This window comes from Geobacillus sp. FSL W8-0026 (genome assembly GCF_037966255.1).
GTDB classification, from domain to species: Bacteria; Bacillota; Bacilli; order Bacillales; family Anoxybacillaceae; genus Geobacillus; species Geobacillus icigianus.
Window position 1 is genome coordinate 157,501 of sequence record NZ_CP150194.1, and the last position, 57,671, is coordinate 215,171.

Annotated in this window: 42 protein-coding genes, 7 tRNA genes, 1 rRNA gene, 6 pseudogenes and 1 riboswitch (1 of these 57 running past the window's edge); of the genes and pseudogenes, 48 read left to right on the plus strand and 8 right to left on the minus strand. The window is 46.2% G+C overall.

The window, feature by feature from the left end:
• From NST29_RS00865 to NST29_RS00900, 8 genes are all read left to right on the plus strand, one after another.
• Positions 1-1,247 (plus strand): 23S ribosomal RNA (locus tag NST29_RS00865); it begins 1,682 nt to the left of the window's first position.
• A gap of 239 nt (positions 1,248-1,486) precedes the next feature.
• Positions 1,487-1,561 (plus strand) — tRNA-Asn (locus NST29_RS00870).
• A gap of 6 nt (positions 1,562-1,567) precedes the next feature.
• Positions 1,568-1,643 (plus strand) — tRNA-Thr (locus NST29_RS00875).
• Positions 1,644-1,653: 10 nt separating this feature from the next.
• Positions 1,654-1,725 (plus strand) — tRNA-Glu (locus tag NST29_RS00880).
• Positions 1,726-1,833: 108 nt separating this feature from the next.
• A tRNA-Gln gene (locus NST29_RS00885) sits at positions 1,834-1,908 on the plus strand.
• 400 nt (positions 1,909-2,308) lie between these two features.
• Positions 2,309-2,384, plus strand: a tRNA-Lys gene (locus NST29_RS00890).
• A gap of 3 nt (positions 2,385-2,387) precedes the next feature.
• Positions 2,388-2,459: transfer RNA gene (locus tag NST29_RS00895), tRNA-Gly, on the plus strand.
• 5 nt (positions 2,460-2,464) lie between these two features.
• A tRNA-Ala gene (locus NST29_RS00900) sits at positions 2,465-2,537 on the plus strand.
• A gap of 17 nt (positions 2,538-2,554) precedes the next feature.
• Here the strand turns inward: NST29_RS00900 and NST29_RS00905 are convergent.
• Positions 2,555-2,752: a hypothetical protein gene (locus NST29_RS00905; protein ID WP_339232584.1), complete on the minus strand. Its 198-nt coding sequence runs from the start codon at positions 2,750-2,752 to the stop codon at positions 2,555-2,557.
• A 58-nt stretch (positions 2,753-2,810) separates the two neighbouring features.
• On the opposite strand from NST29_RS00905, the gene rocF reads away from it, so the two are divergent.
• From rocF to NST29_RS00945, 8 genes are all read left to right on the plus strand, one after another.
• Positions 2,811-3,710: an arginase gene (gene rocF / locus NST29_RS00910; RefSeq protein ID WP_033023359.1), complete on the plus strand. Its 900-nt coding sequence runs from the start codon at positions 2,811-2,813 to the stop codon at positions 3,708-3,710.
• 275 nt (positions 3,711-3,985) lie between these two features.
• The gene (gene sigW / locus NST29_RS00915) at positions 3,986-4,549 is read left to right on the plus strand and encodes an RNA polymerase sigma factor SigW (protein WP_033023355.1); all 564 of its coding nucleotides are present in this window, start codon (positions 3,986-3,988) and stop codon (positions 4,547-4,549) included.
• Positions 4,550-4,563: 14 nt separating this feature from the next.
• On the plus strand, positions 4,564-5,175 hold the full coding sequence (gene rsiW, locus NST29_RS00920) for an anti-sigma-W factor RsiW (RefSeq protein WP_033023354.1): 612 nt from the start codon (positions 4,564-4,566) through the stop codon (positions 5,173-5,175).
• Positions 5,176-5,247: 72 nt separating this feature from the next.
• On the plus strand, positions 5,248-6,069 hold the full coding sequence (gene cdaA, locus NST29_RS00925; RefSeq protein ID WP_033023352.1) for a diadenylate cyclase CdaA: 822 nt from the start codon (positions 5,248-5,250) through the stop codon (positions 6,067-6,069).
• A complete protein-coding gene (locus tag NST29_RS00930) occupies positions 6,062-7,300 on the plus strand; it encodes a CdaR family protein (protein WP_033023350.1) in 1,239 nt (412 codons plus the stop codon). The genes cdaA and NST29_RS00930 overlap by 8 nt, the downstream gene beginning before the upstream one ends.
• A 27-nt stretch (positions 7,301-7,327) precedes the next feature.
• Positions 7,328-8,677, plus strand: a complete 1,350-nt coding sequence (glmM, locus tag NST29_RS00935) for a phosphoglucosamine mutase (RefSeq protein ID WP_033023348.1) — start codon at positions 7,328-7,330, stop codon at positions 8,675-8,677.
• 743 nt (positions 8,678-9,420) lie between these two features.
• Entirely contained in the window at positions 9,421-11,223 is a 1,803-nt protein-coding gene (gene glmS, locus NST29_RS00940; RefSeq protein ID WP_033023347.1) for a glutamine--fructose-6-phosphate transaminase (isomerizing), read from the plus strand.
• 167 nt (positions 11,224-11,390) lie between these two features.
• Positions 11,391-11,951, plus strand: coding sequence for a hypothetical protein (locus NST29_RS00945; protein ID WP_324699557.1), 561 nt, complete (start codon positions 11,391-11,393; stop codon positions 11,949-11,951).
• Between the two features lie 49 nt (positions 11,952-12,000).
• Here NST29_RS00945 and NST29_RS00950 read toward each other — a convergent pair.
• Positions 12,001-12,753: pseudogene (locus NST29_RS00950) on the minus strand (IS982 family transposase); the annotation flags it as partial.
• Between the two features lie 93 nt (positions 12,754-12,846).
• Here NST29_RS00950 and NST29_RS00955 point away from each other — a divergent pair.
• Positions 12,847-14,304, plus strand: a complete 1,458-nt coding sequence (locus NST29_RS00955; protein WP_033022449.1) for an IS66 family transposase — start codon at positions 12,847-12,849, stop codon at positions 14,302-14,304.
• A gap of 76 nt (positions 14,305-14,380) precedes the next feature.
• On the opposite strand, the pseudogene NST29_RS00960 reads toward NST29_RS00955, so the two are convergent.
• A pseudogene (locus NST29_RS00960) lies at positions 14,381-14,521 on the minus strand (IS982 family transposase); the annotation flags it as partial.
• A 244-nt stretch (positions 14,522-14,765) separates the two neighbouring features.
• Between NST29_RS00960 and NST29_RS00965 the strand changes: the two are divergent.
• The 21 genes and pseudogenes from NST29_RS00965 to NST29_RS01065 all read left to right on the plus strand — a co-directional run bounded on the left by NST29_RS00965 (position 14,766) and on the right by NST29_RS01065 (position 42,458).
• Entirely contained in the window at positions 14,766-15,200 is a 435-nt protein-coding gene (locus NST29_RS00965; protein ID WP_339232586.1) for a hypothetical protein, read from the plus strand.
• Positions 15,201-15,542: 342 nt separating this feature from the next.
• Positions 15,543-16,532, plus strand: coding sequence for a hypothetical protein (locus NST29_RS00970; RefSeq protein ID WP_339232587.1), 990 nt, complete (start codon positions 15,543-15,545; stop codon positions 16,530-16,532).
• A 322-nt stretch (positions 16,533-16,854) separates the two neighbouring features.
• On the plus strand, positions 16,855-17,991 hold the full coding sequence (locus tag NST29_RS00975) for an IS110 family transposase (RefSeq protein ID WP_033842531.1): 1,137 nt from the start codon (positions 16,855-16,857) through the stop codon (positions 17,989-17,991).
• A gap of 419 nt (positions 17,992-18,410) precedes the next feature.
• Positions 18,411-19,547 (plus strand): IS110 family transposase, encoded by a 1,137-nt coding sequence (locus NST29_RS00980; protein WP_033842531.1) that lies wholly within the window; start codon positions 18,411-18,413, stop codon positions 19,545-19,547.
• Positions 19,548-20,112: 565 nt separating this feature from the next.
• Positions 20,113-21,249 (plus strand): IS110 family transposase, encoded by a 1,137-nt coding sequence (locus NST29_RS00985; protein ID WP_033842531.1) that lies wholly within the window; start codon positions 20,113-20,115, stop codon positions 21,247-21,249.
• A 565-nt stretch (positions 21,250-21,814) separates the two neighbouring features.
• Positions 21,815-22,951: an IS110 family transposase gene (locus NST29_RS00990; protein WP_033842531.1), complete on the plus strand. Its 1,137-nt coding sequence runs from the start codon at positions 21,815-21,817 to the stop codon at positions 22,949-22,951.
• 2,627 nt (positions 22,952-25,578) lie between these two features.
• Positions 25,579-26,520 carry a S8 family serine peptidase gene (locus NST29_RS00995; protein ID WP_324699532.1) on the plus strand — a complete coding sequence of 314 codons (942 nt, stop codon included), beginning with the start codon at positions 25,579-25,581 and terminating at the stop codon, positions 26,518-26,520.
• 24 nt (positions 26,521-26,544) lie between these two features.
• A complete protein-coding gene (locus tag NST29_RS01000; RefSeq protein ID WP_324699530.1) occupies positions 26,545-27,225 on the plus strand; it encodes a hypothetical protein in 681 nt (226 codons plus the stop codon).
• An 891-nt stretch (positions 27,226-28,116) separates the two neighbouring features.
• Positions 28,117-28,245, plus strand: a pseudogene (locus NST29_RS01005) (DNA mismatch repair protein MutT); the annotation flags it as partial.
• Positions 28,246-28,613: 368 nt separating this feature from the next.
• Positions 28,614-30,587 carry an AAA family ATPase gene (locus tag NST29_RS01010; RefSeq protein ID WP_033022780.1) on the plus strand — a complete coding sequence of 658 codons (1,974 nt, stop codon included), beginning with the start codon at positions 28,614-28,616 and terminating at the stop codon, positions 30,585-30,587.
• Positions 30,574-32,340, plus strand: coding sequence for an ATP-dependent helicase (locus NST29_RS01015; protein WP_324699528.1), 1,767 nt, complete (start codon positions 30,574-30,576; stop codon positions 32,338-32,340). Before NST29_RS01010 ends, NST29_RS01015 begins: the two co-directional genes overlap by 14 nt.
• 1,182 nt (positions 32,341-33,522) lie before the next feature.
• Positions 33,523-33,716: riboswitch (cobalamin riboswitch) on the plus strand.
• A 129-nt stretch (positions 33,717-33,845) separates the two neighbouring features.
• A complete protein-coding gene (metE, locus tag NST29_RS01020; RefSeq protein WP_033018008.1) occupies positions 33,846-36,152 on the plus strand; it encodes a 5-methyltetrahydropteroyltriglutamate--homocysteine S-methyltransferase in 2,307 nt (768 codons plus the stop codon).
• Entirely contained in the window at positions 36,136-36,573 is a 438-nt protein-coding gene (locus NST29_RS01025; protein ID WP_033018006.1) for an acyl-CoA thioesterase, read from the plus strand. The genes metE and NST29_RS01025 overlap by 17 nt, the downstream gene beginning before the upstream one ends.
• A gap of 195 nt (positions 36,574-36,768) precedes the next feature.
• Positions 36,769-37,098, plus strand: a complete 330-nt coding sequence (locus tag NST29_RS01030; protein ID WP_339232976.1) for a DUF4277 domain-containing protein — start codon at positions 36,769-36,771, stop codon at positions 37,096-37,098.
• A 250-nt stretch (positions 37,099-37,348) separates the two neighbouring features.
• Positions 37,349-39,343: a hypothetical protein gene (locus NST29_RS01035; protein WP_235207573.1), complete on the plus strand. Its 1,995-nt coding sequence runs from the start codon at positions 37,349-37,351 to the stop codon at positions 39,341-39,343.
• Between the two features lie 25 nt (positions 39,344-39,368).
• Positions 39,369-40,037, plus strand: coding sequence for an ATP-binding cassette domain-containing protein (locus NST29_RS01040; RefSeq protein WP_033018003.1), 669 nt, complete (start codon positions 39,369-39,371; stop codon positions 40,035-40,037).
• 2 nt (positions 40,038-40,039) lie between these two features.
• On the plus strand, positions 40,040-40,417 hold the full coding sequence (locus NST29_RS01045; RefSeq protein WP_033018001.1) for a hypothetical protein: 378 nt from the start codon (positions 40,040-40,042) through the stop codon (positions 40,415-40,417).
• Between the two features lie 145 nt (positions 40,418-40,562).
• Positions 40,563-40,709: a hypothetical protein gene (locus NST29_RS01050; protein ID WP_324699526.1), complete on the plus strand. Its 147-nt coding sequence runs from the start codon at positions 40,563-40,565 to the stop codon at positions 40,707-40,709.
• Between the two features lie 601 nt (positions 40,710-41,310).
• Positions 41,311-41,436 (plus strand): hypothetical protein, encoded by a 126-nt coding sequence (locus NST29_RS01055; protein ID WP_255358711.1) that lies wholly within the window; start codon positions 41,311-41,313, stop codon positions 41,434-41,436.
• Positions 41,436-41,849: a type II toxin-antitoxin system death-on-curing family toxin gene (locus tag NST29_RS01060; protein ID WP_051985036.1), complete on the plus strand. Its 414-nt coding sequence runs from the start codon at positions 41,436-41,438 to the stop codon at positions 41,847-41,849. Before NST29_RS01055 ends, NST29_RS01060 begins: the two co-directional genes overlap by 1 nt.
• Before the next feature lie 246 nt (positions 41,850-42,095).
• A complete protein-coding gene (locus NST29_RS01065; RefSeq protein WP_235207575.1) occupies positions 42,096-42,458 on the plus strand; it encodes a DUF4277 domain-containing protein in 363 nt (120 codons plus the stop codon).
• On the opposite strand, the pseudogene NST29_RS01070 reads toward NST29_RS01065, so the two are convergent.
• Both NST29_RS01070 and NST29_RS01075 read right to left on the minus strand, forming a co-directional pair.
• Positions 42,364-42,857 (minus strand): annotated as a pseudogene (locus tag NST29_RS01070) (IS982 family transposase); the annotation flags it as partial. The gene NST29_RS01065 and the pseudogene NST29_RS01070 sit on opposite strands and share 95 nt — an antisense overlap.
• Positions 42,858-43,038: 181 nt before the next feature.
• A pseudogene (locus tag NST29_RS01075) lies at positions 43,039-44,142 on the minus strand (transposase).
• 285 nt (positions 44,143-44,427) lie between these two features.
• Here NST29_RS01075 and NST29_RS01080 point away from each other — a divergent pair.
• From NST29_RS01080 to NST29_RS01125, 10 genes and pseudogenes are all read left to right on the plus strand, one after another.
• Complete coding sequence (locus tag NST29_RS01080; protein WP_033017990.1) at positions 44,428-45,369, plus strand: ABC transporter substrate-binding protein; 942 nt, start codon at positions 44,428-44,430, stop codon at positions 45,367-45,369.
• A 566-nt stretch (positions 45,370-45,935) separates the two neighbouring features.
• A complete protein-coding gene (locus NST29_RS01085) occupies positions 45,936-46,697 on the plus strand; it encodes a 4'-phosphopantetheinyl transferase superfamily protein (RefSeq protein WP_033017989.1) in 762 nt (253 codons plus the stop codon).
• Between the two features lie 704 nt (positions 46,698-47,401).
• A complete protein-coding gene (locus tag NST29_RS01090; RefSeq protein WP_033019981.1) occupies positions 47,402-49,039 on the plus strand; it encodes an AraC family transcriptional regulator in 1,638 nt (545 codons plus the stop codon).
• Between the two features lie 232 nt (positions 49,040-49,271).
• Positions 49,272-49,427, plus strand: a pseudogene (locus NST29_RS01095) (iron-uptake system-binding protein); the annotation flags it as partial.
• A gap of 21 nt (positions 49,428-49,448) precedes the next feature.
• Entirely contained in the window at positions 49,449-50,456 is a 1,008-nt protein-coding gene (locus NST29_RS01100) for an iron ABC transporter permease (protein WP_033842650.1), read from the plus strand.
• The gene (locus NST29_RS01105) at positions 50,449-51,474 is read left to right on the plus strand and encodes an iron ABC transporter permease (protein ID WP_033842649.1); all 1,026 of its coding nucleotides are present in this window, start codon (positions 50,449-50,451) and stop codon (positions 51,472-51,474) included. The genes NST29_RS01100 and NST29_RS01105 overlap by 8 nt, the downstream gene beginning before the upstream one ends.
• 36 nt (positions 51,475-51,510) lie before the next feature.
• The gene (locus NST29_RS01110) at positions 51,511-52,374 is read left to right on the plus strand and encodes an alpha/beta hydrolase (RefSeq protein WP_033842648.1); all 864 of its coding nucleotides are present in this window, start codon (positions 51,511-51,513) and stop codon (positions 52,372-52,374) included.
• A 629-nt stretch (positions 52,375-53,003) separates the two neighbouring features.
• Positions 53,004-53,483, plus strand: a complete 480-nt coding sequence (locus tag NST29_RS01115; protein ID WP_033019996.1) for a DUF2975 domain-containing protein — start codon at positions 53,004-53,006, stop codon at positions 53,481-53,483.
• Positions 53,484-53,493: 10 nt separating this feature from the next.
• Complete coding sequence (locus NST29_RS01120) at positions 53,494-53,718, plus strand: helix-turn-helix transcriptional regulator (RefSeq protein ID WP_031406132.1); 225 nt, start codon at positions 53,494-53,496, stop codon at positions 53,716-53,718.
• A 74-nt stretch (positions 53,719-53,792) separates the two neighbouring features.
• Complete coding sequence (locus NST29_RS01125; RefSeq protein ID WP_051985079.1) at positions 53,793-54,665, plus strand: DUF817 domain-containing protein; 873 nt, start codon at positions 53,793-53,795, stop codon at positions 54,663-54,665.
• 16 nt (positions 54,666-54,681) lie between these two features.
• Here NST29_RS01125 and NST29_RS01130 read toward each other — a convergent pair whose 3' ends face one another.
• The 3 genes from NST29_RS01130 to NST29_RS01140 all read right to left on the minus strand — a co-directional run bounded on the left by NST29_RS01130 (position 54,682) and on the right by NST29_RS01140 (position 57,507).
• Positions 54,682-55,167, minus strand: a complete 486-nt coding sequence (locus tag NST29_RS01130) for a DinB family protein (RefSeq protein WP_339232591.1) — start codon at positions 55,165-55,167, stop codon at positions 54,682-54,684.
• Positions 55,168-55,206: 39 nt separating this feature from the next.
• Entirely contained in the window at positions 55,207-55,971 is a 765-nt protein-coding gene (locus NST29_RS01135; protein ID WP_033019995.1) for a TatD family hydrolase, read from the minus strand.
• 168 nt (positions 55,972-56,139) lie between these two features.
• On the minus strand, positions 56,140-57,507 hold the full coding sequence (locus NST29_RS01140) for a sigma-54-dependent Fis family transcriptional regulator (RefSeq protein ID WP_033020006.1): 1,368 nt from the start codon (positions 57,505-57,507) through the stop codon (positions 56,140-56,142).
• Positions 57,508-57,671: the final 164 nt, after the last annotated feature.

Here is a 57,671-nt window from a genome sequence, read left to right on the forward strand (position 1 = left end):
TAAGGCGCGCGGGAGAACTCTCGTTAAGGAACTCGGCAAAATGACCCCGTAACTTCGGGAGAAGGGGTGCTCTTTCGGGTGAAGAGCTTGGAAGAGCCGCAGTGAAAAGGCCCAAGCGACTGTTTATCAAAAACACAGGTCTCTGCGAAGCCGAAAGGCGACGTATAGGGGCTGACACCTGCCCGGTGCTGGAAGGTTAAGGGGAGCGCTGAGCGGAAGCGAAGGTGCGAACCGAAGCCCCAGTAAACGGCGGCCGTAACTATAACGGTCCTAAGGTAGCGAAATTCCTTGTCGGGTAAGTTCCGACCCGCACGAAAGGTGTAACGACTTGGGCGCTGTCTCAACGAGAGACCCGGTGAAATTATACTACCTGTGAAGATGCAGGTTCCCCGCGACAGGACGGAAAGACCCCGTGGAGCTTTACTGCAGCCTGATATGGAATTTTGGTATCGCTTGTACAGGATAGGTGGGAGCCTAGGAAGCCGGAGCGCCAGCTTCGGTGGAGGCGACGGTGGGATACCACCCTGGCGGTATTGAAATTCTAACCCGCACCCCTTCAGCGGGGTGGGAGACAGTGTCAGGTGGGCAGTTTGACTGGGGCGGTCGCCTCCCAAAAGGTAACGGAGGCGCCCAAAGGTTCCCTCAGAATGGTTGGAAATCATTCGGAGAGTGCAAAGGCACAAGGGAGCTTGACTGCGAGACGGACAGGTCGAGCAGGGACGAAAGTCGGGCTTAGTGATCCGGTGGTTCCGCATGGAAGGGCCATCGCTCAACGGATAAAAGCTACCCCGGGGATAACAGGCTGATCTCCCCCAAGAGTCCACATCGACGGGGAGGTTTGGCACCTCGATGTCGGCTCATCGCATCCTGGGGCTGTAGTCGGTCCCAAGGGTTGGGCTGTTCGCCCATTAAAGCGGTACGCGAGCTGGGTTCAGAACGTCGTGAGACAGTTCGGTCCCTATCCGTCGCGGGCGTAGGAAATTTGCGAGGAGCTGTCCTTAGTACGAGAGGACCGGGATGGACGCACCGCTGGTGTACCAGTTGTCCCGCCAGGGGCACCGCTGGGTAGCTATGTGCGGACGGGATAAGCGCTGAAAGCATCTAAGCGTGAAGCCCCCCTCAAGATGAGATTTCCCATCGCGTTAGGCGAGTAAGATCCCTCGAAGATGACGAGGTCGATAGGTCCGAGGTGGAAGCGTGGCGACACGTGGAGCTGACGGATACTAATCGATCGAGGGCTTAACCTAGAAAAGCGGAGGACGCCCGCTGATCGGCGAAACGCGCTGGAGGGCCTGCGAGGAGGCTATGCCGCCATAGCAGGACCGAAGCGTCGCGAGCCGATGGCGGCCGGAGCTAGACAGTGTGATACGCGGCTTCTTCCGACGGTTATCTAGTTTTGAAGGAATGAACTTCTTGGTTGACAATCAGAACAGGATGGATATAATAATTAGTGTCGAAAACAAATAATAGTCGCATCATTTGTCGTTCCGCAATAGCTCAGCGGTAGAGCAACCGGCTGTTAACCGGTAGGTCGTAGGTTCGAATCCTACTTGCGGAGCCATTTTATGCTTCCATAGCTCAGTAGGTAGAGCACTTCCATGGTAAGGAAGAGGTCACCGGTTCGAGCCCGGTTGGAAGCTCCATTTATTTCTAGGCCCGTTGGTCAAGTGGTTAAGACACCGCCCTTTCACGGCGGTAACACGGGTTCGAATCCCGTACGGGTCACTTTCATTCCTCAATCAACCGTCCCCAAAGACGGTTGATTGAGAAGGTATAATTAGCACGGAACAGGCCATAATAATAAACGGATAAGGCGTTTTCACTTTATAGCGTTGGGCTATAGCCAAGCGGTAAGGCAACGGACTTTGACTCCGTGATGCGCTGGTTCGAATCCAGCTAGCCCAGCCATATTTTTTTGCACATAAAACATGAAACTTACTTCGAGCTGTCCCAATGCACTCAGCATCTTTGAGTCAGCTGGTAGAGGAAGAGGCAGGTAGAGCTCATCAGTACTTAGAGTGTTATGATCACCATGAGCCATTAGCTCAGTAGGTAGAGCAACGAGCGCTACATCTTCGAAATCGCTGCGAGTTGTCCCGACGCACTCGGCATCCTTGGATCAGCTAGCAGAGGAAGGGACATCGTCAAATATTTGAGTGTATCCTAACGATGAGCCATTAGCTCAGTAACGAGCGATGCATCTTCGAGTTGACTGCGAGTTGCCTCGACGCACCAAGCTTCCTTGAAACAGCTCGTAGAGGAAGAGGCAGGTAGAGCTCATCAGTACTTAGAGTGTTATGATCACCATGAGCCATTAGCTCAGTAGGTAGAGCATCTGACTTTTAATCAGAGGGTCGGAGGTTCGAGTCCTCCATGGCTCACCATGTGCGGAAGTAGTTCAGTGGTAGAACACCACCTTGCCAAGGTGGGGGTCGCGGGTTCGAGTCCCGTCTTCCGCTTGGGCGGGGCCTTAGCTCAGCTGGGAGAGCGCCTGCTTTGCACGCAGGAGGTCATCGGTTCGATCCCGATAGGCTCCATCAAAAGCAACCCTTTTTTAGAAAACGGGTTGCTTTTTCTTTGTTTCACTAAAGAGCGAGCCTGGTTTTTTGTCGAAGAAACCATCGATGAACGCGCTGAAAAGGTTCAACAGCATGGAGATGAGGCCGCGCTTTGGGCACGAAAAGATGGCGGGTTTAGGCACGCTAGGTGGCAAATCGGTATAAATATTCGAAAGGTTGTCAAGTTGAGTCATCTCCCTTCTTTCCTCTACAATAAAAGGGCAATGGGAAACGGAAAGGAGAGGAGACAGCATGAAACCAATCTCGATTATCGGTGTTCCGATGGATTTAGGACAAACGCGCCGCGGTGTCGATATGGGACCGAGCGCGATGCGTTATGCTGGTGTCGTCGAGCGTCTTGAACGCCTTCACGATGACATCGAAGATTTAGGAGACATTCCGATTGGAAAAGCGGATCGGATTCATGAACAGGGGCATCCACGCTTGCGCAATTTGAAAGCGGTTGCGGAGGCGAACGAAAAGCTCGCTGCGGCGGTTGATCAAGTGGTTCAACGCGGGCGTTTCCCGTTGGTGCTTGGTGGCGATCACAGCATTGCCATCGGCACGCTGGCCGGGGTGGCGAAACATTATGAACGCCTTGGCGTCATTTGGTATGATGCGCACGGCGACGTCAACACAGAAGAGACATCGCCGTCTGGAAATATTCACGGCATGCCGTTGGCGGCGAGCCTTGGATTTGGGCATCCTTCGTTAACACAAATCGGGGGATATACTCCGAAAGTCAGACCGGAGCATGTTGTGTTGATCGGTGTGCGCTCTCTAGATGAGGGGGAGAAGAAGTTTATTCGGGAGCAAGGAATCAAAATTTATACGATGCATGAAGTTGATCGGCTTGGCATGACAAAGGTGATGGAGGAAACCATCGCCTATTTAAAAGAGCGGACCGATGGGGTTCATTTATCGCTTGACTTAGATGGGCTTGATCCGAGCGACGCACCGGGAGTAGGGACACCGGTCATCGGGGGATTGACGTACCGAGAGAGCCATTTGGCGATGGAGATGTTAGCGGAGGCTCAACTGATTACGTCTGCTGAATTTGTAGAAGTGAACCCGATTTTGGACGAACGGAATAAAACCGCTTCCGTAGCCGTCGCTTTAATGGGTTCGCTGTTTGGGGAAAAGTTGATTTGATTGAGCACCAACGTCAACCGGTTGCCGGAACGCGGATGCCGCCATCTCCTCCCTGCCGATAGCGGATGGTGATGCGGCCGCGGCGCGCAAGTGGGCCGCCATATGGTTGATGCAGTAATGTCCTTTTTCGGTTGGCGTTCGTTGGTTTGAGGGGTGGCTTTGATTTGGCTGCCCCTCTTTTTTCATTCTATGGTACAATAAACGTGTTGCCTGAAACTTTTTGCAGTGGAGCGCCGTAGTATACGGTGAGCTGCGAGGCGGGGGTATTGGATTTTATGGACTTGTTTATTAAAAAAAGGATTAGGGCGGTTCAAAAAGGCGACCAAAATGCCTACGCCGACCTTGTTGATTTGTATAAAGACAAAATTTACCGCCTTTGTTATCGAATGCTTGGCAATCAACACGAGGCGGAGGATGCGGCCCAGGAGGCATTCATTCGCGCCTATGTTCATATTAACACCTATAACCCTGATATGAAATTCTCGACATGGCTGTATCGCATTGCGACCAACTTGACCATTGATCGGCTGCGAAAGCGGAAACCGGATGTTTACTTGGATGAGGAAGTGAATGGAACGGATGGACTGACGATGCAAGCGCAGCTTCCTTCCCGTGAAGCCTCTCCTGAAGAAGCGGTGGAAAGTCTGGAACTGCAAGAAACGGTTCAGCGGGCCATTGAGCGGTTGCCGGAAAAATATCGCAGCGTAATCGTGTTAAAGTATATCGAAGATTTGTCGCTGCAAGAGATCAGCGATATTTTAGGGCTGCCGGTCGGCACGGTGAAAACGCGGCTCCATCGCGGCCGTGAAGCATTGCGCAAACAATTGGGCCATTTATAAGAGGGTGGGAAAGAATGAAATGTCCAAACGAAATGATATCGCTTATGCATCACTATCTAGACGGCGATCTTCGTCCGGAGGAAGAGCAGCGCCTGAAGGAACATCTGCGCTCATGCGCTGCCTGCGCTGCCCATTTTCATGAGTTGAAAAAAACCGTTGCTTTTTTGCAATATGCCGCTCATCTAACAGCGCCCCCGGCTTTTACGACGAAGGTAATGAAAATGATGCCGAAAGAGAAAAAAAGCGCCCGGCTGCGCCGCTGGATGCATGGGCATCCGTTGCTGACCGCCGCTTCGCTGTTTGTGCTGCTTACGGTTGGCAGCTTTGCCTCTTCGTGGGGAGAGAACGGAGCGTTTTCCGTTTCGGCGGATGAACACGTTATCATTCGCGATCATACGGTCATTGTGCCAAAAGGGGAAACGGTGAAAGGGGACATTGTCGTCCGCAACGGTTCAATTCGCATTGAAGGAACGGTTGATGGGAACGTCACCGTGATTCACGGAAAAAAATATATGGCCTCAGCGGGGCAAGTGACCGGGGAAATCGAGGAAATTAATCAAGTGTTTGAATGGATTTGGTATAATATTAAAGAGAAAGTCAATCACGCGCTCCAATCGCTCGAATGATGGCAGCCATCGTCCGATGGCTTTTTCCATGGCCGTGAGCGGAGCGGAATTAGAGATAAAGGAAGTGTGAAGATGTCCTTCCAAGAGCTCCCCATCGTGTCCTATTTGCTGAAAGTGGTCGATATTCTCGTTGTATGGTACGTTATTTACAAACTGCTGATGATGATTCGCGGGACAAAGGCCATTCAGCTGTTAAAAGGCATTTTTTTGATTATTTTGGTTCGCTTTGTGAGCAATTATCTCGGGTTGACCACGCTGCAATGGCTGATGGACCAAGCGATCATTTGGGGGTTCCTTGCCATCATCATCATTTTTCAGCCGGAATTGCGGCGCGCGTTGGAGCAGCTTGGCCGCGGGCGGCTGTTTACGCGCAATACCGTCAATGAGGATGAAGAACGGCTTCGAATGGTGGAAGCCATCGTAAAGGCAACGGAGTATATGGCAAAACGGCGCATTGGCGCGCTCATTTCGATCGAGAGGGAAACCGGAATGAGCGATTATGTGGAAACGGGCATAGCCCTAAACGCGCACGTGTCTTCGGAGCTGCTTATCAATATTTTCATTCCGAACACGCCGCTGCATGACGGGGCGGTGATCATTCAGAAAAACCAGATTGCGGCCGCGGCCTGTTATTTGCCGCTATCGGAAAGCCCGTTTATTTCCAAAGAGCTCGGAACACGCCATCGGGCGGCGCTCGGCATCAGCGAAGTGACGGACAGCGTCACGGTCGTTGTCTCAGAAGAGACGGGGGCGGTATCGTTGACCAAAAACGGCGAACTATATCGCGATTTGACGATGGATGAGTTTCGGGAGCTGCTGACAGGCGAGCTCGTCCCGGTGGCGAAGGCGCCCGCTTCTTCCCGTTGGCAATGGAGGGGAAAGAAACATGGATAACTTAATGGATCATCCGTGGTTTATTCGCCTTGTTTCCTTATTGCTAGCGATCATGTTGTATATGTCGGCCAATGTCGGGGCGAAAACTGGCGAAACACGCAACACGTTTGGGCAAGAAGATACGGAAACGTTGACAGATGTTCCGGTTGTTGCTTACTATGACGAAGAAAACTTGATCGTTTCCGGCGTGCCGAAGTATGTCAATGTCACGCTTCAAGGTCCGGCTAGCATTGTCAAACCGACAGCTCTGCAACGAAATTTCGAAGTGTATGTCGATTTGACGAACTTGCCCTTAGGCACCTACACGGTTCCGATCAAATACAAAGATGTTTCTGAGAAACTGAAGGTGAATATACAACCGGCTTCAGTAAAAGTAACGATTCGCGAAAAAGTGTCCAAACAGTTTTCCATTGGTGTTGAATTTTTTAATCGAAACAAAATGCCGGATGGCTACTCCGTCGGGGAACCGACCGTTGAACCGAACGTGGTGACCATTACCGGGGCGAAAGAGTTGATTGACAGCATCTCGTTTGTGAAAGCCATTGTTGACTTGGAGGGAGCGACGGAAACGGTGACGCGGGAAGCCCGCGTTCGCGTGTACGATCGGAGCGGAAATGAATTGGATCTGGAACCGAAGCCGTCATCTGTTCAAGTCACTGTGCCGGTGGAGAGCCCAAGCAAAGCGGTGCCGGTTGATGTGCAAACGACAGGTGAGCTTCCGGATGGCGTTCATCTCGTCGGCATCACGCCGGAGCCGAACCGAGTGACCGTTTACGGTCCGAAAGACGTGCTAAATCGGATCGATCGGTTGGAAGGATTGACCGTCGATTTGGATGATGTGACAGATGATAAGACAGTGGAAGTGGACGTTCCAGTCCCCGATGGGGTCAAAAGCGTCAAGCCAAACAAAATCAAGGTGCGCATCGACGTAGAGAAAGATGTCACACAAACATGGAAGGACGTCCCCATTGAGGTCGTCGGCTTGCCGGACTCCTATGAAGCGACGTTTGTCCAACCGGTTGGAGGCAAGCTGACCGTGCGGCTGATGGGGCCGCCCGATATCGTCCGAGGGTTGACGAAAGACGATGTCCGACTGTATGTGGATGCCAGTGGGCTCGGCACCGGTCAGCATCAAGTTCCCATTCGCTGGGACAATCCGAAGCAAATCCAATGGCAGCCATCGACGGAAACAGCGATGATCGACATTAGCGAAAAGGCAGCTGTCCAATAAATTGTATAGTAAGGAGAGAGTGAACGAATGGGCAAATATTTTGGCACTGATGGTGTACGTGGAGTCGCAAATCGTGAGTTGACGCCGGAGCTGGCGTTTCGGATTGGCCGTTGCGGCGGATACGTGCTGACGAAAAGTGCAGAGCGTCCGAAAGTGTTGATCGGGCGTGACACGCGCATTTCCGGGCATATGCTGGAAGGCGCGCTCGTCGCCGGGCTGCTCTCGATCGGAGCGGAAGTGATGCGGCTTGGCGTGATCTCTACGCCAGGCGTCGCCTATTTGACGAAAGCGCTCGGCGCGCAAGCCGGCATCATGATTTCTGCTTCCCACAACCCCGTCCAAGACAACGGCATTAAATTTTTCGGGCCGGATGGGTTTAAACTGTCGGACGAGCAGGAGGCGGAGATTGAAGCGCTGATCGACAGCCCCGAAGATATGTTGCCGCGGCCGATTGGCGCGGCGTTAGGCCAAGTGAATGATTACTTTGAAGGCGGGCAAAAATATTTGCAATATCTCAAACAGACGATTGACGAAGAAGACTTTTCCGGGATGAAAATAGCTCTCGACTGCGCGCACGGGGCGACGTCATCGCTGGCCACTTACTTGTTTGCCGATTTGGACGCCGATGTCATCACGATGGGCGCTTCGCCCAACGGCCTCAACATTAACGAAGGAGTCGGTTCCACCCATCCGCAGGCGCTGGCGGCGTTTGTGAAAGAAAAAGGGGCTGATGTCGGCCTTGCGTTTGACGGCGACGGCGACCGCCTGATCGCCGTGGACGAGCATGGCAACATTGTGGATGGCGACCACATCATGTACATTTGCGCCAAATATTTAAAAGAAACCGGTCGTCTCAAGCAACAAACCGTCGTTTCAACGGTCATGAGCAATCTTGGATTTTACAAAGCGCTCGAGGCGCAGGGCATCCAAAGCGTGCAAACGGCGGTCGGCGACCGCTATGTCGTCGAAGCCATGCGCAAAAATGGATATAATCTCGGCGGCGAGCAGTCCGGTCATATCATTTTCCTCGACTACAACACGACGGGAGATGGCATGTTGACGGCGCTCCAGCTTGTCAACATCATGAAAGTCAAAGGCAAGCCGCTTTCTGAATTGGCCGCGGAAATGAAAAAATACCCGCAGCTGCTTGTGAACGTACGGGTAAAGGATAAAGAAAAGGCAATGGAAAACGAACAAGTGCAAAAAGTGATTCAGGAAGTGGAGGCAGAGATGAACGGCAATGGCCGCGTCCTCGTTCGTCCGTCAGGGACGGAACCCCTCGTGCGCATTATGGCTGAGGCTCCAACCGAAGAGGCGTGCCGCGCCTATGTGGAGCGGATCGCCGATGTTGTCCGCCGTGAAATGGGGGCCGAATAACCGATTGTTTGAACCATCCTATGCATAAACGGAACGTTCGCTTTCGTTTATGCATAGGTTATTTTATAGACTTCCATGACGAAACATTTTTGTCACCATCGGAAGGATGAAAATGTCTTTATGTTGTATGCTGGAACTTTACGCATTTTGGAATTCGGGTATTTTCAGAAGGCCGGTGATTTACTCGCGCACCTGCTTCCCAGCATCGTTTTTTAAATAGAAAATAATTTAAAAAGTGTTTACTTTTTCTCCAAACTAAAGAAAACCGATGTTTTTCACCAACCTTTCAGGATAGATACTAGTTGACGCCGCTGGGAATGTGCTGTAATATTAACGTTGTTGCCTTTTACCTGAAAGGAGGCGATAGCGGAGCGGAGATCGTGAAACGACGGCTTGTCGCAGCGGGTTTATAGGACAAAGAAAGCCGCAAATATCGTTGGTTGTTGCTTCGTTTTGACGACGAAACAAGCGCCTGGACTAAGCGCGGGAACGGAAGCGCGTTTAGTTGACGAGGAGGAGGTTTATCGAGGTTTTCGGCGGATGCCTCCCGGCTGGAGCGATGACAGCCGCAAGTCCTCTCTTAAAACAAAGGGGTGACCCTTTGCACAAAGGGGAGGATGTCATCGCGCAACTAGAAAGGGGAGTCTGCCGCAGTGACGGCGAGGCCCCGTTGTTCTTTGACAACTGAACATGGAAGGATCTCGTTAGCGGCAGCCTCCAATGGTAAAGGAGGAAATGTGGCCATGTGCGGCATTGTTGGTTATATCGGTTACCAAGATGTGAAAGAGATTTTGTTGCGCGGATTGGAAAAACTCGAGTACCGCGGCTACGATTCGGCAGGGATCGCCGTATTAAATGAGAACGGGGTTCATGTGTTTAAAGAAAAAGGACGGATCGCCGATTTGCGCCGCATCGTCGACCCGAACGTCAAAGCGACGATCGGCATCGGCCATACCCGTTGGGCGACGCACGGGGCGCCAAGCCGGGTGAACGCCCATCCGCATCAAAGCGCCTCCGGCCGTTTTACGCTCGTGCATAACGGTGTCATCGAAAACTACGAGATGCTGAAGCGCGACTACTTGGCTGATGTCGAGTTCCGCAGCGACACGGATACGGAAGTGATCGTCCAGCTCGTGGAACAATTCGTCCGTGACGGGCTGACAACGGAAGAAGCGTTTCGCCAAACGCTCTCGCTGTTAAAAGGGTCGTACGCCATCGCCATGATTGACGCGGAAAACGAGGAAACGTTGTACGCGGCGAAAAACAAAAGCCCACTTCTTGCCGGTCTCGGTGACGGGTTTAACGTCGTGGCGAGCGATGCGATGGCGATGCTCCAAGTGACGAACCAATTCGTTGAACTGATGGACGGCGAAATGGTGATCGTCACGAGCGAGAACGTCACGATTCAAACGCTAAACGGTGAAACAGTCGAACGGAAGCCGTTTACGGCTGAACTCGATGCGAGCGACATTGAAAAAGGGACGTATCCGCATTACATGCTGAAAGAAATTGATGAGCAGCCGTTTGTCACCCGCCGCATCATTCAAAAATACCAAGACGAACACGGCGGATTGACGATTGACCAAGCGATCATCAACGAAGTGCTGAACGCCGACCGCCTGTACATTGTCGCGTGCGGAACGAGCTACCACGCCGGTCTTGTCGGCAAGCAATTGATCGAGTCGTGGGCGAAAATTCCAGTCGAAGTGCATATTGCCAGCGAATTTTCGTACAACATGCCGCTTCTGTCGGAAAAGCCGCTCTTCCTCTTTATTTCGCAAAGCGGGGAAACGGCCGACAGCCGCGCCGTGCTCGTGCAAACGAACAAACTTGGCCATAAAGCCATTACAATCACCAACGTCCCAGGCTCGACGCTGTCGCGGGAAGCCGACTATACGCTCTTGTTGCACGCTGGCCCGGAAATTGCCGTCGCTTCGACGAAAGCCTACACGGCGCAAATCGCGGTGCTGGCGATTTTAGCGGCGACTGCGGCGAAAGCGAAAGGCCTCGAATTGGATTTTGACCTGACGAAAGAGCTCGCCATCGTCGCCAATGTGATGGAAATGCTGTGCGATGCGAAAGAAGAAATGGAGAACATCGCACGCGACTACTTGACGTTGACGCGCAACTGCTTCTTTATCGGCCGTGCGGTTGACTACTATGTCTGCCTAGAAGGCGCGCTGAAACTGAAGGAGATCTCTTACATCCAAGCGGAAGGGTTCGCCGGCGGCGAGCTGAAACACGGCACGATCGCCTTGATTGAGGACGGTACGCCGGTGATTGCCCTCGCCACCCAAGAGCACGTCAACTTAAGCATTCGCGGCAACGTAAAAGAAGTCGTCGCCCGCGGCGCGAACCCATGCGTCATCTCGATGCGCGGCTTGGAAGGCGACGGCGACCGCTTCGTCATCCCGGCCGTTCATCCGGACCTTACATCGCTTGTTTCGGTCGTGCCGCTGCAGCTGATCGCGTACTATGCCGCCCTGCATCGCGGCTGCGACGTCGACAAACCGCGCAACCTAGCGAAAAGCGTGACGGTGGAGTGAGCGGTTCGTTGGGAAAAGGCTGTTTGTTGAGTTACAAAAAAGTTGTTTAATTTACAAAAAAGTCGTTTAAATTACAAAAAAGTTGTTTAAAAAACACACGGCATCGATTACAATTAATGTAATCGAACGTGTGTTTTTTTAATTTTTTTATCAAAGGGGATTATATTATGGAGTTGAAAATCCAAATGTTAGATTTCTCAAATGTTGATCGTAGAATTGAACATTTAGATAAAGAACAAATAGTTGAGTTGATAAAAAGATACTATGCCGGTGAATCAGTAAACAAATTAAAAGAAGAATATAATGTGAAAATTAATAATTCAAATTTCTATACAATATTCCCCAAAAAAATACTTGAAGAAAATTGTCTATACTGTAATGTTCCCTTTGTGCAAGATTGGGAATCAAAATCAAGCTATTATTTTATGAAAAAATCCCCATATTGCCCTCTTTGTGAACACGAAAATCATGATAAATGTAGGTGTAAAACCTGTAAAAAAATAAGAGAAGAAATGAAGCTTCTTGAAGAAATCAGAAAGAGAGAAGCCATATCTAATACTTATTATGAAGGTAACTATGAAAAGGTTTCCGAGAGCAATTTATCGTTAGAAGATAAATTATATTTATCAGTATTGATACGAGGGGGGTTAGAAGAAGGATTTGACTATATAAAGCCAATGATGAAGATTTTTGTAGAATTGAACAAAATGGTGAACCCTGTTATTTGATTGATTTTAATAGCTTAAGATATCGATAACCCGTGGTGCTAGTTGAGCGCTAGCGCTCAACTAGCCCGAGTGTTACAAGCGAATACACCAACAAGATGCCATCGAGTGCTACTTCAAATCCCGCAATCGAATTCGCACGAATGTCTGTCATACGATATTGGTCAACAAGGACGGAGAATACCGTTTCAATGACTTTCCGTTTTTGTTTGAGCCATGTCTCCCATGACTCAGATGGGCGGTGTTTCTGGTTTTTGCGAGATGGAGTCCAAAAAGCGATTTGGTACGCCTCATACAACTTTTTTTGCAATTCACTACTGATGAATCCTTTGTCACCCAAGTTATAGGGGTGAGGAATTTGAGTCATGACGGTTTCAGCTGCAGTTCGATCGTGACAGGACGCCTCGGTTACCACGTATCCCATAGGTAGCCCTTGATCTGTCACTTGAAGATGAAACGTAAACCCATCGTACCACTGCTTTTTCGATGCACAAAATCCAATGTCAGCGATGCCTTGAAATCGTTTGACACGGTACATTCTTGCGGCATGGCACAACTCGATTGGCATGCTATCTACGACCGCATAGGCATGGTGTTGCCCACGTTTCGCCAGTTCATGACGAATCCATTTGATCGCAAAGCGCAGCGATCGGCAACGGCGATGGTATCGAGAACGTTCGAGAAAACGTCCATCCGTGAACAAGTTCCCAGTAACAAAGCGATGCCATGCACGTTCGGAAGAGAAGCCAAGCAACTTTCCTAACAGATGAATGGCAATGATCACTGCGTCTTCTTGTGTAACTATTCAGCCGTTACATAGAAAAAGTTTACGAACTCTGGTTGATTCTCGCTCCCCTTGTCTATACTAGTACCATCCAAGACAAGGGAGGTGAACATGATGGCAAACGTTGTTTTTGATTTCCAACAAGCGGTCTTTACACTCGAAAGCATGGTCGCAAAAATCGAGTATCAAGCACAAATGATGAAAAAACTCATTCGAGAAAACGAGCAACTACGTCAAGAAAACCAACAATTGAAAGCACGTATCGCAGAGTTAGAAGCCCGTACAAAAAAAAACAGTACCAACAGCCATTTACCGCCGTCCTCTGACCGGTTTGTGGCGAAATCTCCTTCTCGCCAAACGTCGGGGAAACAGCCGGGCGGGCAGCCGGGACACCAAGGAACGACGCTCCGCCAAGTACCGAATCCTGACCATCGAGTCATTCACCGCGTGACCCAATGCGAAGGATGTGGTCACTCTTTAGAACATGTCGCTCCGCTTCAAGTAGACATTCGCCAAGTGTTCGACCTCCCAATGGTTCGAATGGAAGTGACTCAACACGAACGGGAAGTAAAGGGTTGTCCGGAATGTCATCTTGTCCAGCAGGCAGAGTTTCCTTTTTATGTCACGAATCATGTCCAGTACGGGCCCGTCCTCACTTCCCTTGTTTTATACTGGAACCATGCACAGTTGATCCCGTGCGAGCGTGTCACCGAGATGGTCAAAGCGTTAGTGAACCATTCGATGAGTGCAGGCACGGTCGTGAACATGACGAGACGATGGCTCCCTGTGTTAGAAGCAGTGACCGAAGAGATCGAAACGGCGTTGCTCGCGTCCAAGACGTTACACGTCGATGAAACAAGTCTGCGTGTGAACGGGAAGAACCAATGGGTGCACGTGGCTTCCACTGCCAAGGCCACCCGATACGGACTGCATCGTTCTCGTGGCAAGCAAGCGACGGACGACATCGGGATCTTGCCGAGGTACAAAGGAACGATGGTGCATGATGCGTATTCGGTGTACCCGATGTACAGAGAGGCGAGCCATGCGCTTTGCCATGCCCATCATCTCCGGGAGCTTCGGGCATATACCGAACTGTACGGCCATTCATGGTCGAAAGAGATGGCCGAAGCGTTGTTGGAGATGAAACAGGCGGTGGAGAACGCGGGCGGGGCTCTACCGGAAGAGGAAGTCCGGTATTGGGAAGCCGTGTACGACGAGCGTCTAGCGAATGGTCGCCGAGAACTCGATGAACGTTGCCAACAAGGCAAGCATGACGGCGTCCGCAACGCGCAACATTTCATCCAGCGCCTAGAAAAGCGCAAACAAGAAGCGCTTCTCTTCCTGCGAAAGAAAGAAGTGCCGTTTGACAACAACCAAGCTGAGCGCGATTTGCGGATGGTGAAAGTCAAACAAAAAATTTCCGGAACGTTTCGTCAGGAAGACGATGCCAAGGCTTTCTGTATCATTCGTAGCGTCATTTCTACCCTGCAAAAACACGGAAAGCCGGTGTGGGAATCGTTGCAAAAACTTCTAAGTGGGGAGTCTCTTCAAACGCTTCTCCATTCCTCCTAGGGCGTTTTCGATACCGGAAATGCCCTATTGGTGCTGGATTCTGAAAATCTCGCTAGTATTGGGCTGAATGGATACCTTCTTGTTTCGCCAAATGACGATTGCGGCGTTGAAGATAGCATTGAATGTGTGACAGCTGGGCAGAAACAAAAAAGAACATGGCTGCATATTGTTTTTGAATTTTCGCTTTGTCTGTTGTAAAATGAAAGTGCTCTTGCATGGGGATTCTCCTTTCGAATGTTTGGTCGCACTTTCATTCTACAGGAGATCCGCAGGCAAGGGCTATTTTTATGCTTACTCGATTTTATCTAGCACCACGGGTTAATTATATATAAATTGTGCTTGAAATTCGCTATGGTAATTATCACTAAAATTGTATATTGAGTTAAAATTTGATATATGATAAATTATTGTTTGGATCTCAACAACATTGTTTTATCAAAGAATTGATGGGGGGGAGAAATGTGGGGATTATTAAAAAACATAGGTTAGGACTACTTATTCTCATATTATTTTTGTTAGTGTTTTCTTTGTCTGTATTGTATAGGTTTCAAAGAGATTTTTCGATTGATAATGATCAAATTCAAGTTGGATATGAGACAAATAACGAGACACAAACAATCATTAATCCTCAGGATCATATCAAATGGGGAAAAATTGTGGTAATCTCTGTGCATTATGCAAACATGGTTGAGAAATCTTCCAATGTACCATCAAAGCTGATTTTGGTATCTCGCAAGACTAATAAAACTGTATTTCAGGATGTGAGAGAGGAATATGTTGGTTTTTCGGGATTTGAAATCAAATTAGATACTTCCTCCCTTGATAGAGGTAAGTATATAATTAAGCTTTTTAGAAACAATAAACTTGTAACCACTAAATCAATCGAAGTTAGATAGTTTCACTAGTATAACATGGATTTAATTTTATATAAGGGAATATTTGTTGCTAAAGATAAGATTTAAAAAGAAAGTTGTTGCTGAAGTTTGCTCTTAATATATGAGTTAGCTTGCTCAAATAAATATTCACTCTACAGTAATAAATAGTTTTTCAAAGACAAAACCTAATAAAAGCTAGGTATATAAAATTATGGATTATTATATAGATTCAGACTGAAGAGCGGCATAGGATGATTGTTTAAGCGGTGTAGAAAAATAATTGTAAATATTTATTTATTTTGGAAATTGAATCTATTTATAATATAATTGTTGTTTTTAATAGTTGAAGGAGAAGGTGAAAAAGTGAGAAAACTATTTGGTACGTTTATTATCATTGCAATTTCATTAAGTCTAATCATAACGTTTAGTATTAAACAAGTCAATGCCGAGGAAGTAAATGGAGGTAGTGTACATGGTAATATTTCAACTATAATCACATTTAACCAATCTCAATCTACCGAGGTTAAAGATTGGTTTTCCGAAAGTATAGAAGGTGCAGTAAACCCAGAGTTAGAACCAGCTTTAGAAGAAGCAAAGCAAGAGGGGGATGTAGTTAAAGCCGAAGCAATAGAAAGTGCTATTAATGAAATACAAGACTCTGGTTCGGACTCTCTGTTTACTCAAGAGGGTACTGCTACCACTTTAAAAGCGAATTTACCAGATGTATTTGTGTCTTTCGGAAATATCAGTACTAAAACCGATGCCAATGGAAATTTCGATTTAAATGGTATTCCTGAGGGGGAGTACCTAGTGACAATAAGTAAAGATGGCTCAGTTATTTATAGCCAGCCGGTAGACATAAAACAAGGCGATCAACAAATTGATTTGGAATTAAACGTTTCCGGTGATGCATTTTATGAGGGAGCCGAACAAATGATTGAGGGGAATACTACTGTAGAAGAAACTGCTCAAGCTTCTACCACTTATTATTCAACTAAACCAATTGGAAGTTATGTAGGATCTAAGTTGGGGAAAATGAAGATAATAGCTAATAATAATATAGTGAACTGTAATAAAGCAGACGATTCTATAAGTGACTCCCAATATTTCCCTGCGAATGGATCAGATTGTTCAGTGGCCATTGCTCGGGGTGCTGCTTACGCTTCGAATCCAATAGTATTTTTCTATTGGAAAAAGAATCTGGTCTGCTACATAGAGTCTATTCAGTCTGCTGCAAACATGCTGGGAGACAATGCGGGACAAAATGTTTACTGTAACGCTAAGAAAAAGAGCGATGGGCATTATAACTGTTCATGGTTTAGAGATCATTCGGAAAGTCTTCACACTCATTAATTAAAAGAACTCATAGACGCTTATAAGCGTCTATTTTATTTATAAGGAAAAGATCCATGGGCAACGTTTTGCCCTCCACCCAGGGATGAAAATCCCCCTTTTCTTCCCATAATGAAGAATAGGCGCAAACAGTTCAACAGGACGTTATGCTTAATGGTGGCTTAGACCCTGTACGGAAAAGTGTTTGAATCCACTGGGTGCACCACCCATTGTCCGCCCTTTCCTGTGATAGAGGAAAGGTGACGACGAACGGAAAACTGCCGCATTTCTCCCGTGGATTCGCTGTTTGCGCACTCGATCATCGAAAAGGAGGATTTTCATCATGGATGTCATCTATCCTCGCTGCGCAGGATTGGATGTTCATGCCGAAACCATCGTCGCCTGCGCGCTATGGGAAGAAGATGGACACATTCAAAAGGACATTCAAACCTTCTCCACGTTCTCGAAAGGACTTGGCGACCTGCTTGAGTGGCTCGAAGAACATGGCGTTACCCATGTCGCCATGGAATCCACCGGCGTGTATTGGAAACCGGTCTTTGCCTTCCTCGAGGGCTATGTCGACTTGACACTGGCCAATCCGCAGCGGATCAAAAATGTCCCGGGAAGAAAAACCGATGTCTCTGACGCCGAGTGGATCGCCAAGCTGCTCCGCCATGGACTCATTGAAAAAAGTTTCGTCCCCCCAGCGGATATTCGCGAATTGCGGGATTTTACCCGCCTCCGCAAAAAGTGGGTCGGACAGTTGAGTTCAGAGAAAAACCGGATTCAAAAAGTGCTGGAGTCTTCCAATGTCAAACTGGGCTCCGTCCTCTCGGATCTCTTCGGCGTTTCCGGACGAAACATCCTTGCCCGGCTGCTCGAGAAGGGATACGTGGACAAGGACGAGCTGGATCAATGCCTGCGCGGCAGGCTCAAAACGAAAAAGCAGGCGGTGTATGATTCGCTGCTGGGCACCTTGACCGAACACGAGCTCCGTCTCCTTCGCCTCTTGTGGAAACACGTGGAGGAATTGGAGCAGTTAATCGAAGAAGTCGACCAGCACATCGACCGCCTGCTCGAGCCGTATCGGGAGGAAGTGGACTTACTGATGACCATGCCTGGAATCAAAAAACAAACCGCCGCCGTCATCATCGCCGAGATGGGAACCGACATGAGCGTCTTTGAAACGCCGGAACGGGTGGCTTCATGGACGGGGTTGTCCCCCGGCAACCATGAAAGCGCCGGAAAGCGAAAGAGCACGCGTACGACTAAAGGCAATCCCCATCTTCGATCAGCGTTATGCGAGGCGGCATGGTCAGCAGCTCGATCCAAGACACATCCCTTGTCCCGAAAATTTTGGTCGTTGGCGGCCCGATGCGGGAAGAAAAAAGCCCTCATCGCCACGGCTCGACGAATGTTGGTGATCATCTTTTGCATGATCTCCCGCAAAGAGTCGTTCCGCCAACCACAACTTATCTAGTATAGCCAACAGGCAGCCAGATCATACGAGATGTCCGAAAATCGGGCACCTCTGCTTTCCTATTGCCTTCTTTGGCCATTTTCAGTATACCCGCACGGATCAGGAGCGTATACAGCACTCACCCAGTGGTGGGGATTTTCACGGAAAAGATCCATGGGCAACGTTTTGCCCTCCACCCAGGGATGAAAATCCCCCTTTTCTTCCCATAATGAAGAATAGGCGCAAACAGTTCAACAGGACGTTATGCTTAATGGTGGCTTAGACCCTGTACGGAAAAGTGTTTGAATCCACTGGGTGCACCACCCATTGTCCGCCCTTTCCTGTGATAGAGGAAAGGTGACGACGAACGGAAAACTGCCGCATTTCTCCCGTGGATTCGCTGTTTGCGCACTCGATCATCGAAAAGGAGGATTTTCATCATGGATGTCATCTATCCTCGCTGCGCAGGATTGGATGTTCATGCCGAAACCATCGTCGCCTGCGCGCTATGGGAAGAAGATGGACACATTCAAAAGGACATTCAAACCTTCTCCACGTTCTCGAAAGGACTTGGCGACCTGCTTGAGTGGCTCGAAGAACATGGCGTTACCCATGTCGCCATGGAATCCACCGGCGTGTATTGGAAACCGGTCTTTGCCTTCCTCGAGGGCTATGTCGACTTGACACTGGCCAATCCGCAGCGGATCAAAAATGTCCCGGGAAGAAAAACCGATGTCTCTGACGCCGAGTGGATCGCCAAGCTGCTCCGCCATGGACTCATTGAAAAAAGTTTCGTCCCCCCAGCGGATATTCGCGAATTGCGGGATTTTACCCGCCTCCGCAAAAAGTGGGTCGGACAGTTGAGTTCAGAGAAAAACCGGATTCAAAAAGTGCTGGAGTCTTCCAATGTCAAACTGGGCTCCGTCCTCTCGGATCTCTTCGGCGTTTCCGGACGAAACATCCTTGCCCGGCTGCTCGAGAAGGGATACGTGGACAAGGACGAGCTGGATCAATGCCTGCGCGGCAGGCTCAAAACGAAAAAGCAGGCGGTGTATGATTCGCTGCTGGGCACCTTGACCGAACACGAGCTCCGTCTCCTTCGCCTCTTGTGGAAACACGTGGAGGAATTGGAGCAGTTAATCGAAGAAGTCGACCAGCACATCGACCGCCTGCTCGAGCCGTATCGGGAGGAAGTGGACTTACTGATGACCATGCCTGGAATCAAAAAACAAACCGCCGCCGTCATCATCGCCGAGATGGGAACCGACATGAGCGTCTTTGAAACGCCGGAACGGGTGGCTTCATGGACGGGGTTGTCCCCCGGCAACCATGAAAGCGCCGGAAAGCGAAAGAGCACGCGTACGACTAAAGGCAATCCCCATCTTCGATCAGCGTTATGCGAGGCGGCATGGTCAGCAGCTCGATCCAAGACACATCCCTTGTCCCGAAAATTTTGGTCGTTGGCGGCCCGATGCGGGAAGAAAAAAGCCCTCATCGCCACGGCTCGACGAATGTTGGTGATCATCTTTTGCATGATCTCCCGCAAAGAGTCGTTCCGCCAACCACAACTTATCTAGTATAGCCAACAGGCAGCCAGATCATACGAGATGTCCGAAAATCGGGCACCTCTGCTTTCCTATTGCCTTCTTTGGCCATTTTCAGTATACCCGCACGGATCAGGAGCGTATACAGCACTCACCCAGTGGTGGGGATTTTCACGGAAAAGGTCCATGGACAGCGCGATCTGTCCTCCACCCGGGGATGAAAATCCGCGTCAGGCCTGCATTTTCACGGAAAAGGTCCATGGACAGCGCGATCTGTCCTCCACCCGGGGATGAAAATCCGCGTCAGGCCTGCATTTTCACGGAAAAGATCCATGGGCAACGTTTTGCCCTCCACCCAGGGATGAAAATCCCCCTTTTCTTCCCATAATGAAGAATAGGCGCAAACAGTTCAACAGGACGTTATGCTTAATGGTGGCTTAGACCCTGTACGGAAAAGTGTTTGAATCCACTGGGTGCACCACCCATTGTCCGCCCTTTCCTGTGATAGAGGAAAGGTGACGACGAACGGAAAACTGCCGCATTTCTCCCGTGGATTCGCTGTTTGCGCACTCGATCATCGAAAAGGAGGATTTTCATCATGGATGTCATCTATCCTCGCTGCGCAGGATTGGATGTTCATGCCGAAACCATCGTCGCCTGCGCGCTATGGGAAGAAGATGGACACATTCAAAAGGACATTCAAACCTTCTCCACGTTCTCGAAAGGACTTGGCGACCTGCTTGAGTGGCTCGAAGAACATGGCGTTACCCATGTCGCCATGGAATCCACCGGCGTGTATTGGAAACCGGTCTTTGCCTTCCTCGAGGGCTATGTCGACTTGACACTGGCCAATCCGCAGCGGATCAAAAATGTCCCGGGAAGAAAAACCGATGTCTCTGACGCCGAGTGGATCGCCAAGCTGCTCCGCCATGGACTCATTGAAAAAAGTTTCGTCCCCCCAGCGGATATTCGCGAATTGCGGGATTTTACCCGCCTCCGCAAAAAGTGGGTCGGACAGTTGAGTTCAGAGAAAAACCGGATTCAAAAAGTGCTGGAGTCTTCCAATGTCAAACTGGGCTCCGTCCTCTCGGATCTCTTCGGCGTTTCCGGACGAAACATCCTTGCCCGGCTGCTCGAGAAGGGATACGTGGACAAGGACGAGCTGGATCAATGCCTGCGCGGCAGGCTCAAAACGAAAAAGCAGGCGGTGTATGATTCGCTGCTGGGCACCTTGACCGAACACGAGCTCCGTCTCCTTCGCCTCTTGTGGAAACACGTGGAGGAATTGGAGCAGTTAATCGAAGAAGTCGACCAGCACATCGACCGCCTGCTCGAGCCGTATCGGGAGGAAGTGGACTTACTGATGACCATGCCTGGAATCAAAAAACAAACCGCCGCCGTCATCATCGCCGAGATGGGAACCGACATGAGCGTCTTTGAAACGCCGGAACGGGTGGCTTCATGGACGGGGTTGTCCCCCGGCAACCATGAAAGCGCCGGAAAGCGAAAGAGCACGCGTACGACTAAAGGCAATCCCCATCTTCGATCAGCGTTATGCGAGGCGGCATGGTCAGCAGCTCGATCCAAGACACATCCCTTGTCCCGAAAATTTTGGTCGTTGGCGGCCCGATGCGGGAAGAAAAAAGCCCTCATCGCCACGGCTCGACGAATGTTGGTGATCATCTTTTGCATGATCTCCCGCAAAGAGTCGTTCCGCCAACCACAACTTATCTAGTATAGCCAACAGGCAGCCAGATCATACGAGATGTCCGAAAATCGGGCACCTCTGCTTTCCTATTGCCTTCTTTGGCCATTTTCAGTATACCCGCACGGATCAGGAGCGTATACAGCACTCACCCAGTGGTGGGGATTTTCACGGAAAAGGTCCATGGACAGCGCGATCTGTCCTCCACCCGGGGATGAAAATCCGCGTCAGGCCTGCATTTTCACGGAAAAGGTCCATGGACAGCGCGATCTGTCCTCCACCCGGGGATGAAAATCCGCGTCAGGCCTGCATTTTCACGGAAAAGATCCATGGGCAACGTTTTGCCCTCCACCCAGGGATGAAAATCCCCCTTTTCTTCCCATAATGAAGAATAGGCGCAAACAGTTCAACAGGACGTTATGCTTAATGGTGGCTTAGACCCTGTACGGAAAAGTGTTTGAATCCACTGGGTGCACCACCCATTGTCCGCCCTTTCCTGTGATAGAGGAAAGGTGACGACGAACGGAAAACTGCCGCATTTCTCCCGTGGATTCGCTGTTTGCGCACTCGATCATCGAAAAGGAGGATTTTCATCATGGATGTCATCTATCCTCGCTGCGCAGGATTGGATGTTCATGCCGAAACCATCGTCGCCTGCGCGCTATGGGAAGAAGATGGACACATTCAAAAGGACATTCAAACCTTCTCCACGTTCTCGAAAGGACTTGGCGACCTGCTTGAGTGGCTCGAAGAACATGGCGTTACCCATGTCGCCATGGAATCCACCGGCGTGTATTGGAAACCGGTCTTTGCCTTCCTCGAGGGCTATGTCGACTTGACACTGGCCAATCCGCAGCGGATCAAAAATGTCCCGGGAAGAAAAACCGATGTCTCTGACGCCGAGTGGATCGCCAAGCTGCTCCGCCATGGACTCATTGAAAAAAGTTTCGTCCCCCCAGCGGATATTCGCGAATTGCGGGATTTTACCCGCCTCCGCAAAAAGTGGGTCGGACAGTTGAGTTCAGAGAAAAACCGGATTCAAAAAGTGCTGGAGTCTTCCAATGTCAAACTGGGCTCCGTCCTCTCGGATCTCTTCGGCGTTTCCGGACGAAACATCCTTGCCCGGCTGCTCGAGAAGGGATACGTGGACAAGGACGAGCTGGATCAATGCCTGCGCGGCAGGCTCAAAACGAAAAAGCAGGCGGTGTATGATTCGCTGCTGGGCACCTTGACCGAACACGAGCTCCGTCTCCTTCGCCTCTTGTGGAAACACGTGGAGGAATTGGAGCAGTTAATCGAAGAAGTCGACCAGCACATCGACCGCCTGCTCGAGCCGTATCGGGAGGAAGTGGACTTACTGATGACCATGCCTGGAATCAAAAAACAAACCGCCGCCGTCATCATCGCCGAGATGGGAACCGACATGAGCGTCTTTGAAACGCCGGAACGGGTGGCTTCATGGACGGGGTTGTCCCCCGGCAACCATGAAAGCGCCGGAAAGCGAAAGAGCACGCGTACGACTAAAGGCAATCCCCATCTTCGATCAGCGTTATGCGAGGCGGCATGGTCAGCAGCTCGATCCAAGACACATCCCTTGTCCCGAAAATTTTGGTCGTTGGCGGCCCGATGCGGGAAGAAAAAAGCCCTCATCGCCACGGCTCGACGAATGTTGGTGATCATCTTTTGCATGATCTCCCGCAAAGAGTCGTTCCGCCAACCACAACTTATCTAGTATAGCCAACAGGCAGCCAGATCATACGAGATGTCCGAAAATCGGGCACCTCTGCTTTCCTATTGCCTTCTTTGGCCATTTTCAGTATACCCGCACGGATCAGGAGCGTATACAGCACTCACCCAGTGGTGGGGATTTTCACGGAAAAGGTCCATGGACAGCGCGATCTGTCCTCCACCCGGGGATGAAAATCCGCGTCAGGCCTGCATTTTCACGGAAAAGGTCCATGGACAGCGCGATCTGTCCTCCACCCGGGGATGAAAATCCGCGTCAGGCCTGCATTTTCACGGAAAAAGAAGAGTTAATAATATTTTAATGATGGATATTTTTTGTAGGTGTTAAATCGCAAAATATATGAGTCTACAAAAAGTCTAGTACATGTTTAAATAGTATAATTTTGAAACTTGTTGCAAAACGTAAGGCAGATATGAAAACCTCTATATTGGAAAATATATATTTAACACTAGACGTAATCTAGAGGGGGAGTACTACTATAAATTCCGGTTCTATCGGGGAACATGCATATATGAGCCATCTAATGTTAGTCTAGATTATAGACAAGAGAAATAGAGACGTATATAGTTAAAACTATCAGTCATAGAGAGTATCTATCATAACTAGAAATTTTGATAGAGAATTCAAATTACAAGCCGTAAAATTAGTCATCGAGGAAGGCAGAAACGTCGCCCAGACTGTGAGGTAAATGGATATTTAAACTAAAACAACAAATAAATAGGTGGCGGATTATAAAAAAGATGCGGAACGTAGCTTTGTTAGCAGTGGAAATCTTAAACCTGAAGATCAGGAAAAACGGGAGCTTCAAAAACGGATTCGTGACCTAGAGGAGGAAAACACTATCCTAAAAAGGCGATGCGCATCTTCGCCAAAAACCGGAAATCATTTATGGGTTTGTTCATACCCATCGAAATGCCCGGAAAGAGTCCAAAAGCAACCACGGGAAGCGTTGACGAAATAAATCCGTCAGATTCACCAGCAATTCAGAGAAACATACGGCAGTCCGTATCATAAAGGAAGAGAATCTTCGTTTGAAAGCGAAGAAAAAATACAAAGCCACCACGAATTTCAAACATTCATGGTCGGTGTTTCTGAACGTGTTAGATCAGCAGTTTCAAATCAACGAACCGAATCAGGTATGAGGTCGCCGACATCACCTACATTTAGACAAGAGAAGGATGGCTGTACTTAGTCACGATCATGGACTTGTTTTCATGCAAAATCGTCGGTTGGACCCTTTCACAGCGCATGATAAAAGAACTAGTGATTTAGGCACTAGAACGAGCCATTCGACAGAGAAAGCCGTCTCCTGGCTTGATTCACCATTCAGATCGGGACAGTGAATATGCCCCGAAGGAATATCAATTGACGTTGAGAGCCTACGAGATCCAGACGAGCATGAGCCGAAAAGGCAACTGTTATGACAATGCCTGTGCGGAATCGTTTCACAGTCTCGTCAAAAAGGAACTGATTTTTCATGAAACGTTTGCTACGAGAGAGGCAGCAAGATATCGGATTTTTGAATACATTGAATGCTTTTATAGCACGGAACGCATTCACTCCGCGAATGAATACCGAGCTTCGATGGAGGATGAGAAATGGCACCGGCAAAGCCAATATCCGAATAAGAGCCCCCTCTTCCTAACGACAACTAAGGGAAGCATTCCTTTTGAGAAGGGAAGGAGGGTTCTGTTGTTCTCCTTCTCAAAAGGCCACCAAACTAAGTGCAGTAGTAAGAGTTTGCAACATTCCTTAATTCATTGTGTCTATTTTCTTGACATAATACCAATCTTTCTTAAAGACACTCTTTTAATATATTGATCAGCTTTTATTTCCGGACACACCGTATATAACGGAAAGCTTAAAATCTCTGTTGAAATTTTTCTCTTTAAAAGTCTATTGACTTTTTAAGGAAACTAGTTTGAATTCTCTGGTGGTTTGTATATTCTGAGGATATTTGTGGTTTTTTCTGAGATTTCTAGATAATCGCTCTTTTATCGAGTAAGCCAATAGTTTTAGGTGCAACCGACGAGCAAGATTGAACAGTTTTCGCTAAAGAGGAGTGAACACTCTTCTGGAAAGTTTAGTGTAACCCCTATCACTTGACATGGAGACTCTGCGTACAAGATATTTCCTAAAAATCGGGCAACCACAAGAATCAGCCGCATGAAACGAGGCTATCATGTACGCTACTCCATGTAAAGTGCACGTTTCTAACTGGTAGAAAAACCTTCAATTTAATCAATCGAATTCTGTTCAGTTTTATTTAGCGGTTATATTAGGTAAGGGTTTTTGTAGGCCTATATCCAATCTTTATATATTTTTATGCATAAATTTAATTTTTTGAACTAATTTTGTAACATCATGAGTTTTCTTATCTTTAATATTGTTGGGAATGGTAGTAATGTTGGTTACAAAAAGGGTTTACTATTTCACATTTATATTATTATTGTGTATTGTATTAAGAACCGATAATAAAATACTATTAAATATTGAAATTAGAAATAGTGGAAATGATGCAAAAGATAATAACATTTCTGTGAAAATGCCGAACTGGCGCGCATTTTCATCCCCGGGTGGAGGGCAGATCGCGCTGCCCATGGACCTTTTCTGTGTTTCTCGAAGATATTTCAACCTTAATAGGCGCTAAAAAATTTCATAAGCAAGGGTATACTGGAAAAGGTATTACGATTGCGATTTTAGATACAGGCGTCTATCCTCATAAGCAATTAATTAAACCAAATAACAAGATAGTAGCATTTAAAGATTTTGTAAATTACTATAATCAGCCTTATGACGATAATGGACACGGAACCTTTATTACTAATATCATTGCTGGTTCTGGAGAAGCAAGTAAAAAACACATTGGAATTGCACCAGAATCTAAGATTGTTTCTGTAAAAGTATTAGATCAATTTGGAGAAGCTCCTCCACAAAGGATTATTCAGGGAATCGAATGGGTAATTCAAAATAGAGATAATTATAATATAAAAATAATGAATATCTCCTTTAATATAATATTAGGAAAACAATCTCCGTATAAAGAGAAACTAAAAGGTTTAATTTCCAAGGCAAAAAAACTTGGGATTATCGTTGTTACTTCTGTTGGTAATAAGAATAGCCAGTTTGGAAGTAAGGAGGAAAGTTACCCTGCTTTTTTCCCAGATGTTATTACAGTAGGGGCATTGGAATTTATAGGGGATAATAAAAATGATGTAAAAAATATTCACGACTATATTATGGCCCCTTATTCCGTAATAAAGAGAACACATAATGGATATCTTAAGCCAGATATACTAACGGTCGGTACTAATATAGTTTCAGCAGAGGCAGATACATCCTATCGTCCAGGAAAAAAACAAAATGATAATGACTCTTTTAGAGTTGATTCGGGCACTTCTTTATCTTGTGCTGTTGTATCTGGGGTGGCTGCTTTATTAATTGAGAAGTATTCAAGTAAATATTCTATAAAAGAAATTGAAAACTTACTTTTGCATTCTACAATATCGATAGTGAACAAAGGAATTGTTTTAAAAGTACTATATATTAGGTAGTAAAATAATTGGAGGTAATCCTATATGTTGAAATATTTACTTTTGATAGCTTTACTTTTATTAGGTGGATGTAATAATAGTAATTTTTCAGAAATAAATCAACAGCATATCTCTAGTAAAGATGTTTCAATAAAAAACGTTTACAGAGATAAAAAGTTCAAAACTGAAATAACTATTCCTAAGAAATTTCAGGATGTAAAAATAAATATGGATATGAAGATGTCGGATGGGAATTTTGAATTAAGTGATTTAAAGCTTAAAAAGCATAACAATAAGTATTTTTTAGAAACAAAAATACCTAAAGAGGGGATTTGGAATATTCGCTATAAAATAACTTACCAAAAACAGACATTATTGAAATCTTATACTGAAGTATTAGGTAAACCAAATTTAGATAAAGAAAGACTGTATGCTTTAGAAATACAAACAGATCCTAAGGAAATTGTTCCTAAAAAGGATGTGAATTTTATGGTGAGATTGTTAAATAAAGAGAATAGAAATATCGAAAATGGAGAAGTTATACTCCAATTTGAACAAAAAGAATACAATTTTTCTTATATCAATATGATGGAAAATAAGAAAGATTATTATGATTTAAAGCTTAAATTTCCGAGAAGCGGCATATATGAATTAACAATACATGTTGAAATAAATGGTGAACAAAATTATAAAAGAATCAAAATACCTGTTGGTTCTACAAATTAATCGCATGGGGAATAGGTTGCAGTTGATCCCCAAAATATATCTTTAAAGATATTTTGGCTGTCTTAGGGTTCTTATAAGGCGATTTAGAAACTAAGTAATTTTAACAAAAAAATTAAGTTAATTGTATATAAAAGCATCTTAGCTAGGATTAATATAAATTATGAGGGATATGATTTTTGGGATTGTTACATTTGGAATAAATAAAAGTCGTTTTTAAGTTTTAAACAACTTTTTTGTTATTGTTTTATGAAAGCCTTAGTCGTTCTCTATGAAAATTAAACAACTATATTTTTAACACCATTCGAATTTCCGGATGGTGTTATGCATATTTTGAACCTCAAAATTAAACGACTTTTTTGTAATTGTACATGTTGTGTTGAATGACAAAAAAGTCGGGTACTTGACAAAAAAGTCGGGAACCGGACAAAAAAGTTAGGTACCGAACAAAAAAGTCGGGAACTGAAAGCCTGTTGGTGAATCCAGCAGGCTTTTGTTTTTTCTATTACAGTGTTTATTTGCTTTGCAAATATAACTGTTATTGGTATCTGCGGAAAATAAAGTCGCATACTGAAAAATAAAGTTGGTAACTAGAAAATAATAATGGTAACTGGGAAAAGGTGTTGGCATAGGTTTATGCCAGCACTTTTTTATTTTCGATCAGATAGAATCACTAAAAAAGCAGGATATTTTAAAAATATTTGTAATATTATGGTATAATTATTGTGAGATATCGATCTTCTTCAAATCACACTGGAGAACATAATTTTTTTAAAATGTGGTGACATGAATGGGGCATAGGCGACTAACGGGTGAGTTGTTTCAATAAGAAAACAGTATATGATTATTAAAAACGTTCAGATTTTAAATAAATTAGAAAGGAGAATCTACATCATGTCAGTTGATTGGAAAAGTGTAGAACATAGAATTTATACGATGTGTATGATTCAAAACGAAGATAAAGTTTTATTAATTAAACGACCTAACCATTTCGGTTTTCCGGGATATTTAGCACCAGGGGGTATATAAACACATTTTACAACAGGGATATTAAGTGGGGAAGCAAGGCATCATTATTGAGCCTTTTGTTAGACAAATCCATTAACAATTGACAATGCTTTTTAGATATGTAAAACTACATATGTAAAAAAGCTTTATAATGGGGGAATAACATGAACTTGGACAGTCTCTATGATAAATTTTTTGCTACTTACCCGATTTATCAACGTTTTAGACCAATAAAGTCGTTTAGAGACTTGCACGATTGGCTTTGGTTTACTGAGATTATACATAATTTTATCGATGGTAAGTGAAGTGTGGAAACATAAATGAATGGGGACTAGGACGGCAACCAAATAATAAAGGGAGAAGTTCGGGGAGGAAATCATAAAATGTACATATCAAGCATGCGGATTCAGAACTTTAGATGTTTTGATGATTTTTTCATCGAATTTAATGAGGGTTTAAATGTTTTGATAGGAAGTAATAATGCTGGAAAAACGACAATTATTAAGGCATTAGAATATATTTTTAGGCGTACGGGTGTAAAATCTCCTACAATTGATGATTTCAATAAAAATGTGGATTTGGCTGTTCCGCCAGAGATAACAATTACTGTGACATTACGCTCTTCAAAAACAGACACAACAGATGATAAAGCGATTGTTGCAAGTTGGCTTACAAAATTGGATACCCCATGGGAAGCCCAGCTCACGTATAAATTTTTTCTACCTGAGCAAGACCATAAACCGTACCATGATGATTATGCAAAAACCTCTTCCACTAAAGAACGTTGGGCATTGCTAGAAAAAAACTTGAAGAGATATGTCTCAAAGATATACGGTGGAAATATTATAAATAAAATTCGTGCAGAATCAGAGTATTTAGACAAAATACATTGTGAATCGTTAGATGCACTTCGAGATGTGGAAAGCAATATGTTTACTGGAAGAAACACGCTTTTAAAGCAATTATTAATGCATTTTAAAGATAAGGTGGTAGCGGCAGAACCTGCGGACAATGGACTGACTAAGGCTCAAATATTTGACCAGTATGCAGACTTGTTAGTGAAGAATCTAATTGAAAGAGTAAACCAAAAGGAAGTGCTAAAGTTTGCAGAAGACACAGGTGCGTCTGTTGGAGGTACACCTGCTTTGGATGGGAATTTAGATGAAAATGATGTGCTATCCGTTCTTCGATTAATAATCAAGGATCGGACTGGAATAGAGATACCTATCATAAACAATGGCATGGGTTATAACAACCTTATATACATATCTCTGATCTTATCAAAATTTAAAATGATTACTTCCGAAGAATACGGGGAAAACGCCAAAACTTTTCCGATACTTCTTATTGAGGAACCTGAAGCACACTTACATCCAGCTCTTCAATATAATTTTCTAAAATTTCTCAAAGAAGAAGTGAAAAATCAAACCTTTAGCAGACAAATTTTTATAACTACCCATTCAACGCATATAACCTCTGCAGTTGGTTTAAAACCAATTATTTGTCTGGAAAAAGATGAAAGCGGAAAAATCTTTGCTAAGTATCCTGATAAAGTATTTTTAGAAAGCAACGAGGATCAGGAATCAAAAAAGTATGTGGAGCGATATCTTGATGCTACAAAATCGGCTATGTTATTTGCAAAGTCCGTAATTTTGGTTGAGGGAATGGCTGAATTGTTACTTCTTCCTGTACTGGCGGAATTGATTGGTTGCGATTTGGATAAGCATCATGTCTCCCTTGTCCGTGTTGATTCATTAACTTTTAAGCACTTCATTAAATTATATGGAGCTGGAGTTACTTCGGAAAGACAAAAATATGCTTTACAAAAAAGAGTAGCCTGTATTATTGATTCTGATCCAGCTAAATTAGAGAAGAGAAACGATAGTAGTTCTGGAAAGAAAAGATGGAAAGAGTGTTGGCCGTTTGAGATAAATCAAGATCCTGAAAACTACGAGTATCGTGAAATATCAGGGGCTGTAAAGAAATTATTAGAACAAAAAAATAACTGTTTGAATGTAGAGATATTCTACAAAAAGGAACATGGAAAAACATTTGAATACGATTTGGCTTGGGACAATTATAACAGTAAGCTACTTTTTACTGATGAAGTAGAAATTGTTGAAGTTGACGAACTTAAGGCAAGTAATTGGGAAAATGAGGATAAAGAGAGGGCTAAGCATGCTTCGAGCTTCCTTTTGTACGCAAAAGGGAGAAAAGGTGAACTTGCTTTTGAATTGGCTAGCAGAATACAAGAGAACAAAGATGAAAGATTGATAGTACCTGACCATATTCGAAAGGCCCTTGAGTGGGTGTGTTACAAGGATAATCAAGGGGTAGGGCAGGATGGACAATATTAGACTGATTTCTTCTGATCAACGAATACCATTATCAGATCTTAGTCGTCATTTTAAAGTGATAGCTGGGCCTGGGGCAGGAAAAACGCATTGGCTTGTAGAGCATATCAAAAATGTTCTTCAAAATGCGGAGAATCTTACATATACTTCAAAAATTGCTTGTATAACATACACAACTGTTGGTGCAGAAGAAGTCCAAAGTCGTTTGGGAATGAATCAGGAAAGGGTTGAGGTATCGACGATTCACAGTTTTCTGTATGCGAACGTTGTAAAGCCGTATGTGTATTTATTAAATGATAATCATGGAAAGAGATTGGTTAATGTTGAGGAGTTAGATGGCCATTATGAAAATATAGCAACAAACGGGAAAATATATCAATGGAAGGTAAAAACAAGAGCTCATTATCTTCAGGATAATAAAAAGCTAAAAGAATATTTAGAACAATTGGATTGGAAGCTCGTAGACGGGCAACTATATCTAAAACCAAGAAAAAACTATCGGATCGGGAAATATTATATTAGAATAGAGGACCTTCCTTTATATAAGCAATTATTTTGGGATGAAGGGGTCATTCATCATGAGGATGTCTTGTATTTCTCTTATAGAATTTTGAAAGAGTTTTCAATTATATTGGAGCATTTAAGTGCAAAATACCCCTATATTTTCTTAGATGAATTTCAAGATACCAATCCAATTCAAACAGAAATAATTAAATGGCTTGGGAATTCAGGCTCAGTGATTGGCGTCGTAGGAGATCCAGCTCAGTCGATTTATGAATTTCAAGGGGCATCCCGTCAAGATTTTATTGATTTCACTCTCCCTAATCAGATTATTTACATGATTGAGAACAATAGGAGATGTGGCAGTAAGATTGTTGATTTTCTAAATCATATTAGAAAAGGAGACCAACTAACGCAAAAGCCGACGAGAGAAAATAGGAATCATGATATATATTTTATTGAATGTACAGATGGTCCATATCAAGCTATAGCAAACTTCAACAATTTGAGGATCAGTTTAGGGCTTGAAAAAGATTATTGTATACTCACCCGAAATAACGACACCGTTAAATTACTACGTAACACAGAAAATAGCGAAGTATGGACAAGCTTCAGTGAGGCAGATTCTTCAAATAGAGAACGTTTTATCAAGTCCATTTTGACTGCATATAAGCTTACATTAGATACTCGGTATGAAGTAGCAATTAAGGAACTAGAAAGATCAATAAAAACTGATCGGCATGGAGAATTAAAGGATCCATTTCAAGAAAATCAAATTATAAGTCCCATTATGAAAAGGAGTCTGGCCGTAGATTTACTTGAATTCTTGGCAAACGATTTGAAAACTTCACTTGATCAATCTTTATTCGAATTCTATAACTCCCTTTCTGATTTTTTTATAGAGAAAGGAATTGCAATAAAGAAAATTTCTAGGGGAAAAATAAAGCAATTTTCCGAATCGATAACTATCAGGAACTTGGTGGATAACCTTATATTGTCCGAAGAGAAAACAACCGAGATAAGGACAATTCATAAAGCAAAAGGAGCAGAATTTGAATCTGTTCTTTTATATCTCCCTGAAGTTAAAGATGTGAATTTGCTCGTCAGTCCTGACATTAATTCTGAGCAAGAGGATACGCGAATTTTATATGTGGCTTTAAGTAGAGCAAAAGATTTATTATGTATTTCATGCCCGCCTCTCAACGACGCAATGATTAAAAAATTAGAGGCTTTGAATGTGAAAAGGAACCATTAAAAATTACAAACTGTCACTCTTTAACTCGCACCCTAATATGTAGACAGCTAATAAATCCCGTCCTGAGAAAATAAAAACTGTCCAGGGACAATAAAAAATGTCCAAGAAGCCGAGCGTGGTTAGGGTTTTGCCTGGATCCATGCTGGGCTTTTCTGTTGATAGGGGGACAGGGTATAGGGCGGAAAGGGTTGAGGGATCAGGTTTTATCCCAATATACCCATCCATTTTTCCTCTCTCCTTACCCCTGCTCCCTATCCCCTCCAGATATTTCCTTGGACATTTCCCAACGTTTCGTTTCCCTCATCCCTTCCCCCTAATTCCCTAAATCATTCCAATTGAACGGACACTTATTATTTTCGTGGTATTTTGTTCCAACTGGTTCCTCAAAACCCGAAAACCCTTGCGGCTGTAGGGAAGAGAGGCGGTGAGGGGAAAGTTGTGGGATGGACATGAATTATTGTCTCTTGACAATGTTGTAACAAAAGGTCAGATGCCGAACCAAAAAGCTGAAAACGAAAAGGCCTGTTGGGTGAGTCTAACAGGCCTTTTTTGTAAATAGGCTACGGTTGACCATTTGGCCGCCTTTACCATACAAAAAGCTTCGCAGATTTTGTTTCCGGCTAGAAAGAAACATAATGGCCAAGCTGTTGTAGCGAAGAACTTTTGGGGAGACATGAACCTACTTGGGTGAATGAGTTTTGAGCACAGCTATTTCAACCAAGGAGTCCGGTTCATGTCTCATTTTTACATATGGTTTGATGTAAATGAAGAGAGGTATTCGCCACGCACCTTAGCTTCCTAGAAGGCTGGTGAAAAAACGCTGTTTGCCTTGATCGATGATGGAACGCGTGAACATAGAAGCTGATGCAACCGGTTTTTCTATTTGAGAAACGATTGCGAGAAGCGGTTGCGTGAGTAAATCACCAGCCTCCTAGACAATTCCCCATGTTCCGATTTTGTACCCGCTGTAAATTTTTGGGCTCTTCACCAAAAAGTAAGAGGATGCTACTAAAGTTCAACTCGGGCTAAAATAGATGGTGCATTTCCCTTGCTAAATCTGAGTAATTGTAGTATACTGAATTTTAAAAACCATGATAATATTATTAATCAGGATGACTTGAGAAGCCCCACCTCTAAGCGTCAGTGCAGGTGGTGGGAGGATGTCGCTAAAAACAGCATATCTGATAAGACCAAGCAACAGGTAGTTCACCAATCTGCGTGAACTTTAAAAGGGAAGTTTGGTGAAAATCCAACACGGTCGCGCCACTGTGATGCAGAGCGAGGATCAATAACCCACTGTTCCTTGTTTGGAATGGGAAGGGGATCCACCGCGATGAAGCTAAGTCAGGAGACCTGCCTGTTGTATACACTTTCGACCTACGCGTCATAGGGAGGAGTGGGGGAAAATGAACAAGAGGCACTTCAAGTACCTCAATACAAGCTAGTTATGCCCTCCTTCTGTCTGTCTAGAAGGTGGGCATTTTACTTGTATTGAGGAAAATGACATGGAGGTGCTACGATTGGCAATTCATAGTTCTAATTTAGGTTATCCTCGAATCGGTGAACAACGAGAATGGAAAAAAGCATTGGAGTCATTTTGGAATGGGCAATTGGAAGAAGCCAATCTAATGGAAACGATGAAGACCATTCAACTATCATCCATTAAAAAACAAATGGCAAAAGGAATCGAACTGATACCAATCGGGGACTTTTCATTATACGATCATGTGCTGGATACCGCTTTTATGTTTGGGTATATTCCAAAACGATTTGGCCAAGAAAGTGAGCGCCGATGGGATACTTATTTTGCCATGGCGAGGGGAACAAGCAGCCAGCCGGCTATGGCCATGACAAAATGGTTTAATACCAACTATCACTACATTGTTCCAGAGCTTGATGGCCTACAACCAAGGCTTATGGAAAATTTTCTTTTACGTGATTACCAATTTATCAAAGATAATCTTTCAATTGAAACAAAACCTGTTTTGCTTGGACCTGTCACGTTTTTAATTTTGGCCAAGTTAAGCACAGGAGTACATTGGCATAAGCACCTACAGCTCCTCGTCCCCGTATATATCGAATTGCTTGATGAGTTGTATAGAGCAGGAGTGCGCTGGGTACAAGTTGATGAGCCTATTCTTGTGCAAGAGATTGATGAAGACATAGTGGCCGCTGTTGAATACGTTTATCATTCATTCCATCAAAAAGTACCTGGTGTCCAGCTGATTTTACAAACGTATTTCGAAAGCCTTTCTAATTATCCAGAGATCGTCTCTCTTCCTGTCGCTGGGTTCGGTCTTGATTTCGTTCATGATGACGGTGAAAATTTGTACAACATGAAGAAATATGGGTTTCCAAAAGGGAAATGGCTAGCTGCGGGTATGATCGACGGTCGCAATGTTTGGAAGAGTACACTCGTCCAAAAAGCAGCGCTACTGGAAGAGCTATCGAAGCATACGGAACACTTGATTATTCAACCGTCGTCTAGCCTGCTTTATGTACCGATTACAGTCAAACATGAACACCGTTTACCAAAAGGATTGGTCGATTCATTGGCATTTGCGGATGAAAAGCTTGATGAAGTGCGCCTGCTTGCTGAATACGCCCAAGGGAAACGTTCTTTATCCGATTTGTGTCACTATGATGAACAAACCGGGGAAGCTCTTCGCCTACTTCGAGGCCAGTCTATAAAAAAAACGATGCACCCCATTGAGCAAACGGAACGTCCTCCCTATGCAAAGCGAAGGCAAGCACAGCAACAACATCTAAAATTGCCGCTTTTGCCTACTACGACGATCGGGAGTTTTCCACAGACCCGCGAAGTGCGGCAAGCGCGGCTGAAGCGGAAAAAACAAGAATGGGACGAAAAGCAATATCAAACCTTTATCCGTAAACAAATCGCAAAGTGGATAGAAATTCAAGAAAAACTCGAACTTGACGTTCTTGTTCATGGTGAATTTGAACGAACAGATATGGTAGAGTTTTTTGGTGAAAAATTAGGAGGTATCGCCTGCACGACAAACGGATGGGTGCAGTCATACGGATCGCGTTGCGTCCGTCCCCCAATCATATTTGGGGATGTTGTCCATCTTTGTCCTATAACTGTTGAAGAGAGTGTTTACGCTCAATCGCTAACAGAAAAACCGGTGAAAGGGATGTTGACGGGTCCTGTCACTTTGTACAATTGGTCATTTGTTCGTCGGGATCTGCCTCGCTCCGCGGTGCTGAATCAACTCGCTTTGGCAGTCCGTCAAGAAGTGTTGGCGCTTGAACAGGCGGGAATCCGCATCATTCAAGTTGATGAACCTGCACTAAGAGAAGGGTTGCCGCTCAAAAGACAAAAACAGCCGGCTTATTGGCAGGAAGCGGTATATGCCTTTCGTTTAGCGACATCGGCTGTTCGTTTAGAAACGCAAATTCATACACACATGTGCTACTCAGATTTTTCGGAAATGATCGACATCATTGATGATCTAGATCCCGATGTCATTTCGATTGAAGCCGCGCGGAGCGGAGGAGAGCTGTTATCTTTATTTGAAATCCATACGTATCGCAAGCAAATCGGACTGGGGGTGTATGACATTCATAGCCCTCGCATCCCGAGCAGAGATGAGATTCTCATTCAGCTTGAGAGAGCGTTGCGTGTCCTGCGGCCTGACCAATTTTGGGTGAATCCTGATTGCGGATTAAAAACCCGTACGGAGAAAGAAGCGATCGCCAGCTTGCAAGCGATGGTTGCCGCGGCAAAGGAGATGCGTAACCGTCTTTTCGTCTCTCTTCAAGGAGGGGATCAGGATGATAGCAAGCGCTGAACAGTCGAAAACGATTCAGACTAGATTGGTGCTCCCGTCCGATACGAATCATCTTGGTACCATTTTTGGTGGAACGGTGCTGGCGTACATTGACGAAATTGCGGCAATTTGCGCTATGCGTCATGCCCGAAGAGCAGTGGTCACCGCTTCCATTGACAAGATTGACTTTATTTCTTCTGCCAAAATTGGCGACATCTTAAAGCTGGAAGCATTCGTGTATTCCACCGGTCGTACGTCTATGAAAGTATTTGTAAAAGTTGAAACCGAAGATTTATTTACTGGCGAACATCATTTAACAACCACTTGTTTTCTTACGATGGTGGCGATTGATGAAAACAAAAAGCCTTGTCCTGTTCCGACTGTCATTGTAGGGGAAAAAGAGGAACAACTCGTGCAATATTATTTAAAAGCACACCGATAAGATCGATCTCACATTTCCCACCCTTCCGACGAAAATCGGGAGGATTTTTTTATCTTCCTGTCGAATCAAACCTTGAAACACAAGGAACGCAAAGGAGTTTGCCCGTCATGGACGTTGGAATTCGGGCCATTTATGAAAGTTCTTAATTTGAATAGAATAAGCACTCTGTTCAAAGATCTTAACCTTCCTCAGTTGATGGATCATCTCGTTCCCGTGGATCCACAATGCCAACCTCGAGCCGGTGACGTTGTCGGCCTAATCACCTTGGATATCTTGAGCGGCCGGCAAGCGCTCGTTCATTTGGAACAATGGGCGCATGACATCGATTGGCCGAAGCGAATTCGGCTAGGGCTGAAGCCGTCTTGGTTCAACGACGATGCCATCGCGCGTCATTGGGATCGACTGTATGAGGCGAATCTCCATCAAGTTAAAAACGCGTTCAAACTGCCGAGAAAGCTTGATAAATCAACAAATATCACACTTTTTGCTTTTCACTCAATAAGTGAACATCCGAAACTGGGCTAACCCCTTGATATGATTATGTTTTACGGTTCTTTTGATGAGCTGCTGTCACGGATTCAGGTAAACTCGTTTTGAAAAAATAGGTATTTTCCGCAATCAAATTTGCGGAAAATACCTATTTTTTTGTAAATGATTTTGTTATAATGAAGGTGAAACCGGCCGGTTGCAAATAGCCAATCTGTTTAAACCTTTCCACCCCTTCCCGATGGGACGGGGTATCACTTTTCGTTGCGGATGATTGATCAAGGAAGGAATGAGGTCCGTGCATAAGAGAATTGTTGTCGCTGTTTCAGCCGTGCAGTTTGCCCTTTTAGCCCTAGTGGCGGTCATCATTTCTGATATACACGACCGCTTTTTTCCGGAACAGTTGGGAGTGAAAGCCAAGGTGACATTGGATTTCAGCCAATCCGGCCTGTCCGATGAGGAGGCCTTTCGACAGCTTGGATCCATCAGCGACCGATTAGGGCTGGGTCTGATGAAGGTGGCCCCGGATTTGCGAGGGGATCAGTCAGGCCAAGTTTTTGTTAAAGTGGGAGCGCACGGCTCTTTTCCGAAGCAAATCCAGCGTTTCGGCAATCAACCTGACGCTGAAATTCGCGACAACGGGGCGCTAGTTCATTCGTTCGCCAATGGCGACTATTTGGTGACTGGAAAAACGGATCGCATTGCCGAGTTTAAAGATTGGCTGACGTCACGCCGGGTTGATCAGCAATGGAACGAAGAAACGCTCATCACCATTTTTCAGTTTCTCACTCTGCAGAGCGATTTCGGCGTGACGCTGCTCGCCGTTTCCGCACTGATGGTGTCACTGGCCTTGTATTGGCTGGCGGTCAAGGCAAGGGGGCGAGCGCTGCGCGTGTTGGCCGGTGTGGCGGCGTGGCGCATTCAATGCGAGGACTTCATCCGTTTTCTCATGGCGATGGTTTCCGCTGCCGCGCTGTTGGATGTGTTGGCCTTCGCTTACGTGGGTTTCGCTTATGGTTGGGGCTTTGTGCCTTATTATGCCAAGGTGTTGCTTTTGGCCGAATGGATCGTCATCTTCCTGACTATGACCTGCACCTTGGCTCTCTCGGCCGCCTCATGGCCAAGCCCTGCGATGTTGGCGATGCGGGAGCCGGCCGTCAAAAGTTTGGCGAAAAGTTCGGCGGTTCTGAAAATGGCCACGTTCGCCCTCGTTCTCGCCACAGTCGCGCCGGCCTTCGCCGCATATACGGAAGCAAGAAAAACGGCACAGGAACAGGCCACGTGGAAATCGTTGGCCGATCAGGCCGTCTTCGTGTTCCCGTCCCGTCCGGGAAAAGCGGGGGGAGCGGAAAGCGAGAAAATGTTCCAGAAGCTTCAGCCTTTTGTCGGCGACATGGTGCGGGAAGCGGAGGCGGCGGATCAGGTGGCGCTATCTCTCGCGTGGACGGAAGAGTACTTCTCCGTTGATGGATTCCGGATCGCTCCCTATCGTTACATCATCATGGTCAATCAGCGGTGGCTTGATCTTGTGCTAGGGAGAGAGAAAAAACGGCTGTCTTTCGTTCCGCTTTCGCCGGAGCAAATCCCACCAGATGCCAAAAAGGTGCTGGAAGCATCATTTTCATTGTATGTACGAAATCCGCAACAAGCGGTGAACATATGGAACCAAGTGAAGATATATCGCTTAGCTGGATCGCAAACACTTCCTTTTGTCCGGTTCGGTGGGCAGCTTGATTTCGCGAAGCCCAATGAAGTGATTCTCCTTCTTGTACCGAATGTGCACGCGATGTTTAATGACAACTTCCTGATTTCTGTCGCCTCATCGTCTGAACTTAGCTTCACCGGGTTAGAGGCGGCGCAAAAGCTCGTGTCCGAGCGTGGCTTGCAGAACAACATCCGCGTCAATTACATGGCCGAAGAAGGAATTTTGCGCGCGCAACTTTTCGCTTATTTTGCGTGGCTGCGAGCCGGATCGCTTTCTGCGCTCATTGTGGCCTTGGCTATTGCCGCCATCATCAGCGCCTTCATTGCTGCGGTGTTGAAAGCGAAGCGCGATTTTCCGCTCCGTCTCGGTGGAGCATCTTGGTGGATGATCCTAAGAGGGCGAATAGCGAAGGAATGGCTTATGGGAGGTGCATTGACGGTCTTGATTATGGCGCTTCAAGGCTCGGATGGCTGGATGGCGGTCGCCCTAGCGGGGGCGATGGCGCTGTTGGCGTTGCCGCTTGTACATATAGGGGCGGCAAGCTGGGTGTTTGCGAAAGTCAGCCTGCGTCAGCTGTAGAAAAAAGCAAGGAGGAATGTAGTGCGTGCAGATCGAAGCGGATCAAGTAACAATGGTACTAAATGGGCGGACGATTATGGAACGAGAAAGTTTAGTCTGCGTGCCGGGGGCGATGACTGCGCTTGTCGGCCCAAGCGGCGCCGGTAAAACGACGCTTCTTCATTTGCTTGGACTACTTTTGCGGCCGACCGGCGGGCGGGTGCTGGCCAACGGCGCTGACACAACCACTTGGGGAGCGCGGCAGCGCCGCCTTTTCTGGAAAAACTATGCGGCGTTTATCCTGCAAGATTACGGGATTATGGAGGAAGAGTCAGTCGCTTTCAATGTCACGATGACATCTAGCCTGTTCCGTTCCAAGGTGGTGGGCGATGAGAAGCGGTTGAAAGCGGTGCTCATGGAAACAGGATTGGGCGGAAGGGAACAAGAATTGGCCGCCCGCTTAAGCGGCGGCGAAAAGCGGCGCCTAGCGATTGCGCGCGCACTCTATAAGGATGCGCAAGTCATTTTGGCCGATGAACCGACTGCTTCCCTTGATGACGCCAACGGCAAACATGTCATTGAACTGCTTGCATCGCTGGCGCGGCAAGGAAGGACTGTCATCGTGGCCACCCATGATGACAAGATGATGCGCGCTGCTGATGTCCAGCACTCGCTAGCGCGTTTTTCGGATGCTCCAAAGGGAAGGGGAGAATAAAATTGCCAAAACAAAGAAGAACATGGTGGTGGGCGGCCTTGTTGGTGGCCGTTTTCGCCGGGGGATTCTTGATCGCCGGAGCTGGCGTCGGCCTTTCGTTCATCCCGTTCCCGGGCAAACAAGAGTTTGCGCGCCCTTCTTGCGGAAAATTGCCGAGCAAGTCAGCTGTTGAAGAAGCGCTGGCCAACCACCGGGATCTTGTCGCCCGCTTGGAAAAGGTGGGCGAAGGCGTTAACGTGGAGGTCGCGACGCCATGCGAAGATGATACAAACCAAGCGGTCATCCGCATCTCCTACAAAACGAAAGCAGAACGTGATGGCATTTCCTCCATTTTAGCCGATCAAGGGTTTGGAACAGCGGTGGAATTGGTAAAACGGTGAGATCCGTCATACCTGCAGAGCTAGTTGGGCCCTCGGGCTCAGCTAGCCAAAGACCACAATACAAACCAATGATGTCTGCCCTTTTTGCCGTGGCTACGGGGCTTCGCTCGAAGCCATCCCTGCCCGTCGGACAGTGAAACACCAAGTGTTTGATATCCCTGTCATCAAAGTCGAGGTCGCTCAACACGAGGCGGAAGTGAAATCATGCCCCTGCTGCGGACGGCTCGAACAGGTGGAGTTTTCACCGGACGTCACGCACCATGTCCAATACGGCAGCGCATCCGTGCGCTAGTCGCCTACCTCCATACGGTGTAGCTTCTTCTTTTTTCTGCCCGGCTTGTTCAGTTGTTCGAGGAATGGTTGGACGCCCCCCATCAGTGAGGGAAGCATCTATATAAGTTGCAATAAAGAATTTCCGGCTTTTCGTTTCGGGTTTCATCTAAGTACAAGTTGATATGAGAGTAATTAGCGGGATGTAAAACAAAATTTCAACTTATATACAATATCGTTCAAGAATCGGCCGCCCGGCTCGAGGTGCTGCGGGAACTCATTCAAGAGAAGCTGTTGGCTTTCCCGATTTTGCACGCCGATGAAATGAGCCTCTCCGTACAAAGAAAACAGCATTGGCTCCATGTGGCCGGCATATCGGAGGCCACATGGCTGTTTTGCCATCCCAAGCTAGCGTCAAAAGTTCTATGAAAAAAATCTTGGATGGTCAAATGGAAAGATGCACGGGATGGCCAAGTGGATGTTTACGAAGTATTGTGATTTCTGAGATGCTGATTGAAAAGCGTGGTGGTTGAACTTATAATTAAAAGTAATCATGGACATGCTATTACCGTATATTATTTCAGGGTGGTGATAGCATGTGCGAGTGGAGGGAGGAAGAAGAAATGGTTATGTTGCAAAAAGAATTGGATGATAAGACAAAGAACGTTGATACACATAAAATTAGTGCCATTTTAAAAAGAGGAATTAAGCGCTACGATAAAGTGCTCGAAAAACTATCTAAAAACTGATGGTAGAAAAACTTCATCCTGAAGAGTTGCGCTACATCCACGATGAGATGTTGCATTACTACGGCGGAATACCCGGAGAGAAAGACCCTGGTATGATTGAATATGTATGTCAGCAGCCATTTGTGAACTTGTTTGGAAAAGAAATGTACCCTTCCTTATTTGAAAAGGCTGCTGTTTACATGATTGCCATAGCAACCGGACATTACTTTTTAGATGGAAATAAACGGACGGCGGTGATGGCAGCATATTCTTTTTTGATGAAAAATGGGTATGAGTTGATTGTTTCGGATGATGAACTATTTGAAATGTGTATCAAGGTTGCTAAAAAGGAAGTACGTGAGAAAGAATTGGCAAATTGGTTATCAAATCATTCATGTGTATCGAGTGGAGATTATCTAGATGATGAAGAGTAGCCGGTTGCTTACAAAATGCGAAACTGGTTACTCTTTTTTGATTGCACAAAATTAAATTTCCCTCACATTTCACACCCTTCCGACAAAATTGGGGGGATTTTTGTGTCCATTGTCGAATGAATCCTTCACACCCAAGGAAAGCAATGGAGTTTCTACACCTTGGGCATTCAAATCCGTGCCATTTGTGGTGGTTCTTATTTGAATAGAATAAGCACTCTGTTCAAAGATCTTAACCTTCCTCAGTTGATGGATCATCTCGTTCCCGTGGATCCACAATGCCAACCTCGAGCCGGTGACGTTGTCGGTCTAATCACCTTGGATATCTTGAGCGGCCGGCAAGCGCTCGTTCATGGGGAACAATGGGCGCATGACATCGATTGGCCGAAGCGAATTCGGCTGGGACTGGAGCCGTCTTGGTTCAACGATGATGCCATCGCGCGTCATTGGGATCGCCTGTATGAGGCGAATCTCCATCAAGTCCTTTCGTCTTGCCTCGTGCAGATCGACAAGAAACTTGATCGGTCACTTGACGGTGCAGCTTCCAGCCGTCGTACCATTGCTTTTTTGAAGCGCCATACCCGATGTCGGCGATTCCTTGAGCCCGTTTGACACGATGCCTTCTTGCGGCATGGCACAATGGAAGCAGCAAGCTGTCGACGACGGCATAGCCATGATGGTGGCCGCGTTTTGCCAGCTCATGACGGATCCATTTGAAGGCAAAACGCAGTGCCCGACAACGACGGTTGGATCGGGAACGTTCAAGAAACTGCCCGTTTGGGAACGAATTTCCGGTGACAAAGCGATACCATGCCCGTTCGGAAGAAAAACCAAGCAGCTTCCCCCAAATGTGAATCGCTATGATCACGCTATCTTCTTGCTTAAATGGCGGTTGCGGCGTTGAAGATGCGTCTGAATCAATGACAGTTGGGCGGAGACAAAAAAGAAAATGGCGGCATCTTGCTTTTGAATCTTGGCCCGATCTGCAGGAAAATGAAAGTACCCTTGCATGGGGATTCTCCTTTTCGAATGGGTAGGTTGCACTTTCATTCTACAGAAGATCTGCTAGGCAAGGGCTATTTTTCTGCTTGATCAAGTTCATCTAGCACCACGGGTGGATTTAATATATAACTGTAGATGAGTATTTTTCATTACAGTAATTTCCATTACCTAAGAGACAAACAGGTACCCCTTAGGCGACATGGAGCTGTTTTTTGATCACATCAATAGGAATCTCTTGCTTTGCGGCGTCATCGATGATCTCGACGATGCTGTGTCCTTTTCGAGAGCGAAGAAACTCCAGTCCGGAAGAGAGGTCTTGTTGAGATTCCGCGATGCTGGATACGCAGGCGAACAGCACCGCTGCCCCATACCGTTTCACTGCCCGAACGTGGCGAACACGGTACCACCTGACTTCATCTGGTCTTTTGCCTGCCGGAAAAAGCATTCGATCGTCCAGCGCTCGGCATCGTAACGCAAGATGTCTTCGTCACTCAGCTCCCGATCGGTGCTCAAGATGCAATGAAGAATGTTCGGGCGTCATCGGTTGATCCGCCTTCCAAGCCAACAGCACCACTGCATCATCAAGACCGTTGAGCGCGCCTTCGTAGCGGTAGACACGATAGTGCTCGTTCCCCACCGTGACGAGGGGCGGGTGTGGTTGGGTTCCATATAGCGGGCGAACTCCTTCGCTTGGACGGCGATGCCGTTCGGGTCAAGCATCCGGTTCGTCTTGAGCATGGCGATAACATGGAATCCTAGTTTCAGACAGGTTTCGATGAGCGCTTGGGACGGATACCACGCGCATCGGCCGAGTCCACTTTTCTTTGAGCGAGGAAAATCTCTCGATCGCTAGGTCGATTTTGCTTCTTCCGGCCACCTTATATAGAGACGGGTATGCACCATCCGCCAAACGAGCGAATGCCCCCAGACGGATGGATGATCGTTGTGAGAGAAATGCCAATCACACCCTTGAATGGCGCGGGCAGCCCGTGACGAAGGCCTCGTTTTTTGGCAAATGGGATCATCCATCGAAACAAAAAGGGGTTGATTCTCCTGTTTGGCTAGGCGTTCGATCTGGCGAAGGAGCCATTCTTGCAGCTTCTCAAGCCGGTTTTCCTCGTTCCAAGGGCTTTTCGTGAAAAAATGGCTGAGCATGGTTCGATGGTTGGGATGAAAACTCCAGTGATGGACATCGGTCAACGTTCCCGAACATCCCTTGGTACAGGGCGTCGACAAGATGAACCAGATGCTTGATGACCGGTTTCGAGAAATCAAGCGCCAATCCCAACGTCATGAAAAACTGGTGGATTCGTTGATGATGTGCTTATCGATTCCTAAGACACGAACCTCCTTGTGTGAATGGGTTTGAGCACATCTATTTTACTCAAGGAATCGGGTTCATGTCTCCTTTTTTGTTTGGTTGTCAATTTATGTTAGCAAATTTGCTCATCTACAGAAAGAGAAGATGTTTTTATGGAGTCTGTCCAAAATAAATTCCGGATTCTGTCTATGGATGAGTGAAAAGAGCCCTGTATATAATTACTAATGATAATCATTATTAATTAAGGGGGAAGGACTCATGGTAAGAAGGAAGTGGCTCTACGGTGGCTTTATGATTCTACTTGTTGCACTCTTAGCCATCAGCGGAGTAAGGTCATCATCAACGGAGGCGGCTAGCAAGACGGCTAAAATTAAATATCTTGAGAAGACCTATAAGGTTCCCTTACCAGCAAAAAGAATTGTGATTACGGGAAGCATGGAGACGATGGAAGACGCTCTTGTGCTAGGAGTGAAGCCAACTGGAGGTATCACAGTTGGCGGTAAATTCCCAAGCATGTTCAAAAAAATCACTGGTTCTACAGTACCAATTGGTGAAAAAGCTCAGCCTAACATGGAAACCATTGTTAAGCTAAAACCAGATGTCATTTTGGCATCGAAAAAATTTCCACCAGATGTAATTAACAAATTGCAAAAAATTGCTCCAACTATTCCTGTTTCTCATATTTCAACAGATTGGGAAGCCAATTTGCGCTTGCTCGCTACATTGACAGGAAAGAAACAACAGGCAGAGAGCATTATCAAAAGCTATAAAAATCAATTGGTGATGGCTAAGAAAAAGTTAGGTGCAAAACTGAAAGGGAAAAAAGTAGTCGCCATCAGGATTAGAAATGGGAACATCATGATTTATAATCAAGATATCTTTTTCAACCCCACGTTGTATCGAGATTTAGGATTAACGGTGCCGAATGAGATTAAAAAGGCAAAATCTCAGGAAGTGATGTCGCTTGAGAAATTCAGTGCTATGAACCCTGATTATATCTTTATTCAATTCTCCGCAGACGAAAACAAGAATAAGGAAGATGCATTGAAGCAGCTACAAAAGAATCCAATTTGGAAAAGTATGAAAGCAGTGAAAAATAAGGACGTATTCATAAACGTTGTCGACCCACTTGCACAAGGTGGAACAGCGTGGAGCAAAATCCATTTCTTGAAAGAAGCGGTACCGAAGCTTAGCAAATAATATCACACTTTCTTGACAATTTGTGAGTCAATCATCCAAGGGAAGAGACAATAGCTATGAAAGACTGAGCTCTTTATATTCCCTTATCATAGGGGTTAGATGAAAATCCTTTTTTGCGATCTCATCTCTGATTTTTAGCAGGAAAGATGGATGCAAACTCGCACGTTTCCTATATTATTTATGAATGTTAATGTCGCTTTTCCTTAGAAAAACAAGCTGAAATCAGAGTTAAGCAGGAAAGGATCAAGGCTCTGAGAACACCTGCTTAACTCTTCTTTTATTTGTTTTAACATCCAACAAAAGGTTCATCACCGAAAGATGTACTTGACTTTTAGGAACAAACATGATACTATCCCTCCCGATTGAACAAAATAACAAAAAATGGAAATCAATCTTTTTGATTTTATTATTGTTGTAAAAAACGTTTTTTGTCAAGTACATTTTTTGGTGAAGAGCCCAACAAAATGAAAATAAGAAAATGTTAGAAGTTTTGTCGAAGAAAAATATTTTTTGAGACCCCTGAAACGGTCACAACCGTTGACAACATAGAGGGAGGATGGTGGCCCGTGATCGAATGGGAAATGACGAATTCGATTCCTCCTTTAACGAAGCAGGTGTGCCAAGTTTGGCTCGCTGACATCAGCGATTTACAATCATGGCATATTCAATTGCTGGACAGGAAGGAAAGGGAAAGAGTACAATTATTCAGGAATGAACAAGATCGAGCTTGTTTTATGATTGGATGTGTAATAAGTCGCTTTGTATTAGCGGCACAGCTCAATGTCGATCCACATGAAGTGCCGATTGATCGCACTTGCCCAGCTTGTCGTCAGGCTCATGGTCGGCCGCAGCTCCTTGGCCTTTCATTCCAATGGTCTATTGCTCATTCCGGTAAAAAAGTTCTTGTGGCTTTTACAGACGGCACCCCTGTCGGCGTTGATGTTGAGAGGCTCGATAATTCTTCGCTTTTAGATATCAAGCAAATGGCGAATGAGGTGCTGACAGAGGAAGAAAAATATCATTTGTTTCAAGCATTCCCTCAGGAGCAAAGAAAAGTTTTTTATACATATTGGACAAGGAAAGAAGCGATATTGAAAGCAATGGGTAAAGGATTACAAATTTCCCCATTGCATGTGATAGTATCTGCACCTCATCAAATTCCACGCTTACTTGACTTCAAGGATAATCCTGATTGTATTCATCATGCAGTGATGTATCCATTAGAGATGGATGACAGTTATGTGGCCTCGTTAGCTTTATTGGGTGACACATGCAAACGAATAGAGCGATACGATGCTCGAATGTTGCTCAGGGAAGGATTTAGATAGAAAGATCTTGACAGAAACATGGAACAATAAATGGGGAGAGAGGGAAATGGCTGTTCTCTAGGGGAGACCAGCCATATTTTTGATTGTGTGGCTATCCTGAAAACACCACTTAAGACAAAAAAAGGTACACCCTAACCTTGGGGACTAATTCTCAAAAAAGGGTATTACAGTATATATGTGGTTCATCCGTGCTATGCACTCGTTTTTTCCAGTTTCACTATAATGAAATACCGCTAATCCTCTTAATTAATGGGAGAATGAGTGAAAAGGAGGACTGGTGCAACAAGATTCTTTAGTTGAAAAATGGCATTGTAAAGCCGTATCCGCGAGTAAATCACCAGCCTCCTATAGATTTTTGCGCTTCATTTGTTTGACATCCTGTTCTTCTTTTTTGCAATGATTTGAGCTTGTATGGAACGATATTGTGAGAAAAGAAATGATTTGATATACTTTATATAATAATGATAATCATTATCAAATAAAACAGGAAAGAACAGTCAAAATGTCAATGAAATCGTTATATATACATGCTCATTGAAAAATGAACATTTGGCTTCTCCTGCAACAAGCTTCCTCTCCCATGGCTTAGCTTGCAGGTTGAGCCACAGGATTTTTGGAGAAAATGTGCAGCGCTTAGCGTGTGCAGGATAACAGAGAGATGAACTCTTCATGTTGCATGTAATAGATCAAGAAGGAGGGAGATCATGGCCCAGTCTGGAACGATCAAGCAAGAGGGTGATGAATTTGCTTGGGATCGCTCGTTTTTTAGAATGCGGGAGATGCAGTTTATCAAAGAAGAAGGAGATTGGCGGATCGAACAGCAGCTTACAACTTCTCATGTACTGATGATCGTTAAAGATGGACAAGGACATTTTATGTTAAATAGTCACAGGTATCGACTGCGGCAGAATACTGTTTATATGTGCTCCCCTGGTGATACATATGGAATTGAAATAGAAGCAAGAAGTAAAATGTTCTTGTTTAAGTTTGACGTGTTTCAACGGAAAGGTTCAGGATATGAGTGCCTATCCGATCACGGGGAATGCTTTTTTCCGTTACAGGGGGAAATCTCTGTATTTCCTGCGGATCGGCTGATCTCGTTATGCGATGAAATTTATGATCATTGGCGAAGCGCGGATGAGCTGGAACGGTTTCACTGCCAGCTTGCTTTCCAACAGTTGCTTTATTATATCATGAAGCATCGATCCCCTTTTCCTAAAGAATCACGAACATCGCTAGAGGCCGCTAAGAACTATATGGAACGTTATTTTTATGAGAATTTGACAATTGAGCAATTAGCAAGGATATCCAATATTAGTCCTAAATATTTTGTTGATTTGTTCAAAAAAACGTATGGAATGAGCGCAATGGATTATTTAACAGAGCTTCGGCTGAATAAGGCGAAGCGTCTGATGGCTCAATCTGACGCTAAACTGCGTGATATCGCCCATCAGGTTGGTTATCATGATGAATTTTACTTTAGCCGTAAATTTAAAAAGAAGGTAGGGGTTACGCCGACTGCTTATATGAAAAGCCGTCGGCGAAAAATTGCTGCTTATACGTCTCCGATTACCGGCCAATTGCTTGCATTAAAGATTATTCCTTATGCGGCGCCGCTTCATCCGAAATGGACGGCTTATTATTATAAAATATACCGTGACGATATTTCTGTCCCTCTCAGTGCTTATCGCAAAAATCAAGATTGGGAATCGAAAGTTGAGGCTTTGTCCCATAAGCGGCCGGATGTGATTATTAGCACAGACGATCTCGAAAAGATGGAGAAGGTGAGGCTTGAACAGATTGCTCCTATTTTTTATGTTCCGTGGACTGAGAAAAACTGGCGGGAGCAGCTGATGCTGACGGCTGAATTTTTAGGAGAAGAGAAGGAAGCAGAGAACTGGCTTCAAATGTATGATCGAAAGGTGAAGTTTGCTAGACAACAGCTAAAGAGGGAAGTTGGAGAGGACACATTTTTAGTCGTACGCATCTCGAAGCAGCATTTATATGCTCATTGCAATCGTAGTATATTAGAGGTGTTTTATCAGGATTTGCAAATGAATGCCGCGTATCCTAAAAGCGGTGCTTACAACGAGCCGATTGCGCTCGATCAGCTTGCCCAAATAGATGCGGATCGTTTGTTGCTATTAATTAGGCAGGAAGAAGAAACGTTAGCTTTTTGGAATCAATTGCAATATTCACTTCCATGGCAAGAACTGAAAGCGGTTCGCCACCATCAGGTATATGTGCTTTCTTCCGATCCATGGGTGGAGTACTCGGCATATGCCCATGATCGAATTATTGATGAATCGTTAAAGTTTTTTTCTGGAATTTGTCCAAAATGAATTTCGGATACTGTCCATGTTCAGGGTAGAAGATCTAAATTATAATCATAAATGATAATGATTATCACCAAGAGGATGAGGGGGGACTTAAGAGAGACATGAAGAGAAACTATCTTTATCTATATAAGTTGAAATTTTGTTTTACATCCCGCTGATTACTGGACTCGTTCTATCATAATCAACTTGTACTTAGATGAAACGCGCAACGAAAATCGGGGGATAGCTTGAATAAAAAAACAAGAAACACAATCCAATTTGGAAAAGCATCAATGCTGTGAAAAATGATAAAGTGTTCGTCAACATTGTCGACCCGCTTGCACAAGGCGGCACAGCGTGGAGCAAAATCAATTTCTTGAAAGCAGCTGTGGAGAAGCTCGGCAACGAATAATACAAGGCAGGTAGCGTCAATATGCAATTAAGAATTTCTCCGTCAGCCCTGATTTTATGGCTTTCACCGGTTGCGATGGTGTTGATCATCATCGCATCTATTTTGTATGGGGCCAAAAATATAGATGCGTGGACTGTTTGGAAAGCGATAGTTGCTTTTGACCCGAATGATGTTAATCATCAAATTGTCAGGTATTCGAGACTGCCAAGGGCGATTGGTGCTCTTTTGATTGGTGCATTACTTGCGATTTCAGGAGCGATTATGCAAGGGATGACAAGGAACTATTTAGCCTCTCCCTCCATTATGGGGGTTTCAGATGGTTCGGTTTTTGCGATCACACTTTGCATGATTATTCAGCCAGGCGCCTCTTCGCTTGAGATGATCATGTACTCGTTGGTTGGTTCAGCTGTTGCCGTAGGCTTCGTGTTCTGGATGGCCTCTGTCCTTCCCTATGGAATGTCGCCTGTTCGAATGGCCATTATTGGAACAATTATCGGAACCTTTTTTAGCAGCATATCAGCCGCTCTCTCTTCTTATTTTCAAGTTTCACAGGATGTGAGCTTTTGGTACAATGCCCGGCTGCATCAAATGGACCCTCATTTAATTAAATTGGCAATGCCCTTTGCCATTGCGGGTCTTGCTGTTGCTTGTATGATTTCTAAATCGATTACGATTTTGTCGTTGGGAGAGGAGATATCGGTCAGCTTAGGTCAGAAAACGATGGTGATCAAGATCTTGGCCATCGTCAGCGTGGTTATCTTAACAGGCATTTCTGTTGCCTTGGCTGGAAATATCAGCTTCGTTGGTTTAATTATTCCACATATGACGAGGTTTTTAGTAGGGGTTGATTATCGACGAATCATTCCTTGTGCCGGTGTTCTTGGTGCGATCTTTTTGGCGCTTTCCGATATTTTAAGCCGATTTTTGAATTATCCGTTTGAAACACCGATTGGGGTCGTTACAGCTTTGATTGGTGTGCCTTTCTTCCTCTATTTAATTTATACGAGAGGGGGAGGAAAGGATGCTTAATCATTCAGCCAAGCGCTATTGGTTGGTGTTGTTTAGTAATATTGTAATTATATTGTTGGTCATTTATATTAGTCTAACAAATGGAATATTTGATATAACCGTTCAAGATGTCTTAAAAACACTACTGCGAATGGATCCGGTCCCGGAGCATGATTTGGTAATTTTGGATTTCCGACTGCCGCGTATTGTCATTGCTGCGTTGGTCGGTTTTGGATTAGGAGTGGCTGGGGCGACTATCCAAGGAATTAGCCGAAACGGGTTGGCTGATCCAGGAATTTTGGGCATTAATGCTGGGGCCGGGGCTATGATCGTCATTTTTATGCTTTTCTTTGGAGGTCACAGGATAGCGGAAAATGATTGGCTATCGATTTTAGCGATGCCGCTATTTGGGTGGGTTGGCGGATTGGGTGCCGCCCTGCTCATTTATCTATTTGCTCGACAGAATGGCCATTTAGATACGCAGCGCCTCATTCTTGTGGGAATTGCCGCGGGGGCTGGTTTTGGAGCTCTATCCTTATATTTATCGTTAAAGATGAATCCACAGGATTTTGAAATGGCGACAGTATGGCTTATGGGAAGCATTTGGAACGCCAATTGGCAATATGTTGTTGCTGTGTTTCCATGGATGATTTTGCTTGTTCCCATTATCATCAGTAAAGCTTATATTCTCGATTTGTTCCAATTAGGGGAAGAACATGCAAAAGGGTTAGGGGTTTCTACTGAAAAGGAAAAAAATCTATTGCTATTGGCGAGTATTGGGATTGTGAGTGCGTGTGTGTCTGTGGCTGGAAACATCGGTTTTGTTGGTTTGATTGCCCCCCATATTGCCAAGCGTCTCGTCGGGGTTCATCATCAGCGTATCATTCCGGTTAGTGGAACGATTGGCATGTTGTTGGTAGTGGTTTCAGACTTTATTGCTAAAACAGTTTTTGCGCCTGTCGAACTGTCTGTTGGAATTGTCATTGCCATCATTGGTATTCCCTACTTCGTGTACTTGCTATTTAAAACCAAAGTGTAAGAGACGACTCGAAAACTGAAAAATGGAGGGGATGGAATGGGTTCTAAAAAAAGGGATTTATGTTCTTCAGCTGTTCATATAGCAGGTGTTAGTGAGTTCACAATTCCGCGAACGAAGCAGCGTGTGATGTATTCTCACTATGGGAATCGTGAGTATCGGATTTTTGTTGCACAACCTGATGCGGATCCACCTCCTTTGGGATTTCCAGTGATTTATGTACTTGATGCCAATTCGGTGTTTGGTACGATGGTGGAAGCGATGCGTGTGCAGGCAGGACGTCCTGATCGCACAGGAGTTGTTCCTGCGGTGATTGTTGGTATTGGTTATCCAACAGAAAAGCCATTTTCTCCTGCCCGTTTTTACGATTTTACCATGTCTGTTCCGGAAAGCGAATTACCTGCTCGTCCAGATGGAACCGCATGGCCGGAAATGGGAGGAGCAGAGGCTTTTTTGGAGTTTATTGAAACAGAACTGAAGCCTGAAATACAGCGAGAATTGCCAGTCGACCGGACGAAGCAGGCCATTTTTGGCCATTCTCTCGGTGGCCTCTTTGTTTTGCAGGTGCTTTTTACGAAACCGACTGCTTTCAGAACGTATATTGCTGGAAGTCCTTCGATTCATTGGAGTAAACAGCTGTTGCTTGAGGCAGAACAACGTTTTGTTGCTCGTATCACACATGAAACGCTCAACGTTGACGTACTTTTGGCGGCTGGAGAGTTGGAAAGAAGCCACAAAAGCCGAATTAACGCTCATGCTGAAGAACTGGTAAAACGCCTTTCCGCCTTTACTGATTTTGGGGTATATGTGGAGTTTCAGGAATTTGCCGGGGAAGGGCATGTCACAGTATTGCCGGCCCTCATCAGCCGAGCTCTACGATTTGTATCGAGAAACAGCATATAACCAATAATGATTTCGTCCTTAAGTTGCATCAAATATTTATTTATCTCAATTTCACACATTAGACAGTAAAAAGATTCATGTCATTCGAGGTGGCAAACAAAAAGGGCTCGGATAGGAAGGGATGAGCCTTTATTATTTTTTAGTTCGGATCAGTTCCTTCTCCATGAGAGCCATTCTCTTCCGTGAAAATGACGAACTGACGCGGATTTTCATCTTCGGGTGGAGGGCAGACCGCTGCCCATGGATCTTTTCTGTGCAAGTCCCATTGCAATTCATACGCGTTAACGTTGTCACCAGACCAAAGCGCGGAATTTCACATCTTTTGTTTCGATCACTTCCATCGCCCAGTTAATGCTTTTGTCATCTTTTTTGGTTAAGGGCTGGGAACCCTTTTGGATATAGAAAGCGGTCATAAGAAGCAATTCCTTAACCGTTAAGCCCTTGGACTTGGTAGCAGAATAGCTGCTTTTTGCCGTCTCCATTTTTGCACCGAAGCATTCCTCCGTGCAGGGGGATGCTTTTTATTATGTTTAACAATAAGAGTATCATCAAAATCAATAATTATTTATTGAAAAACGATAAATCGACGATTACAATAAAAGCAAAAACGAATCAGTGAGGTGCTTGCGGTGAAACGAGAAACGCTTTTTTTGAAGGTGGCCTTGGTGTTGATTGGCCTTCCGGTTCTGGCGTTGTGCTTGTTTTTGGTGCCGGTGCTTGCGAAGGTGGCGGTTAAGCTGGTGCCGGCGTTCCCTTGGATCAAGTATTTCGTTTATCTTGTGTTTGAGGTGTCCGCGCTGCCGTTTTATTTTGCGCTCTATCAGGCGTTTCGGCTGTTGACGTATATTGATCAAAACAGCGCGTTCTCTGAGCGGTCGGTCGAGGCGTTAAAGAAGATCAAATGTTGCGCCGTCGCCATCAGCGGGCTGCATCTGCTCGCTTTGCCGCTGTTTTATCTTTTTGCCGAAAAGGACGACGCTCCGGGGGTCATTTTCGTCGGGCTGCTGGTGCCGTTTGCGTCGCTCGTGATCGCTGTCTTTGCCGCTGTGCTGCAAAAGCTGCTGCAACAAGCCGTTGACATCAAACAAGAAAACGAGTTGACGATTTGAGGTGGATGACATGCCGATCATCGTGAATCTTGATGTCATGTTGGCGAAGCGGAAGATGAGCGTCACGGAGCTGTCGGAGAAAGTGGGGATTACGATGGCGAATTTGTCGATCTTGAAAAACGGAAAGGCGAAGGCGATCCGCTTTTCGACGTTGGAAGCCATTTGCAAGGCGCTCGACTGCCAGCCCGGGGACATTTTGGAGTACCGAAGTGACGAAGGGGAATCGCATTCGTAAGCGGGGGAGGGGACGGCTTGAAAGGGGAGAAATACGCGGCAGCGGCGGGGGAATGCCCGCCTTGCTGGCTGGCTGTGGTTTGGAGGTGTCTCTGTTCTGGAAAAGCGCGGCTCAGCAAAGCGTTTGTGCAGCTTGTTCGCTTCGGTTGGGCGCAGGCGTTGTCCTGCGTGTTTCCGGTCGTTATTTTTGCTTCACTGGCGCTGACGAAGCTCGCGCCGCTTCCTTTGTTGCCGAGGTATGACTGGCTGCTTGTCATTTGCCTTCTCATGCAATGGTGGATGGTGCGCTCCGGGCTGGAAACGCGCGATGAGCTCAAAGTCATCACTGTCTTTCACTTGATTGGGCTTGCATTAGAGCTGTTTAAGGTGCATATGGGTTCATGGTCGTATCCGGAGGAAGGATATACGAAACTGTTTGGCGTGCCGCTGTACAGCGGCTTCATGTACGCGAGCGTCGCGAGCTATCTTTGCCAAGCGTGGAGACGGCTGAAGGTGGAGCTCGTGCGCTGGCCGCCGTTTTGGCTGGTCGTTCCGTTGGCGGCGGCGATTTACGTGAACTTTTTTACCCACCATTATTGGATCGATGTTCGCTGGTGGCTGGCAGGCCTTGTGATTCTCGTTTTTTGGCGCTCGTGGGTCGCGTATGAGGTCGGGGGAATTCGGTATCGGATGCCGCTTGTTCTGTCCTTTTGGCTGATCGGTTTTTTCATTTGGGTCGCGGAAAACATCGCCACCTTTTTCGGGGCTTGGCAATATCCAAACCAAGCGAGGGCGTGGAGCCTCGTTCATGTCGGGAAAGTCAGCTCGTGGGTGTTGTTGGTCATTGTCAGTTTTCTCATCGTGGCGACGTTAAAGCAAGTGAAGGGCGGTGGAAAGGAAAAAACGGGCGGGACGTCCGCGGATGTAGCCCAAGCCGGGGCGGGCCGAGCAGAGGCCGCCCGCTGTTGAGGCGGCCTGGCTCTGGTTATCCGAGATGCGCCTTGATTTCTTCAATTTGGGCAAGGTGGCGTTGTTCATGGTAGCCGACAAATTCCACCCATTGCTTTAAGCTTAGGGGGCCGAAAACCGGATGCGGGAACGACTTGGCTTCCAGATCAGCCGGGTCGGCTTGCTCGACGATGTGACGCAGCCGCTGCCGCGATTGACGCAATTTTTCCTCCAATTCCCCCCACGTGAAACGCCGGTCGCTCGGGCGGGCGAAATCGGGCGCCTCCACTTTTTTGGAACGGTCAAGGGTGAGGTGGATCGGCTTTTCGCTGACGGGCTGGCTCGCGCCGCGCGTCAATGTCTGGGCGATCATGGCGGCGATCGATGTCTCGATAAGGTACAAATGTTCGAGCACTTGGGCGATCGTCCAACTCCCTTCAGCTACCCGGGTGTTGAGTTGTTCATCCGACAGAGCGGACACGCTTTCAAGCAGCTGTCGGCGCACTTGTTCCTGATGATCCATGATTTTCCCTCGCTTCGGTCTGGATTTGACTTCATCGTACTATAAAGAAAGCGAGCCGTAAAGCCGTTTTGTGTTCGCTGTGATGACCGTTTTCACGCGCTCGCTCCCTTCGCCGTAATGCGCCGCTACGGTGCGGACAGAGTCAAATAAAAACAGCGGCGTCGTCGGTTTTCCGTGAAACGGACCGGCAAACGGCCATGGGCCGTCCGTTTCGAGAAGCAGCTGCTCGAGCGGGATGAGGGACAATAGCGCTTGGTCGCGCTCGCGGTAGCACACCTCGGGAGTGACGGAAATGTAGTAGCCGCACCGGACGATGCGTTGCACCGTCTTTGCGCTTGCCTTCAGCCAATGGAAATGAGCGTGCCGGACGCCAGCTTGCTGCACGATGGCCAAGGCGGTTTCGGCCCGGTCGTAGACGGCATGAAGCACGAGCGGCAAAGAGACATCGACGGCGATGGCGGCGATTTGCGCCAGCAAGTCGCAATAGCGAGGCAATTGGGCCGCTGCCTCGGCTGAGTAGTACGGCAGCCCGACTTCGCCAATGGCGGACAAAAGCGGCCGCGCTTGCTTGATGAGTGATGTCCATTCATTCCAATCGGCCGCGTTGGGCATGGGACGTTCCGGATGAAAGCCGATGGCGGCGTAGACGAAAGACGGAAACCGTTGCTTGAGCTCCAGCGTTCGGTGACTTGAGCGCAAGTCGGTTGAGACGGCGACGACGCCGGTAATGCCTGCCTCTTGCCAACGCTTGATTTGTTCGTCTACCCGGACGTATTGGTCAAGATGAAGATGGGCATCGATCATCGGCGCGACCTCCCCTGTCGCCGCAGCGTCCTAGAAGGCTGGTGAAAAACATTGGTTTCCTTTGGTCGATGAAAAAAAGTGTGCACTGTTGCAAGGCTTTTCTATTTGAAAAACGATGCTGGGAAGCGGTTGCGCGAGTAAATCACCACCCCTCTAGCGGCAGCCTCTTCATTCTTTGTCGATTTGATATTTGCGGATGCGGTATTGCAAGTTTTGTCGGCTTAGGCCAAGCGCTTTGGCGGTTTTGGTGATGTTGAAGCCGTGATGCTGCAGCGCCTTGCGGATGTAGTAAATTTCGACCTCTTCCATGTATCGGTCAAGCGGCAAAATATCATCCGTATCGAATAGAAAATCGGTCTTGGCCTCGTCAGGGGTAAGCTTGGCCCGGAAATACGCCGGAAGATGGGCGAGTGTGATCACCGTGTCTTGTTCCATCGTTTCCATCGTTTCGAAGATGACAGCCTCTAGTTCGCGCACATTGCCGGGCCAGCGGTAAGCGAGAAACGCTTCTTGCACATCCTCATCGAGCCCTTCCACCGTCAACCCATAGCGTTCGTTGCCTTGGCGGATGAAATGAGCGGCCAACGGCAAAATGTCCTCCCTTCTCTCGCGCAGCGGGGGCAACACGATGCAATGGACGGCGAGCTGGTAGTAAAGCGGCTTCAGCAGTTCCCCCGTTTGCACGGCGTCAATGGGGTCGCCGCTTGTCGAAGTGATGAGGCGGACATCGGCCCGAACAGGTTCATGGCCTTGGGCGCGGACAAACTGTTTTTCTTGCAGGAAACGGGCGAGTTTTTGTTGGAGCGGCAGACTTAACGAGTCAATGTCGTCAAGCAGGACGGTGCCGCCGTTCGCCTGTTCGAACAAGCCGGGCTGAATCTCGCCGTTTGCTTCGCTGCCAAACAGCATCGTTTCCAACCAGTCGTCGGGGAGCGACAAACACGTTTGCGCCAAAAACGGTTTGGCGCGCCGCTCGCTTTCATAGTGAATGCAAGAGGCGAGCAAATCTTTTCCCGTTCCTTTTTCGCCGATGAGCAGCACAGGCGCGTCAGAGCGGGCGGCATGGCGGGCTAGGCGGACCGCCGTTTGCATCGCCTCGCTTTGGCCGATGATGTCAGCCAGCGTTCGTCCCGGTTCGCTGCGCTGGTACTGCTCGGCGATCAGTTTGCGAAACTTTGTGACATCTTTGGCGATTTCCACTGCCCCGATGATGCGCCCGTCTTTCCGCAAAGGGTATGTTTGATTGACCGTTGTCACGGCTTGTCCTTTGTTATTGAAATACGTTTGCTGCTTGTTTCGAATGCTTTCGCCGGTGCGCAGCGCTTCAAGCAAGGTGCTCGGCTGCTCCGGATGAAAGCGGAAGACGTCTAAAATGTTTTTATCGAGCACATCTTCCACATCCATGCCCTCGATTTCCCGCATTTTTCGATTGTAAATAACCGTTTTTCCATGCTGATCGACAGCGTGGATGCCAAGGTCGATCATTTCGAGAATTTGCTCGTACATCGATAAAAGCGTTTCCATCTCCCGGTTCACGATCAGCACCTCTCTTTTCCTTGTATTATAGCATAAGCCATTGCGAAAAAGACGAATCTTCGATACGGAAGGAGAAATGGGGAAAATTTTTTTGCTAAATATATTGAAAATAGAAAAAAGAATCAACATAATAGAGATAGGAATCAAGTTTAATTGAAAAAATT

Excerpts from the sequence above, each read along its gene's own strand:
- NST29_RS01010 (WP_033022780.1), top strand. The coding sequence starts at position 28,614 with ATGTACATATCAAGCATGCGGATTCAGAACTTTAGATGTTTTGATGAT.
- NST29_RS01105 (WP_033842649.1), top strand. The coding sequence starts at position 50,449 with ATGCTTAATCATTCAGCCAAGCGCTATTGGTTGGTGTTGTTTAGTAAT.
- NST29_RS00955 (WP_033022449.1), top strand. The coding sequence starts at position 12,847 with ATGGCAAACGTTGTTTTTGATTTCCAACAAGCGGTCTTTACACTCGAA.
- metE (WP_033018008.1), top strand. The coding sequence starts at position 33,846 with ATGGAGGTGCTACGATTGGCAATTCATAGTTCTAATTTAGGTTATCCT.
- NST29_RS01030 (WP_339232976.1), top strand. The coding sequence starts at position 36,769 with ATGGATCATCTCGTTCCCGTGGATCCACAATGCCAACCTCGAGCCGGT.
- cdaA (WP_033023352.1), top strand. The coding sequence starts at position 5,248 with ATGTCCTTCCAAGAGCTCCCCATCGTGTCCTATTTGCTGAAAGTGGTC.
- NST29_RS01060 (WP_051985036.1), top strand. The coding sequence starts at position 41,436 with ATGGTAGAAAAACTTCATCCTGAAGAGTTGCGCTACATCCACGATGAG.
- NST29_RS01080 (WP_033017990.1), top strand. The coding sequence starts at position 44,428 with ATGGTAAGAAGGAAGTGGCTCTACGGTGGCTTTATGATTCTACTTGTT.
- NST29_RS01025 (WP_033018006.1), top strand. The coding sequence starts at position 36,136 with ATGATAGCAAGCGCTGAACAGTCGAAAACGATTCAGACTAGATTGGTG.
- NST29_RS00975 (WP_033842531.1), top strand. The coding sequence starts at position 16,855 with ATGGATGTCATCTATCCTCGCTGCGCAGGATTGGATGTTCATGCCGAA.
- NST29_RS01110 (WP_033842648.1), top strand. The coding sequence starts at position 51,511 with ATGGGTTCTAAAAAAAGGGATTTATGTTCTTCAGCTGTTCATATAGCA.
- NST29_RS01065 (WP_235207575.1), top strand. The coding sequence starts at position 42,096 with ATGGATCATCTCGTTCCCGTGGATCCACAATGCCAACCTCGAGCCGGT.
- NST29_RS01090 (WP_033019981.1), top strand. The coding sequence starts at position 47,402 with ATGGCCCAGTCTGGAACGATCAAGCAAGAGGGTGATGAATTTGCTTGG.
- NST29_RS01035 (WP_235207573.1), top strand. The coding sequence starts at position 37,349 with ATGAGGTCCGTGCATAAGAGAATTGTTGTCGCTGTTTCAGCCGTGCAG.
- NST29_RS01135 (WP_033019995.1), bottom strand. The coding sequence starts at position 55,971 with ATGATCGATGCCCATCTTCATCTTGACCAATACGTCCGGGTAGACGAA.
- glmS (WP_033023347.1), top strand. The coding sequence starts at position 9,421 with ATGTGCGGCATTGTTGGTTATATCGGTTACCAAGATGTGAAAGAGATT.
- NST29_RS01015 (WP_324699528.1), top strand. The coding sequence starts at position 30,574 with ATGGACAATATTAGACTGATTTCTTCTGATCAACGAATACCATTATCA.
- glmM (WP_033023348.1), top strand. The coding sequence starts at position 7,328 with ATGGGCAAATATTTTGGCACTGATGGTGTACGTGGAGTCGCAAATCGT.
- NST29_RS01130 (WP_339232591.1), bottom strand. The coding sequence starts at position 55,167 with ATGGATCATCAGGAACAAGTGCGCCGACAGCTGCTTGAAAGCGTGTCC.
- NST29_RS00930 (WP_033023350.1), top strand. The coding sequence starts at position 6,062 with ATGGATAACTTAATGGATCATCCGTGGTTTATTCGCCTTGTTTCCTTA.
- NST29_RS00985 (WP_033842531.1), top strand. The coding sequence starts at position 20,113 with ATGGATGTCATCTATCCTCGCTGCGCAGGATTGGATGTTCATGCCGAA.
- NST29_RS00990 (WP_033842531.1), top strand. The coding sequence starts at position 21,815 with ATGGATGTCATCTATCCTCGCTGCGCAGGATTGGATGTTCATGCCGAA.
- NST29_RS00945 (WP_324699557.1), top strand. The coding sequence starts at position 11,391 with ATGGAGTTGAAAATCCAAATGTTAGATTTCTCAAATGTTGATCGTAGA.
- NST29_RS00905 (WP_339232584.1), bottom strand. The coding sequence starts at position 2,752 with ATGACTCAACTTGACAACCTTTCGAATATTTATACCGATTTGCCACCT.
- NST29_RS01000 (WP_324699530.1), top strand. The coding sequence starts at position 26,545 with ATGTTGAAATATTTACTTTTGATAGCTTTACTTTTATTAGGTGGATGT.
- NST29_RS01100 (WP_033842650.1), top strand. The coding sequence starts at position 49,449 with ATGCAATTAAGAATTTCTCCGTCAGCCCTGATTTTATGGCTTTCACCG.
- rocF (WP_033023359.1), top strand. The coding sequence starts at position 2,811 with ATGAAACCAATCTCGATTATCGGTGTTCCGATGGATTTAGGACAAACG.
- NST29_RS00980 (WP_033842531.1), top strand. The coding sequence starts at position 18,411 with ATGGATGTCATCTATCCTCGCTGCGCAGGATTGGATGTTCATGCCGAA.
- rsiW (WP_033023354.1), top strand. The coding sequence starts at position 4,564 with ATGAAATGTCCAAACGAAATGATATCGCTTATGCATCACTATCTAGAC.
- NST29_RS01120 (WP_031406132.1), top strand. The coding sequence starts at position 53,494 with ATGCCGATCATCGTGAATCTTGATGTCATGTTGGCGAAGCGGAAGATG.
- sigW (WP_033023355.1), top strand. The coding sequence starts at position 3,986 with ATGGACTTGTTTATTAAAAAAAGGATTAGGGCGGTTCAAAAAGGCGAC.
- NST29_RS01055 (WP_255358711.1), top strand. The coding sequence starts at position 41,311 with ATGGTTATGTTGCAAAAAGAATTGGATGATAAGACAAAGAACGTTGAT.